Genomic DNA, 51805 nt, shown 5'->3' on the forward strand with positions numbered 1-51805 from the left:
TGAAAGAATTGGTTGATTTAATTCTTTGATTACTCGCTAAAAAGCAAAGTAATTTCGATTAACTCAACACCTGTGAGTGTCCACACAAATTTGCTTGATATATTGTTAAAGAGCGTTGACCATTCGCTTACACACTCAGTGTTTTCAGCGGGCCAGGGCTGCGTATTCTACGCATTCCCGTTTTTGCGTCAAGTAGTTTTTTCAACTTTCTTAACACCCATCGTTTAGCTCGCTAACCGATGAACTACTTGGCTTTCTTTGCTTAACTTGCGTTTCGCTGTCTGCCGTGTCAGTGGATGCGCATTATAGGGAGCTGCGGATTTTGTGCAAGGGCTTTTTATTGATTCGTAAACTGTACGTCGACATTTTAGGCATCATGTTCAATTTTTGTCTGTTTATGCCTATTTTTAAGATTATAAAATGAATATTTATCCAATAATTGATAATTCACGTTCAATTTTTCGGCAGTACTCTAGTGTAAAAGTAAATAATTCATTACCATATGACTTGCTGTTAACAGTTATTTATCATTTTCTATTTCACCAGAGAGCATTCATATGCAAAAGTCATTTCTTATTGTCTTGATTATCGCCATCCTTGGCGCCGTAGCGCTATCTCAGTTCGCACCGACATTACCTGCTTATATCGCTTTTGTTGCTGGCGTTATCTTTACTACTCTTGTTTTTAAATTTGCACCTGAGACGTCATCTGCACAGAGTGCTGATGAGCAGTATGTTGGGCCGACGATGACACTCTATGTAGGCAACTTGCCATATCGAGTTCATGAAGGCGAAGTCAAAGTACTATTTGGGGAGTTTGGTCCAGTCAATTCTGTACGTTTGGTACGCGACCGTAAAACGGGACGTCGTAAAGGTTTTGGGTTTGTTGAGATGTCAGAATCGGGCGCCCAAAAAGCCATGGTTAAACTTAACGATTATAACTTCCAAGAAAGAACATTAAAGGTAAGAGAAGCTAAAACCCAAGACTCCGAAGGCGCTGAACGCACTGGCACCGACGAGTAATTTCTCCTTCTACTTAGTTGCTTGTGGTGATTCGCTCGATAGTTGAAAAACCACAATCAACTAATGTTGTTGCTAGCCCCTCGCTAATTTCTGCTTTTGTATAATAGGCCCGCATCGCTAACTTTTCTGCTGCATTTTGATTCCCGTTGTGGCGATTCGCTTGGGCTAAAAGCGACACCACTCTGTTTGCAATCGCCTCCCCTGAATCGAGGAGAGTCACATCGGCTCCAAGCACTTGCTGCAGCTCACTGCGGATCATAGGGAAATGTGTGCATCCCAAAACGAGTACATCTATATTGGCTGCAACCACAGGTGCTAATAAGTCTGTGAGCCTGCGCATATCCAAGGCACCCGTGGCCACTTTTTGTTCTGCCATCCAGACTAACTCTGAGCAACCAAAAAGCTCAACATGGCAATCGTCAGCAAACTGGCTGATTAGTTCATGGGTGTAATGGCGTTTGACTGTGCCAGGGGTGGCTAATAACCCAATTCGTTTACTTTTTGAAATGAGCGCTGCGGGTTTAATGGCCGGGACAACGCCAACAACTGGAATGTTGAGCTTTGCCCGTAGGGCAGGCAATACGACTGTGCTCGCCGTGTTGCAGGCAACCACCACAATTGCCGCATCTATGCGAGCGACTAACTCGGCGATTAAACTGACACACCCAGAAACCAAGACTTGTTCATCAAGTTCTCCATAGGGCAATCTGGCATTATCGAACAGATAGCAGTAGTGGCTCTGTGGGAGTAATTTGCGGATTTCTGCCAGCACTGATAAGCCACCAATCCCAGAATCAAATACTAATATAGGTCGCGACAAGTTAGTCTCCAATTTGGCGCTGTACATAGGCTACTAAAAGAATGGATAGATTTAACGATGAGAACAACTCAGCGCGCGGATTTTCCCACAGCTTTGCCCAAATCGCAAAAGCAAGATACTGGACATTCGTGCCACCTAGTATAATATTTGCGCCCCAATTTACAGCCACGGTGAATCGACAATGAATTTAGCAGCAATGGACCCTCAGACCTATGATACACAGTTAGCAGCTAAGCGTATCAAGCTAGAACAAGCCTTTGCCCAATTTGAAACACCGAGTGTTGAAGTTTTCGCCTCTGAGCCAGCTCACTATCGTATGCGCGCCGAGTTTCGCGTATGGCATGAAGGTGATGATTTATACTATTACATGTTTGATAAAGTGCTGAACGAAAAGGTCCGTTGCGATCAATATCTGCCAGCAAGTGCGCTTATCAATCAAATGATGTCGGCATTGATTGCACAGTTAAAACCCAATCACAGCCTGCGCCACAAATTGTTCCAAGTCGATTTTTTGTCGACCCTAAGCGGCGAAATTTTAGTGTCCCTGCTCTACCACAGACAACTTGATGCTCAATGGCACGCCGAAGTCAGTGTATTAAAAGCAACGCTAAGCCAGCAGTTTAAGGTCAATATTATCGGCCGAGCCCGTAAACAGAAAATCGACTTAGACCGAGACTTCGTTGTTGAATCTTTAGAAGTGAATGGCAGCACTTTCCTCTATAAGCAAATTGAAAATAGCTTTACCCAGCCTAATGCGAAAGTGGCGGTAAAAATGTTGGAATGGGCCATTGATGTTACTCAGGACAGCCACGGCGATCTGTTAGAGCTTTATTGTGGTAACGGTAACTTTTCCATTGCATTGGCGCAAAACTTTAATCGCGTGCTCGCCACTGAACTTGCCAAACCCTCCGTGGATGCGGCGCAATACAACATTGAAGCCAATGGCATTAAAAACCTACAGATTATCCGCATGTCGGCCGAGGATTTTAGTGATGCCATGGCCAAAAAACGTAGCTTTAGACGCCTAGAGGGAATCGATCTCGATAGTTATGTGTGCAATACCATTTTTGTCGATCCGCCACGGGCGGGGATCGATCCAGATACCTTAGCCTTAGTACAAGGTTACGAGCGGATTTTATATATTTCCTGTAATCCCGAGACCTTAAAGGACAATCTGGAACAACTGTACACAACTCATAAGGTCACGCGCTTTGCTCTATTTGATCAGTTCCCCTACACAGATCACATGGAAACTGGTGTATTGCTTGAACGTCGTTAGACATAACTTTCCTCACATACTCACATAAAAACATAAGGAGCCCATGGCTCCTTATGTTTTTCAGCTAAATCGAATCCAAACTAACGATGCTCAACCTTATGCTGCAATGCTTCTGCCCCCTTAGCGACCATGCGCAATTGCATGACCAGTTGATCGGCAAGCACTTTTCGATCGGCACGCTTCATATCCAGTGCCGATGCGCCAGCATTGAATACTAAGGTCACTAATGCCTCGGCCTGCGCCCTCGCTAACATGGGTGTGCGCCCTGCGGTAGCCTCAGTGTAATGCGCCAGTTCAGAGATAAAATGCTCAATCTCACGGGCCACTGCCGCACGGAAAGCCGCCGAGGTGCCGGAACGCTCGTGCAGCAGAATACGAAATACATTGGGGTTAGAATCAAGCACTTCCATAAAAGTATCGACGGAAATACGGATAACGCTCCCCCCCGCTTCGGCTCGCTGACGGCCCTTACGCATCATTTGTCTTAGGGTGAGCCCGCCCTCATCCACCATAGTCAGACCGAGTTCGTTCATATCCTTAAAGTGGCGATAGAAGGATGTCGGGGCGATATTGGCCTCCCTTGCCACTTCCCGCAAACTCAGACTCGAGAAACTGCGCTCAGCACTTAACTGATTAAAGGCCGCATCGACTAAGGCTCGACGAGTTTTCTCTTTTTGCTGTGCACGAATACCCATTCTCAAATCCGCTAACTGGATGTAATAGCGCGATAATACCGCTTTTAAGCATGAAACACAGCCCCATCGACCTTGACCAAACAATATTGCTAGGCTAAATTAGCTTACAGTTGTACGCTCAAATGCGGATATTGGAAACCTATAATGAAAAAACCCCCTATCATCTGGCTGAATGTCAGTTTGTTTGCCATCACTTTTCTCAGTGCAGTGATCTTAGTTCCATGGCGCGGTATCGTTCACGGCTATGGTGCCAGTGAGTGGATAGCCTTTATTGTGTTAGCCTTTGCCAGTGGTTTATCCATCACCGCGGGTTACCACAGACTCTGGTCACACAAAGCCTACAAAGCCCACCCCGCAATACGCTTTCTTTATGCACTCGGTGGTGCTTTAGCATTACAAAATAGCGCATTACATTGGGCATCTGATCACCGAGTGCACCATAAGCATGTCGACGATAATGACAAAGATCCCTACTCGGCTAAGATGGGTTTTTGGTACAGCCATATTGGTTGGATGTTGCGTGAGTACCAGGCGCAGCGTTACCACGATTACCAGAACGTGCGCGATTTACAGAATGATCGTATCGTCATGTGGCAGCATAAACATTACCTCGCACTCGTGTTACTGATGAACATCGGACTGCCTGCACTGCTCGGTTGGCTCAATGGCGATGTGCTGTCTATGTTATTGATGGCAGGTTTACTGCGCTTAGTGGTGGTGCATCACTGCACTTTCTTCATCAATTCTTTAGCGCATGTATGGGGTAGCCAACCCTACACGGATAAAAATACCGCCCGTGATAATGGTTTCCTTGCCATGCTGACCTACGGTGAGGGCTACCATAATTTCCATCACATCTTTGAAAACGACTACCGTAACGGTATTAAATGGTGGCACTACGATCCAACCAAATGGTTGATCAGGGCCCTGGCATGGCTGGGATTAGCCAAGGACTTGCGTACGAGTCCACAGGAACGTATCGAGAGTGCTCGCCTACAGATGCAATTACTCCGTACCAAAAACAAAGTAGTTCATTTACCTAATGCCGATGAAATTATTGAAAAAATTCAAATTGAATATGAGCTGATGAAAGAGCACTTACTCGAGTATTATCAGGCGAAGAAAAACCTATTAGAAGCAAAGCGTAAGCAACTGGCCGATCAGCAATTAATGCAACAGGTTGAGGAGTTAAAATCCCGCTTCTTAATCCAACAAAAGAACTGGAGAAGCTTAACGGCGAGTTATAGCTAAACCACAATTCTGCGTGAAAGTCTTACGGCCACCTTGCATGGTGGCCGTATCTGACTATGATGATGCCTCAATCAATTTTTACAGGATGTTGAGCTCATGTCTGCTCCTTCGCTAACACTCTTAGAAAACATTAAACTCACAGAATACAGCCATGGCGCTGGTTGCGGCTGCAAAATCTCTCCAAAAGTGTTGACGACCATTCTTGCCTCACAGCTTCCCGTTTTTACCGATCCTAACTTATTGGTTGGCAATCAAAGCCGTGACGATGCCGCCGTTTACAAACTCAATGACGACACTGGTATTATCAGCACAACAGATTTCTTTATGCCCATAGTGGATGATCCCTTCACCTTTGGCCGAATAGCCGCAACTAATGCCATCAGCGATATCTATGCTATGGGCGGCACCCCTATGATGGCCATTGCAATTCTGGGCTGGCCGATTAATAAACTCCCGGCAGAAATTGCCCAGCAAGTCGTCGATGGTGGCCGCCAAGCCTGTATGGAGGCGGGGATCATGCTAGCCGGTGGTCACAGCATAGATGCACCCGAACCTATTTTTGGTTTAGCCGTGACGGGGCAAATAGTCTTAAGTGATTTAAAACAGAATGATACCGCTAAGGCTGGCGATCGTCTGTATCTGACTAAGCCGATTGGTATCGGTATTTTAACCACGGCACAAAAACAGAAAAAACTCAAAGATGAAGATAGCCTTATTGCAGTCAATGCCATGTGCCAGCTTAATACTATCGGTGCCGCTATTTCAAAAATTCAGGGGGTTAACGCACTAACCGATGTCACAGGGTTTGGCCTGGCGGGGCATTTACTCGAAATGTGCCAAGGCGCTAAGCTTGCGGCAAAACTCACATTCGATGCGGTGCCACTATTGCCACGGGCTTTAGATTACTTAGCCTTAGGTTGTATTCCTGGTGGCACCCATCGTAACTACGACAGTTATGGCGAACACTTACCCGCACTTACCGATAATCAGAAAGCCATTTTGTGCGACCCCCAAACCAGTGGAGGATTATTAGTGGCCGTGTCTAGGGACGCCGAGGCTGAACTTGTGGCCCTACTGGAAGCGAATCACATTCTCCCCATCTGTATCGGCAGCCTTGAGGAACCCAGATCCAATGTTGGCGTGGTTCTGTGTTAATGCAATCTATCATAGTGCCCACGTCACAATACCGTGAAATATTCCTAAATCAACATCCGCTGATGGATGTGAGGGCGCCTATCGAATTTAGCCGCGGCGCTTTTTCCAACGCAACCAATTTACCCTTGATGCTTGATAGTGAAAGGGAAAGTGTCGGTACTTGCTATAAACAATCTGGTCAGCAAGCAGCGATTGAGTTAGGTCATTCCCTAGTGAATGGCCCCATTAAGCAACAAAGAATCGATGCTTGGGCGAGCTATGTTAAGGCCAACCCCAACGCCTATCTTTATTGTTTCCGTGGTGGCCTGCGCTCGCAACTCACTCAGCAATGGCTAAAAGAAGCGGGGATAGCAGTCCCTTATATTCAAGGTGGTTATAAAGCCATGCGCCAATATTTAATTGGTGTGATTGAAACGGCCCCCAGCCTGCAACCTTTACTGAGCTTGAGTGGAATGACAGGTTGCGGTAAAACCGATTTTCTCCTACAGCGCAAAGAAGCGGTAGACCTAGAGGGTATCGCCAACCATAGGGGATCCAGTTTTGGCAAGAATATTGACCCACAGCCAACGCAAATCAACTTTGAAAATCAACTCGCTATCGCATTGCTTCACCATCAAGCCAGTGATGCCGCATGTTTGCTACTCGAAGATGAGAGCTTCCTGATCGGCCGTTCGGCGCTGCCGCAGACCTTTTATACCGCCATGCAAACTGCCGACGTTCTGGTATTAGAGGAGGCGGACGACATCAGACTGCAACGGTTACTCAATGAGTATGTGCACAAAATGCATAGGGGATTCTGTGAGCGCTTAGGCACAGAAGCGGGATTCACCGCCTTTAGCCAGTATCTGTTACAGAGTTTAGTGAGCATTCGTAAACGCTTAGGTGGCAAACAGCATCAGGAACTACAGGATATGATGCAACAGGCATTAACCCAGCAACTCCATCAAAATGACACTTCTCTGCATTTAGCATGGATAGCAGTGCTGCTGCACAAATATTACGACCCAATGTACGAATACCAGTTACAAAAGAAATCCGAACGGATCCTCTTTAAGGGCTCACATCAGGCCATGCATGAATGGTTGGATAACTATCGGTTGTCTCAATAAAAAATCAGCGTAAAAAGATAACCGCAAACTTTATTGCGGTTATCATTCTCTACAGCATTAATCACTTACCCCCTATCGAGTAAGCCCGCCACTTGGGCTCTTAAGCTGTCTTTATTCACGTCTTTGCCATCAATAGCATCTGTTAAACACACACTCACCTTTGACCAAAAACGCTTTGGCATAGTGGTTAGTGCATGTCCATCCTTGTGGCTAAAGTAAGATCCCCACAACCCGTGCAGTGCCATAGGCACCACAGGGACGGGATCGCGGGCCAAGATTTTATCGATACCGGGACGGAATTCACCTAATTTACCGTCGGGGGTTAAGCGCCCTTCAGGAAAAATACACACTAATTCGCCATTCATCAGCGCTTCGTGGATGGTCTCAAACGCTTGGTTATAGGTGGTTTCGCTTTGTTTAGGGGAGCAGATAGGGATCACCCCTGCGTGGCGGAATAAATATTTCAGCAGAGGGATCTCGCTAATCGATTTATCCATGACAAAACGAATAGGCCGAGTCGATGCTCCCATAATAATCAAGGCATCCACATAGCTCACATGGTTACAGACAATGATGCCAGCGCCTTCCTTCGGGATCTTCTCCCGTCCAGTGACGGTCACTCGATACATAACATGGCTAAGTAAATAACTGATAAATCGCTGGGTAAATTCTGGCACTTGCGAATAAACATACAGGGCGACGACAAAGTTCATCAGCGCGAGCAGTAAAAATAGCTGTGGAATGCTCCACCCCATCATCCCAAGCAGCAACATAGACAATAGTGCCGAAGCCACCATAAATAGAGAATTCATAATATTATTGGCGGCAATGGCCTGAGCGCATTCGCCCTTGGTGGCACGGGATTGAATGAAGGCATACAAGGGCACGATAAATAGACCACCGCTGACACCTATCATAAAAAAGTCCAGCATGACCCGATAATGCTGCGACTCGGCAATAAAACTTGTTACCCCGTAAACCAAACTAGTATCGGCGGGTGCCAGTGGAATAGCCCAAAGTAAGTCCACCCCAAAGAATGTTAATCCCAGTACCCCAAAGGGCAGTAGGCCTAATTCCACATGGCCAAAGGAGAAGCGCTCACAAACGAAAGAGCCCACGGCAATGCCGATAGAGAACAACCCCAGCAGTAAGGACACCACAGTCGCACCTGAGTGCAAGTGCAGCTTAGCAAAGTTGGGGAACTGCGTTAGATAGGTTGCACCTAAAAACCAAAACCAACTGATCGCCAGAATCGCCATCCAAATTGAAGGGGTCTGACGGGCTTTTTTGATGCTGCGCCAGGTGCCCGATAAGGGCCGAAAGCGTATTTTCTCTATAGCTCCCTGCGGCGGTAATGCGGGTATGGCTCGGCTAGATAAATACCCAGCTAATGCCAGTACGGCAACGGTAATAGCCGACCATAGGGTTGCATTGGTCCCAGAAACAAGAATGCCTGCACTCAGTGTACCCACTAAAATCGAGAGAAAAGTGCCCATTTCAACCCAAGCATTGCCTGTCACTAACTCATCTTCTTTTAAGGCTTGAGGTAATAGGGAATATTTGACAGGGCCAAAGTAGGCAGACTGACTCCCCGTTAAAAACAGCAGTAATAACATCATCATATAATTTTCGCTAACAATAGCGAGGGCAGCACTAAACATGATAATGACTTCAAGCAATTTTAAACGACGGATAAGTTTGGCCTTGTCCATATTGTCGGCGACCACACCCGCATGGGCCGAAAACAGGAAAAACGGCAGAATAAAAACCCCAGCGGCTAGATTGACAAACATATCGACACTGATAGGTAAGTCTTTGACTTGGCTAAAGGTCACTAGCAGCAACAACACATTCTTATAGATATTGTCATTCAGCGCGCCGAGACACTGAGTCGCAAAATAAGGCAAAAAGCGTTTTGTTAATAGCATGATAGATCCCTCTGATAACCCATTCCCTGTAAATAAGCCTGCACATGGCTTTCGAGTAAATCCCGCAGAGATAGCGTTTGGGCGAAGAGTTTATTATCCAGCGATAACATTGTCAGCCCATGGATCCCACCCCACAGCACGCGGCTCATGCTCAAATGGCGCTCCGGTGTCATCTCGGGGAATAACTGTGCCACTTCATGTTCAATTAGCGAAAACAATCTCGCAATCCATTGTCCTTGGGATTCTGGCAACGGCTCAGAATCGAGCAATTGCAACTCAAACACTAGCTTAAAGCATTGGCGCTGCTCGTGGGCAAACAGACTATACTCCGACGCCATTGCAATGATTTTACCGACACCACTGGCAGCATTAACCGCTGCTAGCCGACCGTGTAAGGCACGCAGCGTCACCTCTGAAACCGCCAAAAGCAAGTAGTTATAACTACCAAAGATGTTAATTAAGGTGCTGGGCACATAGCCAATTTGGCTAGCCACTTTACGCAAACTTAGCCCGACAACACCCTGCTCGGTCAGCAACTCGGTTGCAGCCTGTATTGCCATAGCGCGAATTTCATCATGGCTGTGTTCTTTACGTCTCGCCATCAATATCACTCCCTGTTGGATAGCAAGAGACTAACAGCAGTCAAAATAAAAAACAATGTTCAAAATAAGTTTGTTTTATGTACAACTGCGGGTAAATAGTGAAGAATATCATTGAAGATGATAAATAAAGATAGACGCTCGAAATCGATTCACCCAGCAAAGCGAACGGTGATGCGGGATTACACCGCACAAAATAACATAAAAAAACGGTGTGCTCTGTCAGCACGCCGTCCATTATTTTGATTTAAAAATCATTCTTAATTCAAAGGTGTTTTTATTTGAGGCTAATTTTAGTTCAAAGATGAGAGCGAAATTTAAGGCTTACAATAAGTCATCACCACTCTATCGGCTCCGGCACCAAAATAATCCGCTTCAAATGCGGAATCGACAAAACCTAAGTGCCGATATAAACCGTGGGCAGGATTAGTTGGGTCAACCGTTAGCAGCACCTGTCGCACATGGCCTGGCAGTTGGGCCAAACATTGTTGTATCAAACGCTTACCCACTCCCTGGCCACGGGTCTGTTCACTCACTGCGACGGATAAGATCCACATACATTCAGGATCGCCACTCTGGGCGCAGAGCAAATACCCTCGCACACAGTTATCTTTATCCACAGCAACTAAAAATTGCTCTGGCCAACAATCAAATCCCTGACGGAAGAAAAAATCGGGATAGCTATGTTCACCAAAAATGGCCTGCTCGAGTTGATAAACCGTCAATAACTCTGACTTTAATACCGGACGTATCGACTGCATTTAAAAATTATTCACCAATTAAGATCTTATCCCACTCCAAATTCGGGGCACCCACAACGATAAAATTAGGATTTTCTAGAGTGTCTCGCTCGTTGTAAGTCAAGGGCTGCAGCTCAGTGTCCATTAGCTGGCCACCCGCCTCCTCGACAATAATTTGCGCCGCTCCCGTATCCCACTCCCCCGTTGGTCCAACACGCACATAGCAATCGGCTCGCCCTTCGGCGACGAGGCAGCTCTTCAAGGCCGCACCGCCCATCACCACCAGCTCACAATGTTTAGGGTGATTAAAGAGCGTTAATACCGATTGCGGATCCTGACGGCGACTCACAGCCAATCTTAGGGAGACCTTTTCACGGTGCTCAATTTGGCGGCTACAAATACGCACTTCCTGTTTATCCGTGCGTTTATAGGCACCTAATCCCGCAATTGCGTAATAACATACCTGCGTCATTGGCACATAGACCACGCCCATCACAGGGCGGTTATGCTCCACCAGCGCAATAATCACCGAGAAATCACCGCTGCCAGCAATAAACTCACCCGTGCCATCGAGTGGATCGACAAGCCAGTAGCGCTTCCACGTTTCACGCACACTAAGGGGAATATCGGCAGCCTCTTCGGACAAGATAGGAATATCGGGTGTCAAGGTGGCTAAGCGTTCACAAATCAGCTTGTTCGCCGCTAAATCCGCTGAGGTAACCGGGGTATTATCAGGCTTCATTTCTCGCTCAAAATTACCTTTGAGATAAATGTCACGGATAGCGCACCCCGCATCCGTTGCAATCGCAATCACCTCGTCGATTAACTCTTCTGGCTTCATAACAACTCCAATCGCAAACTTCGCGAATGTTTTGCAAGCGTTCTGACTTTGAACGCTTAAAAGGAAAAAGATTATTTAAGTTATATACCCAAGCTACCTGAAGATACGAGTTCCAGGTTGTTTGGGTATAAATACTTTTGCGCTAAAAACAACGCGCTGACACTACGGGATTCGGAAAAATCGGCATTATCGAGCAAAGCTTCCCAATTGGCTAATTCCCAGGGCACCACTTCGATAGGCTCTGGCTCATCCCCCTCGAGGCGGCTTTCATAGAGATCTTCTGCAAGGAAAATCTGCATCTTACTGGAAAAATAACCAGGGGCGAGGCTAAGTTCTTTAAGCAGGGTAAGCTTATTGGCACCAAAGCCAATTTCCTCCTGCAACTCACGGTTAGCAGCATCAATGGCAAGTTCCCCAGGATCTATGAGCCCTTTAGGAAAGCCTAGTTCATAATTATCTGTTCCTGCAGCATATTCTCTCGCCAGTAACATTTTACCTTGATGAATAGGTACTATCATCACGGCGCCACGACTGCCGCCTTTCATACGTTCGTACTGACGTTCAACACCATTAGAAAACTTAAGATGTACCTGCTCGATTTGGAATAATCGACTCCTAGCGACAACTTCGGTATGCAAGATTTCCGGCTTTTTCTGCCGCTGCGACATAACTGCCTCTGGATAAAAATAGCGATAAACTAAATAGGATAAGTGACAATCTTACTATCCTGCCTTTAATCTACAACCTGAATTTATTGTGTGCTCTAAAAGATAAGCGGTATTTTTTGCGATAGAACTCACAAACCAAGCCAGGCCTAAGTGAATGGCCTTATCTTTTTTCTAAAAAAATCGGGGATTTTTGATAGCTAAAAAGGGCAAAGACCAGTTTATTGATCACACACCAAGATCAAAAAACTGGCAAAGCCCTTTTATTTTGCGATGCCGTTTAGAACTGATAACGTAAATTAAATTGAGAACTTAGGAAATCATTCGGCTCTATATCCACGTACTGATAGCCAAGCCCCACCGACCAAGCATCGGTGAGTTGATAACTAAAACGCACGCCAGCATACCAATCTGTACCATCCAAATCCGTCTTTAGGCTGGTATTTCCCATAGTACTGCTGATATCCGCTTGCCAATGGAACAAACCGACTGGTACTTCAAATCGCCAGTATTCATGCTGTAACAGGGTAAAACGCAGCCCTAACATCACACCGTCTGCAAGTACCGGAGTCACTGTCTTCACCAACTCGTGGTACTGCTCCGGTGTTAAGCTCGCTCCTTCAATCCTTGCACTCGCTTCACCAAAGTCGGCATAAGCTAATTCCACTGCCACTGTGGGCGTCCATTGATACCCGACACTCACACCAAAGGCCGTATCGCTGTTATCTATCGAGGTAACGACTCCCGCGCCCACCTGTGGCTGCAGATCCTGCATGCCGCTATCGGCCTGGGCCTGTCCGATAAATCCCTCCACATACCAGTCGGAGGCATTGGCCTGCTGGATAGAACTCAGTAGCAACAAGGCCCCCAGCGCTAATTTCTGCCATTCCCTATGGCGCATAAAACCACCAACAAGGATCAAAGCTAATGCCCATAGAGCCATACTGCCTCCCCCCGATTTATTATCTATGACCACCTCTTGATACGCCTTTACTGTGATAAGAGCTTGCCCGCTAGCTTCTCCGCCCAAACCATCACTCACTTGATAAGTCACTGTATCCACTCCATCAAATCCAGTTTTAGGGATGTAACGCAGTTTGTTTGACTCGATAGACACTGTCCCTTGCTGTGCGCTGGCGCCCACCAGAGTTAACCCATTGCCGTCAGCATCGGTGTCATTACTCAACACATCGAGTAACAGACTCGTTCTGTCATCGGTTGCAGCATTGTCGTTTACGGCAATTGGCGCCGCATTACCGTTCACAGTCACAGTCAACTCACTGCTGGCAGTGCCCCCTTTGCCATCGGTAATGCTATACACCAACACATCGGTACCGATGAAATCGGTTGCTGGCATATAACTTAACTGCTGATTAGCTAAGATAACGACTGTGCCGAATTCACTGATCACTTGAGTGACAGTTAAGCTATCACCATCGCTATCCGTATCATTAGCAAGCACGCTGACATCTAGACTTTGGTTCCATGGAATAGAAGCCGCATCCGGATTCGCCACGGGTAAATGGTTGCCATTGAGCATCACCGACACCCCACTTGGGTCGACAATAGTGCGGTTTGCCACCCCATCATCATCGTTAGGGCCGCCATCCTCAATGGTTAACTGTACGCACCAGTGCCCCTCAGTTAATCCCGGTGCCCAACGACTGTCCCCAGGTGGTGGACAGAAACCACGTTCGCCCTCAGTACTAGCAACATTGTTACGTTCGTCGATTACAAAGTCCTGCCAACCATTTGGTGTGTTGAACTTACGGTAAACCGCATTTGCGGGGATCGGCGCGCGTTGTGGCAACACTAAGCTATAACTTTGACCTTGTTGCGGCAACCCAGTCGCAATGAAGTCGAAAATCCCCCCCACATTGGCAGCCAGGGTATCCTCAGCCACGGCATTGGACGGTAACTGCACGCCACTCTGTCCTTGTCTTAGGGCAATATGGCCTAGACGTAAACAGACGCCCGCTTGTCCCTCCGCCAAGAAGTACACTGGTTCGAGTTCCCCCTCGGGCATAACACTACAATCGCCATTAGCATCCAAATAATCTGGAATACCGTCACTATCCGTATCGGTGAAACCTTCCTGATCGTCTGGGATTAAGTCATCGTCGGTATCGTCGCCAGTTAACACAGGTAAACTTGGGCGCACGACAATATACACTTTTTCAGTCGTTGAACGTGCCGGTAGGCCATCATCGGTGGCCGTCAGGCTCACTGGATAAATGCCCGGTTGCACAGCAACAGGTGAGAAGAACATGCCCGCATCGTCGGATTGCAAGCTCAACGAACCACTGTTCCAGGATAGGGTTAAGCTATCTTGCATGTTCGCATCCGTCACTTGTGCATGAATATGTACCTCACCCCCATTTTGCGCCACGATAAACTGGTGCGCTCCCGCCTGAGTGACCGCTAAACTCACTTTAGGGGCAATATTCGCCTCAGTGATCAACACCTGAGTTTGCTTCTTACTGCCCAGATTTAGGCCAGTGTCGAGATTGATCAGCACATCCTCATCCCCTTCAACCACACCATCTTCAATAGTGCTAAAGCGGATCTGTGTCATTTGTCCTGAGATAATCTCTACCACACCATCGACCAAATCGTGGTCAGCATTCCCTGCCGAGCCCGATACGGTATAAGGGATGGATAGCGGATAAATGGGCGCCTCACCATTAAGATGCACACTGACTATCACCTCGTTACCTTCACCGACAACCTGATCCTTACTCAGCGAGATTAAGGGATTGACCTTCACTTTCTGCGCCTTAATTGCTTTATTGCCGTCACGGTCCACTGCTTGCCAGTACGCTAAATAACTACCTGGCGCGAAGAACAAACTCTTGTTCACTAAAGAAACGGGTAACGGATGCCCATTTCGATCGACCGCTTTAGCAAAGCCAAGCTTCACTCGGGTAAATAACCCAGTTGCATTCACTTCGACATCATCAGGCAAGGTGATAACAGGTTGATTATCGGACTCGGCGCCTTCTATCAGAACAATCACCTTGGCGGTTGCCCTGCCCTTATTACCATCGCTGATGGTATAACGCAGTGCAACGGGGCCGACATAGGCTTCAGGTGCCGTAAATATCAATCCCCCATCGCCAATTTGGACGTTACCAATATCCGCTGCTGCGCCATCGATCGTCAGCGGATCACCATCCACATCCACATCGTTGGCTAATACTGCCAATGAATACGTGTCGTTAGCGGTGCTGATTAAGGTATAACTGTCATCAACGGCTTGTGGCTCATCATTCACTGGCGTGACTGTGATAGTCACAGTTCCGGGCTCTGAACTCAGCTCCACATCCTTGGCGATAAAGCTAATCAGATCCGTGCCGTTGAAATCCTTCTCAGGGATATACAACCAAACGGAGCCGTGCTGCTCTAAAGTACCAGACTCAGGCTGGGCGACCACTTCATAGGTTAACGGATCACTATCGGCATCTTCTGCGGCTAAAGTGATCATTAGTGAACTGTCCTCCTCTAACGTCACTGTCGAACCTATCGCAATAGGCGCATCGTTGATGTTAGTCACTTGAATACTGAAGCTTTGCTCGGCCGTTAAGCCGTCCGTGTCACCAACGCGCAGAGTGACCGCATGGCTACCCACATCGCTATTGCTTGGCGTACCGCTTAAGACTCCGCTAGTGGCATTAAAACTTAACCAACTGGGTTTAGTCACCGCGCTCAACGTCAGTACATCGCCCACATCGGTATCACTCGCCACGAAGGTGTAGCTATAGGCCGTATCTTGAGTTGCTGTAGTAATCGCCGTTGAACTAATCGTCGGTGCATCGTTAACGTTAGTCACTTGAATGCTGAAGCTTTGCTCAGCGGTTAAGCCATCCGTGTCCGTCACCCGCAGTATCACGGGATGCGCGCCTACATCCGCATTACTTGGCATGCCGCTTAATACTCCGCTAGCGGCATTAAAACTTAGCCAGTTGGGTTTAGTCACCGCGCTCAACGTCAGTACATCGCTTACATCGCTGTCGCTCGCCGCAAAGCTGTAGCTGTACGCCGCATCTTGAGTGGCAGCTGTGATGGCCGTTGAACTGATGGTCGGCGCATCGTTGACGTTGGTGACAGTAATGCTAAAGCTTTGCTCGGCCGTTAAGCCGTCAGCGTCCGTCACTCGCAGTAACACAGGGTGTGCACCCACATCGGCATTGCCTGGCGTGCCGCTTAACACGCCAGTAGCAGCATTAAAGCTTAGCCAGCTAGGTTTGGTCACCGCGCTCAGCGTTAAGCTGTCGCCAGTATCGGAGTCACTCGCCACAAAGCTGTAGCTGTATGCCACATCTTGAGTGGCAGTAGTGATGGCCGTTGAACTAATGGTCGGCGCATCGTTGACGTTGGTCACTGTGATGCTGAAGCTTTGCTCGGCGGTTAAGCCATCCGTATCGCTAACGCGCAGAGTGACCGCATGGCTGCCCACATCGCTATTGCTGGGGGTGCCGCTTAAGACTCCGCTAGCGGCATTAAAACTTAACCAGCTGGGTTTAGTCACCGCGCTCAATGTCAGTACATCGCCCACATCGGTATCACTCGCCGCAAAGCTGTAGCTGTACGCCGCATCTTGAGTGGCAGCTGTGATGGCCGTTGAACTAATCGTCGGTGCATCGTTGACGTTAGTCACGGTGAGATTGAAAGCGGACAGGCTCGCACTGAGCACTCCATCACTCACACTGATCACTATTGCCGTCGTCACACCGACATCCGCATTCGTTGGCGTACCGCTTAATTCCCCTGTTGCCGTATTAAAGCTCGCCCATGCAGGTCGATTCGTAATGCCAAAGAGCAGGCTGTTACCATCCGCATCTGCACCTGTTGGCACAAAGCTATAAGGTGCACCTTGAGCCACATTCGTCGCGGGTGTTCCCAAAATAGTCGGAGCACTATTCACCACAACCTCGAAGGTTTGAGTACTAGTATTACCCGCACCATCTTCGAGCGTCAGGGTGATGGTACTGGTACCCGAGCCAAGCGCAGTCACAGTCACACTTCTGTCGGCATTGCTTCCTGCTAATACAATATCCGCCAGTGGAACCACTGTGGTATCCGAACTCGCTGGCGTCACAAGAATATCCGTCACAGCGGTTACATCATCGGCAATAGTAAACGCGAGCGTAGATGAACTCTCGCCAGGTTGAATGTGTTGATTATCAATTACTGAGGAAGTGGGCGCGCTCGTATCAATAGTCACAGATAGGGCGCTCGATGCGACACTGCTATTTCCTGCAATATCAGTAGCAGCCGCCGTGATGCTATGGGTGCCCGCACTCACGTTGGTCGCACTGACGCTCCAATCACCACTGCCATCCGCATTGACAGTGCCAAGCTCACCATCAAGTTGGCTGCTAAGGACGACACTGGCACCAGCCTCTGCGGTCCCCGTCAACACGAGTGTCGTATTCTTGGTGATGTCATCCGCGGAACTCGTCCCCGAATCGCTTGCTGCATCCAGATCTGGCGTAGATGGAGCAGCTGGCGCCATTGAGTCTTGAGTAATAGTAGGGACATTCTGGGGCGCAGAAACATTGCTCGCAGCATCGCGGGCAACCACAACAAAATTATTGTCGCTGTCCGTCGATAATGAGGCACTCAGGGTCCAAGCGCCCGCGACCACAATAGTGTCATCCAACACAGTCGCATTATCGGCAACACCGTCATTATCCACATCGGCATAGAGGCTGATTGTCACCCCATCTTCAGCGTGCGTTCCACTGACCAATGTCGTTGCCTGATTGGTACTTATGGTGCCAGCAGGCGTAGTAACAATAGGATCGACGGGGGCAGTCGTATCGACAATCACATTGACACTGTCCCACTGGCTATAGCTTAAGTCGGCATCGTTGCTGCCCGCATCTCGCATGGTGTCACCATTAAGCACTATGCCATTAGCATCGACAATTAAACCACTCGCCCCCGTGTTATCGCCCGCTTGGACCGTATATCTATAGGTCAGTACACCACTCACCGCAGATACGAATATCGCTTGACGTGCCATACCATCGATATCGAGCGACAGCGTAGAAAGTGTGCCAGAAACCACCACATCCTCGGTCAGTGTAAGCGTGATATCGATAGCACTGCCGACGCCATAATGACCATCGTTAACATTAACCACACTCACTGCCGGGATGGCAGCATCCTTCGAAATAGTATCGGTCACCGCGGGACTGGAAACATTACCCGCCGTATCGGTCAGGGTCAGACTTAAGGTCAGAGTGCCATCCCCTAAGCCACTCACATTTATATTGGTGATCTGCTGTGACGCACTCACGACGGCAATAGTGCCAGTGACAGGCGTGCCTGAACTACCAGTAATAGTGTAATTTGCACTGGTTCCCACCTCAGCACTCGCTAAGGTCAAGCTAATCATGCCTTGATTTGCCTGGGTGACCGATGCCTGATCAAAACTGACGCTGGCAATAGTCGGCGCATCCGTATCGACCGAGTGCGGAGTACCCGCACTATAGACTCCGAGTGCATTACCCGCATCATCGACAATATCACTAGCTGTATGGTCTACCTTCAGACTGCCCGTACCCGATATACCATTAACTGTCACAGCAACACCCGCTCCTGAACTGACTGAAACACTCGAAATAGAGCCAGATGCTGTGCCTGTGCTCACCAAGGCAAAATCATCCGTCGTCAGACTATTCACAGATTCACTAAAGGCGAGGTTGAATATCACACTGACATCCGCAGCAGAGGCACCACCAGCGGGGGCCGAACTGGTTATAGTGGGAGTTTGAGTATCGAGCGTAAGCACAAGTGCCGTCGATGCCGCGCCAGTATTACCAGCGGCATCGGTCGCAGTGGCCGTAATATTATGCGCTGAATTACTGGTCAATAACGGCGTGGTAAACGACCAATTTCCAGCACCATCTGCAGTTGTAGTGCCCAATGCGCCATCGATGCTGCTCGTTAGCGTCACTGTGCTATTCGCCTCTGCGCTGCCAGTGAATGTCGGAGTGGTATCCTTGGTTACATTGTCTGTGCTGCTGATCCCCGAATCAGAACCTGCGGCAAGATCGAGTCCCGAAGGGGCTAAAGGTGGATCACGATCGACGGCATGACTTGCGCCACCGGTATACGCAGCAGTATAGCCATTAGTGCCATTACCATTACCGGATGCATCTTGGATATTGGAGTTCGCTTTGACATCGAGTCTCAGACTACCCGTGCCACTCACAGTATTCACAGTCACATCGACACTAGTGCCGGATGCCGCAGAAACGCTGGCAATACTGCCACTTGCCGAGCCTGTTGCCGTGAGCACAAAATCATCGGCAGAGAGATTGTTCACTACCTCATCAAAACTCACAGTAAACACTAGACTAGCCGCATTCGCCGCGGGTGAGCCCGATACCACCACGCCAGTAACAATTGATGGAGTTACATCGGCAACGGTGAAGTTCCAATCGGTTTTATTACTAATGCCGGCGTAAATGTTATCCGCCAAATCGGTAATAGCCCCATTGGCGATTTGAATATAATAACTGGTGTTTTCAACTAGATTCGCGGTTGGGTTAATAGTCAGCATGCCACCAGCAGTACTTAACTGTCCCGCATGTGCAGTCACATCAATGGTCGCTACGGCCAGATCATCGGCGTCGTAGATCACTATATTGCCGGTACCGAGTTGAATATCTTCATTCATAGTCAGTACAAAATTAGCACCAACTGCCACCCCAACATCGCCATCGACAGGATTCAAGCTCTGCACTGTCGGTGCGGCAGTATCTACGAGAATTGCGATAGTTGAACCAACCGAGTGCAACGTGAGCACTAAATCATTACCCGCACCGTCAAGTAAGGTTCCTCCGTTGGCATCAATGCTAGATGCCAAGGCAATACCGTCGGTATCGTTATCACCAACCTGTACTGTGTAGCTAAAGACTAGATTAGTGGTTCCAGAGCCACTGATATATGCGGCATAACGGGTAGTTCCGCCAATAGTTACGGCGATACGCGGCGTCCCCCCGCCCGTATTCACAGTCACATTTTCAGTGCTGCTCACCGTAAAACTCAAGGTTTCCCCAACCACATAAGTATCATTTGCGGGGACAGTAACACTACTCACAGTTGGCGCTATCGCATCCACTAATACGGCCGTGGTATTACCGACCGAATTTAAGGCTGAGTTCAGAGTATTACCCAGACTATCCTTTAAGATGCCACCATTGGTTTCTATCAACCCCGCGACTGCTATTCCATCGGTATCGAGATCACCACTCTGCACTGTGTAGCGGAAAGTCAGTGCGTTGCTGCCGGAGCCGGAAAGATAACTGGCATACACAGTGGCAGAGCCTATCGTCAACGCAATCCGCGGCGTACCACCAGCAGTACTTACAGTAATCGCTTCTGTGGTATTGACGGTAAAATCGAGGTTTTGCCCTACAATATAAGTCGCATTGGCCGGAACGCCGACACTGCCCACCGCTGGTAGCACATTATCCACAACGGCATTGCTGCTGTCGGCCTGGGTTCTGGTATTGCCGGCATTATCCGTTACGGTGACCGACACATTACGATTAGAGGAATTAATGGCACCGGCAACCAAGGTATAAGTGGCGGTCCAAGTACCGCTGCTATTGGTGGCAGCCACGGCCGCACCGCCACCAAATTGGCTAAAGTCGACGGTCACGGCACTCATGGTATCGCTGTTGTTATCGCCAATGGCGGTGTTATTCCAGCTGGCCGTGACTGTATCACCAGCGATATAAGCACCCGCAGTACCTGTGCCGCCGGCAATGCTGATATTGGCATCGGTGACTGTGGGAGCTGTGGTATCAATAGTTACCACCAGCGCAGTAGATGCTACTGACTCATTGCCTGCCGCATCTGTGGCTTTTGCCGTCAAACTATGGGCCCCGTCAGCCAGCGCTGAGGAGGTCGTCAGCCAGTTGCCAATGCCATTTGCAGTAGTGGTCACCAGCACTGTGGTGCCGTCTGTGTCATAGATCCTGACTGTGCTGTTGGCTTCCGCCGACCCGGTAAGAGTGGGGGTAGTATCGCTGGTATAATCATCGGTGGCGCTACTACCCGAATCTGAGCCCGCCGTTAAATTAAGGCCAGTAGGCGCATTCGGCACCACGGCATCGACCAGTACCGCGGTCAGGCTACCCACAGAATTTAAGGTTAAGGTCAGATCGTTATTTGACCCATCTTTTAACGTACCGCCATTGAGTTCAATGCCAGCAGCGGCAGCAATGCCATTGGTATCCAAATCACCCGTCTGAACGGTATAGCGGAAGGTTAAAGCGCTGCTGCCTGAACCGGATGAGTAACTGGCATACACAGTGGCAGCACCAAGCGTCAGCGCTATGCGTGGAGTACCACCGCCGGTATCCACTGTGATGTTCTGGCTGGTGTTGACGGTAAAATCAAGGTTTTGCCCGGCTATATAAGTGTCATCAGCTGGAACACCTACGCTGCTGACGGTGGGAGTGGTAGTCGATGTCAGTTGACTGCTGTCGGCAGTGGTCAGTCCACCGGAAGAGGCACGCAAATTAAAGGTTTCATCACTGCCGCCAGAGGCCGTATAGGTCATTTGCAAACCGGTAAAAGTAGCTACGCCGCTACTGGGAGTAATAGACACAGTGGCGCCATTCCCGTCGGTATCACCTGTACCAGCCATAGTCGCACTGCCCGCGCCATTCATTTCAGCCAAGGTAATGCCAGTAGCATAACCCGTGTCCACAATGCTGTTTGCATCGCGTGCCGACACGATTGGCACAGTAGAGAAAGCGGTGTTCTGACCGCTAATGACGCTAGTAGGTGCAGGTTGAGTATCGAATACTAGTTGGGTCGCTACTACATCCGAGGTTACAGAGCTGGCATCTACTGTTGGTAAATTCGAGCCCACGCCATCCTGATCATTCGCGGTCAAGGTGAATGCTTGCTGGTCGGCGGTGGCGGTATATGTCAGGTTGGTAAATGTTGCCACACCCGCTGTCGCCGCTTGGGTAGCGTTAGTTAAGGTACCCGCGCTGGCCTCGGTCAAAGTAATAGTTTCAGTGAAGTCCACATCGGTATTACCGAAGGCGTCACGCGCCGCAATAATAGGTTGGGTAGTCAATGCCGCGCCGGAAACAGAACCCGCAGGCTGGGTAGTGAAAACTAGCTGGCTGGCTACAACGTCAATGGTGGTACCGCTGCCATTGGTGACTGGTGTGGTTGCGCCCATCTGCGTACCAGCACCTCCGACCGTGAGATTGGTATCGCCATCTACACTCAAAATAATAGTGTGATCTTCTGTGAGCGTCGTATTGTCGTTGTAGTAGGCATTTACCGTGTAGGTTTCATTGCCGCCGTTAGCAACGGACATACTCAGACCTGAGAAGGTAATAGTATCGGCACCCGCACTGTAGGTACCAGTCACATTGCTAACGTCCGGCCCGTTCAGGCGCCAGGTAATTTTTCCGCGCTCGGCATCGGTACTGGTGCCGATGACGTTGACCACAATTTGCGAGACCGTGGTCGCAAGACTGTCAGAGGTTCCACCGTCGGTGATGGTGAAGTCAAATATATCCACTGCTTCGCCGACCGTATCAATCGTGGTTGCCAGCCCAACGGGTTCACTGACACCACCTGCGGCAGTGAGGGTGGCGTCGCTGTCAGCCGCTGGAGTATCTATTGCATTCACGATTGTGAAGCCATAAAACTCAAAGTACCCAGGGTAATCTGAAGCAAGGTTATTACAAGCACTTGCACAATCAAAAAATAATTTGAACCCTTTTAGTTTAACGCCAGAAAAAGATCCTAACTGCCCAGCTCCAAAGGTGAAGGTCTCTTTACCTCCGCTTCCGTCAACAGTCAAAGAGGTAACCGTTCCGCCGCTATGCAAGTAACCCACAATACGCAGATTAGTAAATTGAGAAGTATAGGCAGGATCAGTTGCCTCGCCCCCTGTTAATCCAGTTAGCTCAAATGCGGTGGTATTGACACCATCTGCGCGCAAATAAAAATAATGATTAGTGGTACCCGCACCACCTAGCATGTAAGCAAAACTACCAATGTCATTACCTAGGTTTTGAGTGGCGCCATCACCACTTTTGGCCGACAAGTTGAAATGAGTGGTGCTGAGCTGTGCAATCCCAGTCCAACCTGCAAAATTATAAGTACCATTTGCAACTGGAGCCAACACACCCGAAAAATCCCTTAACGCTTTTTCAGAAAACGCCAAAGTGGATTCAATATTTCCGCGGGTAACTTCTAATTCCCAGTCGCCCTGTAATTCGGCATTGCCGGTTAAATTATTGGAGGCGGCAATATCCAAACCAGTTTTATTGCTAATGATATCCAGCAACTCTTCACCGGCTTCATTCGCAGCCAGATCGCAACCGTAAAATAATAAATCGCCCCCCTCACGCACCGCGCCTTTTAGCAAGGCAAACGCGTGAACTTCTTGCTGGATTGTTTCCGGTGTAATACGCGAATTACCCAGCAGTATCACACCCGCTTCCGCATGGGAGACCACATGAATAGCAGCGAGATTTTTGTGGCCATCAAGTACATTAATTAACTGCGGTAATCCAGCGGTAGAAGAATCTAACTCAACCAATTGCACACCAGGTTTAAGGGCGCGACGCAATACCGATTTATCAGCCTCAGTCACTGCGCCATCAACAATCACCAGCTCACGTACCGGATGTGCACTCTGGATATCCAATTGATCGCCAGATAAATCAATTAGATCCTGTGGTAGAGAGTTGTCTGAACGCAATAATAGATCGGTCGATGCACTTATCGATGCACTCAAATAGGAGCGTTGATAACTCGGCGCCGCGATTGCACCAGCACCATAGAGTCCGAATGGTAGTAACAGCGAGGAAAGCCCACTAAGCAGTGCGTGTCTCATGATAAGTGATTCCCTTCATTTTTTTGCGTTAGGTGCTACAGTTTTTTTACTCGCAATAATATTGGCGGCAGTACCGGTTTGATCTTGCCAAAAATCCATCTCTTGATATTTCATAAATAAGTCAGGCGGTAAAATACTGCGTCTACTTTTGTATTCCACTTTCCGCTTAACGCTGTGCAAACCTTTGACCCCAAGATTGTGGTCAAACTCATTTTCAGCATAGTCGACATGATTAAAATCGTGCTCAAATTGTGGTTCGCCAATAAAACGATAGATTAATTCCAGCGTGCGGGTCGGATGCTGGGTAAGCAGATCATAATCCACTAATAGCAAGCGATCAGAAAACTCGCCGTAATAGGCTTCCTTGAGCGCCATCCATGCACTTCCAACCGCGCCACCGGCATTGATTAACGAGTCGCAGCGGCTATAAACCGTCTGACGCGAGGCCGCATTGAACATACGGCTGTAATCAAAAGGGTTTTTACGATAAATCACTTCAAAACTATCCATAATCCAAGCCGGATTACGCACACAACAAATCACTTTAAAATCGTCAACCAACTCTACCAATTGGTGTAAACGGGCAGTCCAGTGACGGTTAGTGTCGAAAACCACCGGATGGCTTTTATCTTGGTAATATGCGTCAATTAATGCCCGACAAATGACCTTACGTTTATGTTCATCGAAAAATGAATAGGACTCACTACCTGCCCCCATCTGTTCGAGGGCGCCATTCACAAGCCCTGCCACAGGGCTACTCATAGCCGCATGAAAGCGTGGATTTTGCCGAAGTATACCCGCGAGCAGCGTCGAGCCTGCACGCGGTAAACCTGAAATAAAATGTAATTTGTTTGGCATCAATGTGACTTACTAATTAAAAATATTTATTAAAAAAACTTCCCGGCAAAAAAATGCCGGAAACCATTCATCAATTAATTGCGTGCCGGAAATACACCGTAAAGGGCAATGCAATAATTCAGGGCTATAAACGGCTGACGGTTTTCATGAGCCTGACCACCACCACTAATACCTAATGTCTGCGGTGCCATAGCGGTATTTAACGTACCGGGTGCTGCCTGCATATAATTGACAAAACCACCACTACGGCCATCCTTCGCCAGATAGGTGTTAGCTGCCGGAGAAGGCAAAGTACCCGGATTATTCAAACCGGTCAGCGTATGGTTATGCGCAGGCATTTCAGTAGCAAGCAGGGTTACATCATTCTCGCCAAACGGTTCGCCCCAATCCCAGGTTCTCAGCCCGGGCCCCTGACCTACGCCCGCAACGACCTGCCCCTGCAAATTAGGCAATTGGAACGTGGTTGTCCCATTGCCACCGTAAGTAATTCCAATAATTGAAAACAATGCGGTGTTACTTGCGATTGACAATATCTGACCATTACACAGCGCCCAATTGTGGGGAGCGAAGCTGAATGGCAACAAACGGATTTCACCAATAAATGGATCCATAATTTCGCTCCTTAATTACGCGATGGGAAAATGCCTTCAATACACATGATGTAATTTATCGCTGTGGTAGGCATGATGTTATTGTGTGGTTGTGTTCCCCCGGTAGGCTGCACACTGGCCGCATTCATAACCTGGGGATCGGCACCGGTAGACGGCAAAGGAGCATAAATATTATCGGTATTACTGTGGGCAAAGACATTACCCGTAGGGCTGGGTGATGTGGAGGAACTTGCTGTACTCGCCGAAAAACTATGGCTATGTGAAGGTATTTGCGACGTCAATAAGGTCACAGATTCAACACCAAATTGCTGGCCAATAATGCGGGGAGTAAGGCCTGGGCCATTGCCCTGCCCAACCGGCAGCCGGCCGCGTAAATCAGGCATCTGGAAAGTAGTGACTCCATCGCCACCGTATGTCGTTCCAATCAGTGCGAAAAGCGTAGTCTGCTCGCTAATACTTAATAGCTGACCCGCGCACAACAACCAACCTCTCGGTGCATAGCTACCCGCAAACAGGCGAATATCACCAATATAAGCATCCATAGTGATTCTCCTCTAGTTACGTGAAGGGTAAATGCCTTGAGTGGCAATGCAATAATTCATCACCAGTGAAGGCTGGCAGTTCTCATGGGGTTGATTACCGCCGGTATTGGATACCGTTGCAGGATCCAATGCCTGCAGGCTTGAGGCTGGCTCATACAAATTGACATCGCCCGTTGCGTTCTTGGCAGCGGCAATATTATTGCCTGCAAACAACGTGGTATCGCCTGCCGTAGAAGAGGCCACCACAAGGTGATTGTGCACTGGCAGGTTGTTGGGTACTAGGGTTACATTTTCTGCACCCGCCTTACTACCTTGGAGTAAACCCGCAGCAGTATTCGGGTGAACCGGCGCACGGCCACGCAAATCAGGCAACGCAAAGGTATTGACACCGTCGCCACCGTAGGTCGTACCCAATAACGAAAAAAGCGCTTGATTGGAATTGATTGGCAATAATTGCCCGGCACACAAAGTCCAATACTTAGGTGCCCAGTTGTATGGGAGAAGCTTAATTTCTCCGAGAAAAAAATCAGACATCCATTACTCCTTGATAAAAGTAAACCTGTCTAAACATCATCAGGTTGATTACACACGCTTTCCTCTTCCCTCAAAGCAAAACAACACTACCTATGGTGATGGCCACGATAGCCACTCTTGTGTAGGTGATATTTCAAAAGGTAAGAAACCCAAGCGAAGATATAACTGTTTCGCACGCATATTTTGCCGATCAACGCTTAGACTCACACTCGCCTCTTTTGCTTGGGCATAGGCTTTTACCGAGTCCAAAATGACTGAACCATAACCATAGCCACGAAATTGCGGCGCGATGACAAAGTCGACGATATGGACACCGTTAGTCGATGGATTAAGTATGATTTTGCCAATAGAAATTGATTGATATTCAATGATTAGAGTCACAGCTTGAGGATATTGGGCTGCGTAACCCGCTTGTTGTAAGCGGTATTGTTGTTGCACTAATAGCTCTCGTTGCTGTGGGGAAAGCGGTAATAGAGACAGTTCCGCCCTTGCAGAACAAAATAGTGTAAATACAAAAGCATCGTCATTTTTATGCGCGTAACGCAATGAATAGGCTTTAGGTAATACTATGTCTTCTACCATCAAACACATTCCCTGTAATAATTAACTCTGGCAGCGCTGTATAGTTCATTAATTCGCCGTGGCAGCTCGGGGGCACCGAGCAAAACTCGACAAATCGAATGACAGGTTTAAAGACCGACTCAGGGGAATGCGTTCGCAGAATAAAACGGCTAACGGCTTGGAAGTACATGATTGCATTTTCCATCCCTAGAATAAAAACGTTAACTTTCCGATATTTTTTAAATATACACCGTTGGCTAAAGCTAGTTTACGTTACTCTAAAATACAAGACGAATGTTAATTTTTGGTTTCAAAAAGGTGAAGATTAGACCAGTTGCAATAGCTGTGGATCTGTTCTTTTTGCTTAGCCGTAAAAAAACTTTGCTTAGATTGTGAATCAGCCATAAAGGGTTGCGTGGCTGTTTTAGAGTGTATTAACTGGCATTGTTCGACTTGACAGCACTCTTCTTGAGAGAGATCCAACGAAAACCAGTTTGCGATTTTATTCGCTATCGCGGGTAACAACTCCCGATAATCCACGACCATCACTTGGCTACACTGACTCATCTCTAAGCCATAATCCAATAACAAGCGCAATACCTTGCATTGATACTCCAGTATCGACTCCTCCTCTGGTACTGATAATTCACGGAATAAAGGTCGAGATGGTTGTCGCACCATATGATATCCAGCAGACTTTTGCTGTGAGGCTAAGATCTCGACGGGGTCTCTAAGTAGCAATAACACAGGAACTTGAGGATAAAGTGATAGGATCAAGGGCCAAAACTGCAAATCCCACGCATTCCATTTAATCAACAAATGCTGTTCAGGATGAAACAACTGACCTTGAGTGTTAATGCAAAATGTTAAAGCCGCACGTCTTTGTGTGTCTGATAGGCTCCCGTCCAGTAACACTTGAGTCAGCAAAGGCGATTCAGATAACACCCTGCATTTAGATAACCCCGCAAAACTGCGCGACACTAAGGTAGAGCCACAGCGGGAGAGGTGAAATATGAATCCGGCAGGCTGCACTTGTTCTACTAGTCCCGAAAGATTTGACGCAGGTAAGAGAGCGGTTTTAGGTTTGATCAAGGCTGACAATAACTGACCCCGCACGGCAGAAATATGCTCCGAGTAGAATGGGCGAATCGGTTTTTCTGCGGCGGACATCCACTCTAATACTCTGCGTTTAGGGTCATAGTCTGCTGGCGCCCAAAACTGGCATAAAAGGGAAAAATCTGGAGCTAAAGTTTGCCGATTCCCTGCCCACAAAATCGCCAGCAACGCCTCATCACCATAATCTGGCAAACACCAAAATCGCCGCAAATATTGGCAAAACCCAACCATAGTCGTCGCCTTGCCTAGCTCTCTCAAGGCTGCGGGGTTATGGACTAACGACCAATAGCATTGTTCTGGATTCATAAGGGATACATGTTTATGTACTGCACCATACGCGGTAGTTTAGCCAGATTCGGGCTTGCGCCATGGGGCAAGGCATGGTGCCAAATGATTAAATCCCCCGCTCTAGCCGCGATGGGTTTAACTGGCCAACGTGACCAATCCTGTTGCTGTAACTCTATATCAGACTTGTTCTGGCTACGCAGCCACTCCTCTATCTTGAGGTGAAATCCAGGGACGCAACAGAATGCACCTTGTTCCGCACTGGTATCGGATAAATAAATTAACCCTTGAGTCGCAAACTTAACGGGTAGCTGTAGCGGCATATCCCAGTGCATATCCGGACCAGGGAAGTGCCAAGTTTTTGTTTCGGGGGGATTAAAGCTGACCCTATCGGTCGTCATTACCAAATCAGTTCTCTGCCACAGCTGTTCAAACACTTGGCGGATTTTGGGCTCTTGTCGGTTCGCATCGAGTTGTGGATGGCGAAACAGCTGCAGCATAATTTTCTGCATAAATGCATGGGATTGATACCAAGTCGCGGGCTCCTGTTCATTCGCATCTAACTGTTGCCAAATAAACTCCCTAGCCTGGGCACATTGCTCTGCCGAAAGCACTTGTGGGACCACTAAGTAACCTTCACGTTGCCAAAACGCAAGTTGGGCATCGCTGAGTACTTTACTCGGGTGTAATAGGCTCACTTGGGTTGGCACAGTCCCTTGGGATAAGTCACGCAAATGTTGATTAATGCCGTCAATATCCGCGGCAGTGAGTTTAGTGATCTGTCGAATAGCATTGATAAATTCTTGTGGGTTATCATATTGGTAGAGCACTTTCATGCCAGGCTCTAACCCCATGCCACAGAGATCCAGCAAGGCCTTATCTAAATGCCATTCATTAGCGAGTTCAGTGAAAGACTCACCCCGTTTACGCAGTTGTATTTTTTGCCAGAGTCGCTGTAGATGATAAATGCCTAAGCAGCTCAGATCATCACTCGCGACCAGTGCCATGTTTTGCTCTATATACTCGAATTTAACATCAGGATATTCCCCTTGCTGATAGCTAAAGCTCACTCGACTCAAAGGCTTAAGCCAAAGTGATTTTTTATATTGAGGCAAGGTCAATTGGGACTGATTTTCAGCTAACCCATGCTCTGCATACACTCGCACTTGAGTAGTGAACTTCAGAGTGACCGCTTGGGGATGAAAGTCGGGCAACAGCAAACTGCCAGCAAAGATACTGCGCTCCCCCTGAGCGAGCAGACGGGCATTGGGCAAATCGAGGCGAAATAACGGCCCTAAATAAGTAAGATCCTTGCCCTTAATATCGAGCCATGCATCCAGTTCAATCGACTCGGGAATCAAGCTGCCGCCCGCCCCCAAATAAGCCTGCAGATGACTAAAGATCTGCACCTGAGGCTCCTGCTGTAACAGGTGCTTCATGGTTTCCGAGACAATGAGATCAAAGGTTTGCTCCGACTCGGGTTGCCAAAGGCTAGCATCGGCACAGACAAATTCCCCCACTCGGTCGGCTAACTGAAAATGTTTAATCAGCTTAGCGACTTTATCTAACGAGGCTTGATGAATGTCGAGCAAAGTCACTTGCACTTGACTCGCAGAAAATAACGGCAGCAAAGGCAATAACAACCAAGCAAATGGCCCAGTACCCGCATACAAAATCCGTACAGCACGCCCAGGATTTAGCGCTAGCTTATCCTGAATCGCTTGATAAATACCCTGAATAAACACCCGCCCGCGTTCGGGATCTTCGGCGCACTGAGCCGCAGTGGTGAGTGATACAGCCTTACCAAAAGGGGTAATACTCGCCTCGGTATCCCCAAAATACTCGGGGTGAAGCTCAATTTCCGTCATGGCGCATAATTGCGCCAGCATGGGATCGATAAGTCGTTTAGCATCCCCTGCCGAAGAGGCCTGTAATAGCGCGTTGGCGAAGTGAATTAACGCTTTAATATCTGCACTCTGTCCTGATTCAAGCTCTGATCTTTGCCGCATAGACTAACTCCCTTAGCCAAGTATTCACTTCACAATCAATCACTAGGTTGATGCGTGCTTCCTGTCCTTTATTCTCGACCCAATGGACTTGGTCGGCATTGATATACCAAAGCTCTCCGGCCCGCATAGGCACACGCTTGCCATCCACATAAAAATTTAACGCATCATTGGTTTGCAGTGGTAAGTGTAACCTTGCTTCACCCTGTGCTAAACAGAGCCCTATATCTCTATGGGGTTTAATCTCAGCGCCCGAATGTAAGCGCATCAAGCGCACGGATTTCACCGGACAGGCTAAAGATTGGATCACACTGAGTAGCGCAGGGCTAGATTCGAGGCAAGGCAGATCTTGCCACTGTGATATTTCAGTGATGGAGAAGGCTTGCAAGATAGGATGTGCGACTTGATACTCGGCGGCGCAGCGCAAGGCGAGCACATCCCAACCCCCTCGATGCCCTTCACGATAATCACGGTGATTCACATGGGACAACCAATTTTGTCGCAGCAAAGCCGTTAGCTCTTGCTGTAAACTATGGGGGTTTGAAACTCGATCTAATAGGGCAAAAGAGCAGATATCCATATCCAAGTGTCTTATTTTTAGGCAAAAAACGAATTACCCAAGCCTAGCACAAAGCGTTCAGCATACAAGATATACTGATTTCCCCCCCTGTAGACACTCAGCTTGGTCTGCTTAACAACACAGGAAATACCATGTTTGACTGGAAGACGATTGATACTGTACTACTCGATATGGATGGCACGCTCTTAGATTTGCACTTCGACAACCATTTTTGGTTGAGCCTAGTGCCGCAGGAGTTGGGCAGACAGAGGGGAATAAGTCACGACCAAGCACAGCAATTAGTGGTCGATGCCTATGGTAAAGTGGCGGGCACGCTCGATTGGTATTGTCTCGACTATTGGCAGACGCAGCTTCAGCTCGATATTATGGGCCTACACCGCACTTTGGTTGACCGCATTCAGCTGCGCCAAGATAGCATGCCCTTCCTCGATGCCCTAGCCACAGCGGGGAAAAAGCGGATTTTAGTGACCAATGCCCACCCTAAGAGTCTTGCCCTAAAGCTTGAACATACCGAGCTTGCGACAGGTTTAGATGCCATGCTCTCAAGCCATGAAACGGGTTACCCTAAGGAACATCCGCAGTTTTGGCGGATCCTATTTGAAAAATTTGATTTAAATCCAAGTCGCTGTCTCTTTATCGATGACAGTGAACCTATACTCAATGCTGCGCGCCTCGCTGGGGTGGCCCATCAACTGGGGATCAGCAATCCCGACAGCCAAAAGCCGCTCAAAACCTTTAATGATTTCCCCGCGATTGACGATTACCACTTGCTCTTGGATGATCTTCGCCGCTAGTACCGAATTGACTCCCATAAAAAAGGCACCGCGGGGTGCCTTTCTTGCTGTTCTTATCAACAGAGGCTTAGAGCCCAGGAATTCGCCCTTGATAAACCACAGGGAAATAGCCATCACTCGCACGTTTACCTAGCATGCTTAAGGAGTTGCGCATATCTTCTGGTTGCTCGGCCGTTTCTTTAATCTTAGCCGCAACCTTAAGCATATTGCCTTCATCCAACTGCAGAGTGCCGACAATCCCTAGCTGGTTTTTGGCTTCATCTGTGGCTAATTGCGCTTTACCGTCAACACAACTTAGGCCGAGTTCGATATTACCAAGAGGGTAATCGCCAAATTGGTTCTTCACATTGGTTTGATTTAAAAACAGTTTGCCCGTTAACTGCTCACACCAAGGCTTGCCCTGTTCTAGGGTTTCAACCAGCAGACTCACCTCCCCTTGGATCTCGGTCCTAAAGGGCAGCTTGGCATTGCCAATCAAGAAACTATCGGGCGCCTCAAAGCGTAAACCCTGGGCGCTAATGCCGCCCATGGACCAAGTCACTACCCCTTTGGCACTCACAGGTGTAGCGCGGCTACCAACTTGAACATCGATGCTCACTTTACCTAACAACAATGCCCATGGGCTAAGCTCCCACCGCACTTGCTCGAGTTGTCTTTGCTGTAAGTTCAAGCTCTCAATACTGCCGGACCAAATACTGCCGCTCACCCCCGATACGCTCATGTTTGCAGATAACGGTGCTAGACTCAGCGCGATATTGGCAGGGAATAATGCCACTAAAAAAACTAAATAAATCAGTACGCCTATGATGATTTTCTTTATCAAACTCACAACTACACCTTACCTATTGCGCTAATTGGATGCGTCTAACTTTGACATAACCTGGCGCGTCGGCCTCCGCCAAATCCACACTTTCAAGGGACAGACCCTTTGTTTGCACTAGCTCGCCGAGGTAACCGAGTAAGGCATCGAATGGCACATCGTCCATCCACACTTGGATCTTATCGCCCTGGGGCTGCATGCGAGTGATCACTAACCCATAGTTGCCCGCAGTTTGGTTAACGACCGAACTTAAACTCCCCGAAGCAGTAGGTTTGACCCCGGCTTGCTTAAGGCCTGCGATTTTATTGGCCGTCTGTTTGACGTAGTTTAGGGTCTGTTGCTGCGCACTAAGATTACGCAGCGCATCCGCCTCAGCTTGAACTATGGGCGCCCAAATGCCCCAGTAGAGCACACCAACCACTAAAAATGCGCCACCAAACCCGATTAACTGTTGCTCACGGGATGCAAGCCCTTGCCACCAAGTCCGCAAATTATCCATCTTATTTGCTCCTCAAGGTTAAGGTGCTGGTGACTTGATCTTCACCACTATTCATAGTGCCGCCATCCAGTTGGAACCGACGCCCAACAATCTCTTTAAACTTTTCAATTTGTGCGTAGTCCTTAGCGATGACCTGCATACGGATCTCGTTGCGGGCGCTCTCAAATCTTAAGGTATTAGGTTTCAGTTCTGGCACTTGCTTAAAGGCATCCTGCAGACCATCGAGCATGGCAAAAAACTCGGCGCCGCTACCTTGCCCCTGCAGCGAGCGCAATTGGCTTTTCATCTGCGAGCGTAGGTCCACTATCCGAGCGTTCCCCGGCACCACTTGTTGATAAATCGACTCACTCTGGGCTTTCAAATCGGCAATCTGGCCGTTCACTTGATATATGGTCAGCCCTTTGTTCACTAATGCCAGCAGACAAGCGACGGCAAGCACTATCGCGGCATTTTTCCACTGGAGTAGCTGCTTACTGTACTCGCGCTTGGGTGTATACACCCCAGTGAGTAAATTAACCGGCGCATGTAAAATGCCACGGGCGAGCACTAACATGGGCAGATCTAAGGGTTGAGGTTTAAGTTCGACCCCTTCGAGGGCCATCTCGGTATAACTCGCCACTGAGACTTCCTGCCCTTTATCGACGAGTTGCTTCATCGCCACGGGTAGCCAAGGCAGAGGCAGGCTTTGCCCCGTGCCTAGACCCGTTCTCAACAGCAGTTCATTACCAAAACTCATTGCCGCCCATTGGCATTCCTGCAATGGCAAGGCTAAACAATCGGGAACGATACGTTTCACTTTTAAGCCAGCTTCGGCCAAGCAACTGAGCCAAGTTTGCATCTGCTCGTGGGCGACCGCGATCACACTTAAGGCATCGCCACTGCGTGGCCCTACGGTAAAATGCATGGCGTCCACATCATCGGCGATGGATTCCTCCAACATAAAAGGCAGTGCCTTTAGGGCTTGGCGTTGGCCTTTTTCGGGCAGATCCACACTGGTTAATGTCATTGCCGATGCAGGCACCAGCACGTCGATGGGACGATTTCCCGCCCGCTCGGTTAAGGTTGATAAACCTTGGGCGTTGGCAAGTTCGCCTGAGGCGATAATTTCTTGTTCTTGTTCGGACCAAACCAGCCAAGAGCAAGCCTGCTCTGCGGTTCTGCCTAAGCGAATAAATAGCCGTTCACTCACAGTTTTTCTCCACCAGCTTCAACCTTAAAGATTGAGCGTGTTTGCTATTATTTTTGTCCACCAAACTGACGGGTGAGCACATCCATTTTGTTGCCGCCGCCCTTTTTGAGCACACTCTCCATTCTAAAAATGGCGTTGTCGACCTTAGCGCCCGAGGCGAGGAGGAAATACTGACTGTCCACCACAAAGCTGGACTTCATCGCATCTTCCCACTTGATCGACCCCATGGAGGAGGATTCGTAAAAATCATCGATCTTGGCAAAACCATCACCGGGGCGTTGATTGATAATGCTTTCTGCCTCACCGACGGATATCTGATTATCGACCATGGCGGCGAGCAGTGCCGCTTGCTCGACTTCTAGGGTGTTGACATTGAGCAGTTGTCTATCATTCCCCGGAATAACACAAATATAAGGCAATAATTTCAGATAAATATCTTGGGTGTAACCTATCACGGCCCTTAACTCGCTGCGGTGGTTCATCAAGGTATTCGCGGCGCGATAGGGCACGTTACGGGCTTCATATTCCGCATCTTCGGCGCCATAGGGACTCGCCACTGTGTCTTCATCGATGTAATCTTTTAGGGTTTGTGTGAGATGGTCTGCACTAAAGTCATCCATCCCTAAACTCACCAACAAGGCCTTATATTGCTTCGCCGCTAACGGCAGCTTAGGCTGACCGTTTTCCACCTCTTTCGTGGTCGCCGATAGGGCATTTAAGTTAAAACAGGCACGCATGTCGGTGATCTTGCCAGCGATTTCACCGTATTCAGCCGGAAACACCACATCGGCCATCGCCCAATATTGCTGCCTGTGCACCCGACCCTCAGAGTCATCTAAATCTTGTTTTAAAATCTTCTTCGCCAGCTCTTCGGCGGAAATCGCATACCAATAGGCTTGATCGTACTGGGCTAAGTTTAAGGTTCGGCGCATCGACAACTGATTGCGACTGGTAATATTAGTGGCAATAATGACCACCATAGCCACAATCAATAGCACTACAATCAAGGCAACACCGCGCTGTTTAGACCTAGACTGGGTTCTCATTCGCGGCCCTCTGCGTCTGGATCACCGTCTCCGGAATCGCCAGAATCTGGGTCACCGGAACCATTGCCTGTTCCATTGCCTGCTCCATTACCTGAGCCGTTTTTATCTTTGTTCGCATCGTCCGGATTTTCGTCTTTATTGTCCTCATCCTTGGACTTTTCAGGTGCTGCAGCACCTAAAGGCAACAAGAACTTACGTTGGATTTTGCCTAAACCTTCAATTTCAATTTCCATGGCAATCGCCTTGGGCAGCTTAGTTGCCTCGACTTTACGCTCCCATTTATCTTCCATAAAGAAGGAGTATTCCACCGATAACACTTTATCGATAATCACAGTTTTAAGTGGCTCGGCGCCAAATTCGGGTTCTGGGTAGGGAAAATACCAACGCTCCAATCGCCCTTCCCGCACGACATAGGCCACCGACTGCAAACTACCTCGGGGCAACAATCCATCGGGATTTAACCAACCTACACGGTAAAAAACTAAGGCTTCGGACTCCGACTCTAAAATATCATTGCCGGTCTGGAACACGGTCGAACCGCGCCCTCCCTCTAGCAGCCTAGGCGTACGCACTACCATTTGCCCTAGGTCACGCTCAATGGCACCAAAGCCCTGTTGCAACGCCTTCAAGCGTACCGAGAAATTACGGGTCACTTCATCATTGGTCATGACTGTGCTTAATACCGCATTGGCGGCTAAACCTATCATGGCAAAAATCGCAATCGCGATCAGCATTTCAAGCAGGGTAAACCCCCCGTGAGCCTTAGTTTGTTTTAAGGACATAACTGCTCACTTGCGCTGCAATACGCTGATAACGCTCATCTTCACTAACGCTAATGCGGATCATCCGAAAATTATCATCCGCGGTTTTGACCACTTCTTTGCGCCAATACCAATCCTTGCCGGCCAGTTCGACTCGGCCCTCTTTTCTCCCCACATCGGGGAACTGCGGCTCGAGTCTGGCGTCCACCATCTGATTATCTGCCACCCATTGGGCCAAGGTTCGCGATTCCAGAATGGGCATATTTGCCATCTGCTCACCTAAACTCTTAGTAATAGACACCGCCGCGATAGAAAATACCGCCAGCGCGACGATCACCTCGAGTAAGGTCATACCCTTAACGTACTTCATCTGGGCGTCCTAGGGTTAAGCGGCCAAGCGCATCACCAACAACCAACACATCGATCTCACCATTATCGGTCTTTGCGATAAAGCTGAGTTCGAAGGCGCTCATTTCACCACTGGGCAGCAACAGGATCTGTGGCTCTGGGTGTTTCTTCTTATCCTCGGTCGAAGGCTCTATCAACGGTTCTTCGAACCAAGATTCGTCGCTTTCATCCTCTTGCACTAAGGGCAAACCATCGAGCACCAGATTGAGGGTTACGCCTGGATCCATTTGTTTTTCAGACAGTATTCTGTCTTTCTCCAGCGGATTCCATTTACTGTCTTTATAATACACAAACTGATAGCTGGTTTTTTCAACCACAATACCGACGAAATAGCCGCTCAATACGGTTTCATCGAGCACTAATTCGGTGGCGGCAATAAACTGCTGTGCCGTTCTCTCTAGCGCCTTTTGTGGCCCAGAACTACTAATAGACATAGTCACCGCAGCAGCGGTGAGTCCCATCAGCAGGATCACCAGCATCACCTCCATTAAGGTGAAGCCGGCGTGGCGCAGTTTTAACATCCTATTGGAAGTTCTGTAGGTTCCAGTTACCGATATCATCTTCGGTACCTGGTTGGCCATCTGGCCCTGCACTAAAAATATCGAGCTTGCTGTTTTCGCCTGGGCTCAACAACAGATAGTTACTGCGCCATGGATCCTGTGGCAAACGTTTCACATAGCCCTCTTCACGGTAGTTACGCGGCTCTGGTGAAATCGTTGGCTTTTGCACTAAGGCTTCTAAACCCTGCTCGGTCGTTGGATAGACACCGTTATCCAGCTTGTACATATCTAAGGCATTTTCGAGTGCGACTATGTCAGACACCGCTTTTTGTTGGTCGGCCTTATCTTTGTTACCCATTAAGTTTGGTACCACCATAGAGGCTAAAATACCGAGGATAACGATCACCACCATCACTTCGAGTAAGGTAAAACCTTGATGTTTCTTGTTCATTTGCATTTATTACTTCTCCTAAAAATCCTATGCCAATCGACTTGGTCATAATCCATATATCTAAAAAATTAACCGCTAATCAAATTATTCAGCGCCAATATAGGTTGCAAAATTGCCATCACGATAAAGAGTACAACCCCCGCCATGCTCACCACCAACATAGGTTCAAATACACCAAGGGCAATAGCCACATTCCCTTCAAATTCCCTATCTTGGTTATCCGCGGCCCGCTCTAACATCTGTTCTAGCTGGCCACTCTTCTCTCCCGAGGCAATCATATATAACATCATTGCAGGAAACAGCTTAGTGTTAGTCAACGCGGTGCCTAGGCTAGTTCCTTCCCGCACCCGAGCGGTAGCATCATCCACGGCCGCACGAACCCTAACATTCTGTAATACTTCGCTGGCGATACGCATGCCATCGAGTAAAGGTACCGAACTGGCCGATAAGATACTTAAGGTGCGGGCAAATCGCGCGGTATTTAAGCCCTTACTGACTCGACCAATGACGGGCATTTTCAGCAAAAAACTGTGGTATTTCATCCTAAATGCCGCGGATTTCAGCATCCGCTGAAACACAACGAACAGCATCACAATCGCCAGCACTAGGAACAGGCCATAATTTTGCACAAAGTCCGAGGCGGCAATCAGGAAGCGAGTCGTCGCAGGCAGTTCGGCGCCCATATGCTCGAATTGCCCCACCACCTTGGGCACCACAGCCGCAAGTAATACCGAAATGACCCCAATAGCCACCAGCGTTAACACTATGGGGTAGATCATCGCCTGCTGCAGCTTAGATTTGAGTTGTTGGCGGCGTTCGGTGTAATCAGCCAGCCGATTGAGCACGACTTCTAAGTGGCCGGACTTTTCACCCGAGGCCACCATGGCGCGGTATAAATCATCGAAAATATGTGGAAATTCTGCGAGGGAGTCAGCTAGGCTATAGCCTTCGACGACCCTAGAGCGCACCGCCATAATCATGCTCGCCAAGCGGTCCTTCTCACACTGTTGCCCGACCGCTTTGAGGGACTCCTCAATGGGTAAACCAGCAGCGACTAAGGTGGCAATTTGACGGGTGATCAGTGCCAGTTCAGCGACCGAAATCCCCCGCTTAAAGAAGGCAAAACCACTGCTCTTGGCTTTAGCTTCTTTCTCGGTGACGGGGAGAATTTCCAACGGCATCATGCGCTGATCGCGCAATTGACTGCGGGCGTGTCTGGCAGTATCCGCCTCTATCACGCCCTTAAGCTGCTTTCCCTTGGCGTCCAGCGCCTTATATTCAAATGCTGGCATAGCTTACTCCTCGCGGGTCACCCTGAGCACTTCTTCGAGTGTGGTGATGCCTGAGAGCACTTTACTCATGCCATCGTGGCGAATACTCGGTACAAACGGACGAATATATTTCTCGATCGCTAATTCACCGCGGCCACCGTGGATAAGCTCGCGCACATTATCATCCACCAGCAATAACTCGTGGATCCCCGTACGACCGCGATAACCGCTGCTACCACAGGCCTTACAACCGTTAGCGCGGAAAATATGTCGATGATCATCCGCGCTTATCCCGAGCAATTCACGCTCACGTTCATCGGGAATATGCTCTGTCTTACATTTTGGACAGAGGGTGCGGATCAAACGTTGGGCCAAGACGCCAAGCAAGCTCGAGGACACGAGGAATGGCTCGACGCCCATATCCTGCAGACGGGTAATAGCGCCGGATGCGGTGTTAGTGTGCAGAGTCGAGATCACCATATGCCCCGTCAGTGACGCCTGCACCGCAATTTGCGCGGTTTCAAGGTCACGGATCTCACCTATCATCACCACGTCAGGGTCTTGACGCAGGATCGCCCGCAGACCACGGGCGAAGGTCATGTCCGCCTTAGTGTTAACTTGGGTTTGACCTATGCCCTCTAATTCATATTCGATCGGATCTTCAACGGTTAAAATGTTGGTATCTTTGGAGTTAATTTCGGTAAGACCCGCATATAGCGTGGTACTCTTACCCGAACCCGTAGGGCCCGTGACTAAGATAATGCCGTGGGGACGACGGATAAGTTCATCGAACTTAACGCGGATACTATCCGTCATACCTAATTGTTTTAAATCGAGATTGCCGGCATTTTTATCGAGTAAACGCAGCACGACCCGCTCACCATGGCTCGATGGCATAGTCGATACCCGCACATCCACAGCACGGCCCGCAATTCGCAGGGAAATACGACCATCCTGCGGCACACGTTTCTCGGCAATATCGAGGCGCGCCATCACCTTAATCCGCGACACTAGCAGCGACGACAGCTTACGGTTTGGCTTAAGCACTTCCTTGAGTACACCATCGATACGAAAACGCACTACAAGTTGTTTCTCGTAGGTCTCAATATGGATATCCGAGGCTTCTTCTTTAATGGCTTCGGATAGCAAGGCGTTGATCAGCTTGATAATTGGAGCGTCATCATCGCCCTCGAGCAGATCTTCGGTTTGCGGCAACTCTTCGGCAAGGGTGAATAAATCCATCTCGTTGCCAATATCTTCCATCAGTTGCTGGGCCTCTGAGGAATTAGCTTGATAGGCCTGGGTTAATTTAGCCTCAAATTTACCCGCCTCGAGTTGCACTAAGGGTAAATCCACCCCCGAATAGCGGCGGGCTTCGAGCATGGCTGCCAAGGGGGTTTTAGCCGTATAAAACAAGCTCAATTCGCCATTATCACCATAGGCTAAAATCACCTCATGGCGGTGGGCAAAGGCAAAGGGTAAGCGCTCTTTACTGCTGGAGCGAAATACCTCATCGCCTTCGGCTTCTAGGCCTAGCTCATTTGACACTAGGCTTAAGTCATCGACTTGGGATACTTGTATTTCACTCATGGGTTTTATCTTTATTCTTGTTTTCATCCAGCGTTTTGAGCGTTGAATCCGTTTTACGCATCTGGGTATCGAGACCTTTACCTTCTTTGTAACGCTCTAAAATATCGTTTACTTCTGGAGGTAGATATTCAGATTGATTCCACTCATCTAATACAGGCACTTGAGTCTCCGGCATAAGATTGACGCCGCGTTCCTGCTGCTCAAGCTGCAAGGCTCTGAAATAGTTATATTTGCGACCCGCGATCCCTTCCATAGTCACACCATCACGGATAATGGTTGGCTTAATAAAGATCATCAGATTCTTCTTGGTCTTCTTACTGGAAGAAGATTTGAACAGATGGCCTAGGATAGGAATATCGCCAAGGAAAGGTACCTTTTGCACGCTTTCCTGTACTTCTTCGTTGATTAAGCCCCCGAGCACGACAATTTGACCCGAATCGGCCATCACTGTGGTGGTTAAACGACGAGTGGCAAAGGAGATATCCACGCCCGTGTTGCCATTAACTCCAGAGACTTCCTGCTCGATAGCCAGTTTAACGGCGTTGCCTTCGTTAATTTGCGGCACCACTTTAAGCTTCACCCCAACCTCTTTACGTTCAACGGTTTGGAATGGATTACTGTTACTCGAACTGGCGGTTGACCCCGTCAGGATAGGGACTTCATCACCGACGATAAACGAGGCTTCTTGGTTATCTAAGGTGGTGATAGAAGGTGTGGCGAGTACGTTAGAGTTAGTGTCGCTCGATACGGCCTGAATCAGCGCACCAAAGTCGCCCATGGCCACACCCCAAGCCATACCGTTTACTTTGCCTAAAGCTTGGGCAAGTAAGGTGACATCACCTTTGGTATCAGGGTTTTCTGTACAGGTCTGATTATCCCCCGAACCAGTACAAGTTTGGGAAGCTTTCACATCCTGCGCCTGCCAGATACCCGCACCAATCTCACCTATGGTCGGGCCTAGGTTATTAAACTGAGTGCCACCGCCGGCTTTCGCGGCCCATTGCACACCGAAGCCGACATTATCACCCTCGGCGACTTCCACAATAATGGCTTCAACTAATACCTGTGCACGGCGAATATCGAGCTGATTGATCACGCTCTCTATGGTGCGCATCTGATCTGGCTCGGCGCTGATCACCAGAGCATTGGTATCGGTATGCGCCATAATATTGATCTCATTACGACGTTTTCCACTCGCCTGGGCACTCTGATCTTTATCACCCTCAAGCTTCTGGGCAAAACCTGTCAGCACTTCAACTAAATCTTCGGCCTTGGCATAACGTAAGTAACGCACCTTAGTGTTGCCCGTGCTGGCTTGCTCGGCATCGAGACGATGAATAAGCTCGACCACACGTTGGCGGCTCTTTTCATCACCACTCACCACCACGGCATTAATGCGCTCATCCGCGACCACTTTGGGTGCTTGGCCGGGTAATTGCGCTTGGTTAGCCGTTGCGCGGTAGAGGGTATCAATAATCCGCACCATCTCACCGGCGGAGGCGAACTCTAATGGGACAACTTGTACCGAGGTATCGCCCTGCTTATCCACGCGGCGGACAATTTCCACTAACTTGTTGACCACAGCGGCGCGGCCGGAGAGCATTAACACGTTTGACGGATCGTAGTTAACCACGTTGCCGCCACCGGCGTTATCGTTTAACTGACGTAGTAGTGGTGCCAGTTGCTTTGCCTCTGTGTTATACAGCGCCACAATACGGGTCACCATCTCATCCCCAAGGCCTGGGTCGTTATCGTTGGCAACGCGGATAGCGGCGGTTTTGGCGTCCTTGTCCTTGATGACCTTAATGACGTTATTTTCCATCTCGACTATGGCATAGCCGTAGACCTGCAGGACGTTGAGGAAAAATTGATAATACTGTTCATCGTTCAGCAAGTCGTAGCTGCGCACGTTGATTTTGCCGCGAATCGTTGGATCAACAATAATGGTCTTATTCAGATTTTTACCAACGATGTTGATAAATTCTTGGATATCGGTGCCTTTAAAGTTGGCCGCATATTGTTCGGACCAAACAAATTGGGAGGTGAACATGGCGGCGCCCGCCACAACTCCGGCAATCAGTTTGCGTCGAATCCTTTTGTTATTCATTATTTTACTTTCCTCTAACGCGTGTTATTGCGGCAAACTAAACATGATTTCAACCAATTGCCCTTCCCGCTCGACCATAATGGAAACTTCAGTTAGCTCAGGTAATTGGCTCATCATTTCTAATGCCTGACTCATCACGGTCAGGTCATATCCATTAATCGATTTGGCGAGGTCATTGGCTTTAAAGCCCGCTTGTTTAAATAAATTGACATCTTTACCGGGGTTCAGACGATAACCGACCACATTCTCGCCCTGTTTTACCGGAGAAATAGCAATGTAATCAGTAATTTTACTGGGGTCGGCCAATAGTTCGCTACGGGATTCGGCCAGCTCTTGGGAAATTTCGGCATTTTTACGCTGATCGACACGGCTGGCGACTTCACCCCTATCGCCCTTGGCTTGTTGTAACTGCTGATTGGCGGGGCTTTGACTGGTATACACCAGACCGTCGAGCATCAAGGTCTCATAGCGGCCGGCGTTGGTGATAATAATACGGTCGGCGTAGACTTCTTTGAGTGAGGCGGAGGTGCCTTTAATCTTATCGCCGAGGCTGTAGGTTTCTTGACTACCGCCAGATTCGATAATCGCTAGGCCCTTTTGATCGGCCGTCGAAGCCACCACCCCTGTCAACTGGATAGACAAGGTTGTCTTAGGTGCATCGGTCACAGTCTCAACGACTTCAGCCTTAGGTTGCTCGGACTTAGGCGCGGCAGTGCCAAAGAGTCCCAGTTGCTGTAAACCAGCGAGATCGATTTGCCCAGCCCCTTTTCCAGCCGTAATGGCCGTGGGGGACCAAGCGCTCGGGGATGAGGTTGTCGGTACGAGTTTCCATGTAATTTGCGCGGCTAACAGTAAACTCACCACTAAACCCAGCCAGAAAACAAACTGACTCAATGGCTTATGTGGAATACTGGCGGCTTTCGCGATAACTTTATCTAATAAATCCATATTTATGTGGACCCTCAATACAGGTCTCTGTTCTGATTAGGTAATAATAATGCCCGCCACATGCTAACCTAGGCTGCATTTGGCAACAACCCCATAACAGTATTGCAATTGGCGAAAATTGCCCAATTATGCTAACTTTGCCGGCCTTAAAAGGGTGTGAAGCACGCCTCCCTTTAACATAATAGAAATGCGACTCACGCATTTTATTGCTCAGCGTGTGAACTCATCGATCTTTTATCTTGGAGACACTATGACGCAAAGTTCTAGCGACAACACCAGTGTTCGACTCGACAAATGGCTGTGGGCCGCGCGTTTCTATAAAACCCGCGCCATTGCCAAGGAAATGATCAATGGCGGCAAAGTACATTACAACGGCGCGCGCACCAAATCTAGTAAGAATGCCGAGATAGGTGCCGTCCTTAAGATACGCCAGGGATATGACGACAAAGAGATCGTCATAAAAAAATTATCAGAACTGCGCCAAAGTGCGTCAATTGCACAAGAATTGTACGAAGAAACGGCAAACAGTGTGGCAAAACGCGCGGTAAACGCCGAAGCCAGGCGATTGAACATACTCAATAATCCTGCGCCAGACCATAAACCGGATAAGAAACAACGACGCCAGCTTATTCGATTTAAAGACTTCTAGGCTTTAAAAGTTACTCAATAGTGAGACACAAGATGAACCAAGATATTTTACACCGCTACCTATTCGACAATGCCGATGTGCGTGGTGAACTGGTGCAACTGCAAGACAGCTATCAGCATGTGATAGGCTCGCATGCTTATCCCCCAGTGCTACAGGTTTTGCTCGGCGAGTTGATGGCCGCGACCTCACTGTTAACCGCCACCTTAAAGTTCAGTGGGGATATCAGTGTTCAGTTACAGGGAAATGGCCCAGTTTCATTGGCGGTGATCAATGGAAATAACCTGCAACAGCTCCGTGGTGTGGCGCGCTGGGATGGCGCGTTAGCCGATGATGCTAACCTTGCCGATCTCTTTGGTGAAGGCTATATGGTGATCACCCTCACTCCAGATGAAGGTGAGCGCTATCAAGGGGTTGTGGCATTAGACAAGCCAACATTGGCCGCCTGTGTTGAGGAATACTTCAATCAATCTGAGCAGTTGCCCACCTCACTCTGGTTATTTGCTGACGGTAAACAAGCGGCGGGGATGTTCCTGCAAATTCTGCCAAGCCAAGAAGATCACAACCATGACTTCGAGCATTTGAGCCAGTTAACCTCCACCATTAAGGCCGAAGAGTTATTCACTTTAGAGGCACAGGATGTGTTACACCGCTTGTATCATCAGGAAGAAGTGCGCCTATTCGACCCTATCGAGGTGAGCTTTAAGTGTACTTGTTCACGGGAGCGCAGCGCCGCAGCAATCAAGACCCTCGACCGAGCCGAAATTGAAGCCATTCTGGTTGAAGATGGCAAAGTCGCTATGGGTTGTGAATACTGCAACGCAAACTATGTGTTCGATGGCATAGATATAGCGGCGATATTCGCCAACGGTCAATCGGCAAATACCCAACAGTAATCAATACATTGCCTTGTAAAGGGGGCTTTAAGCCCCCTTTCTTACCCGCTTCAATGATCTAGCTCACACTTTCTCCCCCGCTTAGGCTACAATCGCCTCACTTTATCCCCTAGCATGACTCAGGTGATAAATAAAACAAATCGGCAGACGATCGATAATAAAAATAACCTCATAAATACAAATACATGGAGACCTCACTATGGCGGATGGATTACACCGCGTTCACTACAACCCCTCAACCGCACAACTTGTCGAATTTGCCCTGCTACGCGGCGAAGGTGAATTGACAGCCAATGGTGCACTAGTCGCAAAAACGGGCGCCCGCACAGGTCGCTCACCCGGCGATCGTTTTATTGTAAAAGAACCCGGTTCGGCAGCCGACATCGAATGGGGCCCAGTTAACCAAGCTTTTGATGCGGGAGCCTTCGAAGGTTTATGGGCGCGGGTGGAAGCCTTTCTCGCCGATAAGGAACTGTTTGTCTCCGACCTCGAAGTGGGCGCCGACACAGAACACTACCAGCCAGTAAGAGTCACCACTCAATACGCTTGGCACCAGTTGTTCGCCCGCAATCTTTTTATCATTCCAGAAGAATTCAATCGCCAAGATAAGCCCGTATGGCAAATCATTAATGCCCCTGACTTTGTCTGCGATCCAACGCGCGATGGCACAAATTCAGAAGCGGCGGTGATCTTGAACTTTGCCGAACACAAAGTGCTGCTCGCGGGCCTGAAATACGCCGGCGAGATGAAAAAATCCATGTTCTCGGTGCAGAACTTCCTGCTGCCAGCCCTGGGCGTGCTACCCATGCACTGCTCGGCCAACGTAGGTAAAGACGGCGACACTACGCTATTTTTCGGCCTATCTGGCACGGGTAAAACCACGCTATCGGCCGATCCCAAACGTTTCCTGATTGGTGATGATGAACACGGCTGGGCAGCGGGCGGCGTATTTAATATCGAGGGTGGTTGCTACGCCAAATGTATCGATTTAAGCCAAAAAAATGAGCCCGTGATTTGGGATGCGATTCGTTTCGGCACTGTGCTCGAAAACGTGGTGATGGATGAACATCGGGCGCCAAACTACAAAGACGGCAGCCTGACGGAAAACACCCGCGCGGCCTACCCGCTGGAGCATATCGCCCAACGTAAAGAAGATAACCGCGGCGCCGAGCCCCATGCGGTGGTGTTCTTAACCTGCGACGTGTCTGGCGTATTGCCACCGGTTTCTATCCTGAGTAAAGAACAGGCGGCATACCATTTCTTGTCGGGTTATACCGCCAAGGTGGGTTCGACCGAAATCGGCTCAACCTCGGCCATTCAATCGACCTTCTCAACTTGCTTCGGCGCACCTTTCTTCCCTCGCCCTGCAGGCGTGTATGCCGAACTGCTCATGAAGCGCATTGAGTCCTTCGGCAGCCAAGTGTACTTAGTCAACACCGGCTGGACAGGCGGCCCCCATGGCGTAGGTAAGCGTTTCGATATTCCAACGACCCGGGCTATCGTCGATGCGATTGTTAGCGGTGAGTTGAAAGAGGTTGAAACCGTCCACTTAGACACCTTGAACCTTGCCGTTCCTGTCGCAGTGGCGGGTGTGGATAGCAATTTACTCAATCCAATGAATACCTGGAGCGATAAAGCGCTATACGCCGAATACGCCCAAAAACTGGCCGAAGCTTTCACAAAAAACTTCGCTAAGTATCAAGTATCCGACGCTATCCGCAACGCAGGCCCAAAGGCATAAGCACTTAAGCCAAAGGATTAGTTATAAAAAAGCGCCTATCCAGTAATGGATCGGCGCTTTTTATTGGCCTTGAATATCATACGATTTTGGGCGATTAATCCGCTTTTATCCCTTTAAAAAACAAAAGTAATTTTATTTTAGGTTGAATTTTTTTCTGAAACGCGGTGATTTGCACCGAGAATGAACTCACAGCCGCCCGCTTTCAACGCGCAGTGGATGCCGCTGTGGTAATGGTCAATGCGTCATCGCGTTTTTCCGATGGTAGCGAACTCGGCCTCGGTGCCGACATCGCCACCACTAAACTACATGCCTACGGCCCCATGGGACTCGAAGCCCTAACCACGGAAAAGTTTCTAGTTTCAGGCACAGGGCAGATTAGAGCTTAGCTTTCTTACTCCCAAAGCAATTACTAAAGCCTTGCGAATGATTAAGCACTGACATTCCAGTGCTTAATCATCAACAATCTGCGTACAATCTAGCGATGAATATCTGGTTAAATTTAATGGTTAAAGCCAAAAATATCCTATCCTTCCACAGTCCATTTCATTTCAGGCTTTAAACTAAATTGATCGACTACTATTGGATGAGCGTCAATTGATTTTAATTTCTGTTTTAATTTTTGTATTACATCCACAGGATTTATTGCCCTTGGGAATAGTCTCGAATGTTTTTGTGGTTGTTCCAAATGTAGCACCACCCGAAGTTTATTAGTTCCTAATGCCCGCTTTGCAACACGCTTCTCTTCTTGATCATTAGCGTTGAATTTAGCGGCGACTAAACCAATTAAAGTATCACGTACTTTACCGAGCATTTCATCACCTATATCAATAGGTTTCGTTCGTTGGTATGCTCGGTAGTCTTTGATTTCGATGAGCCATGTTGTATGACTATCTATGACGATCAAGTCGATTGCTTTTGCACCACCAAAAGCATTGTTAAATTGGTTACGATAAAATGACCAATCGTCATACTTTGTTGCTTGGATCAATGGTTCAAAATGAAAAGTTAATCTACCTTCGACAATAGCATTATTTTCTTCAATCAATTTTAGGCCCCTGCTTCCATGAATCGCTGTGATTGACTAAGTTCCTCATCCAATAGTACTAAAGTTTGTATTTCTTCGATGGCATCTGCTTGCTCGACCTCAACACCATTTTCATTTGGGCGAAGAGAAAAATAACGTTGTTTGATTTTCTTAAACTGTTTGTTTTCTGACAACACTTCTAGTTCGCGCAGCAAAAACAGTGAATGTGTAGCGATAAATACTTGAATGCCGTTCGCACATAAATGCAACACCATCTCAGCAATCAACTTTGTCAATTTAGGATTGAGATTGCTTTCTGGCTCGTCCCAAAAGAGATAACCTTTATCCAATAACGAACCTGTTCCAATTAAACGCGCAAGCATTGAAAGTTTTCTCAAACCTTCTGCGACAAGGGGCATTTCCATTTTTCCTTGACCTGGAGAGGACAAGTAGAAACGACCATTGGAGTCTAAAATTACTTTCCCACCCATAGAATCTTCTAAAGGCTTTAATAGAATTGCCGCTTTACTCTCCCTTGGACCTTTTAAAGCTGGTGCCCCCAACAGTAAACACGCATCACGATATGTTTCATCAAACTCTAGGTAATGATTGTCATAAATGGATACAAAACCTGGATATAGAGTTAGTAATTCACGAGTAGGTAAAAAAACAGGAGCTTTAGGTTGCCAATCGCTATTAAGGGCACTAATTTGCACTTCAGATTTACTTGATGTAGAAAAATCAAGAGTGAAGTTAAGATTAGGGTTATCGAACTCTAAGGATAATTCACAACGTTCTCTTCCCTGTCTACGGCGTGCCAAACGTCCTAGCGATTCAGGGCGAAGGACATTAACGAGTTTTTCAGCATACACCTTCTGCAATAATGATTTTGTCGGTGTAGTTGCGTTAGGCTTTCGCCCCTCTTCTGCACTTGCAGCTATTAAAGAATAGGCGGTCTTTAATAAATGAGATTTTCCGCAGCCATTCTCACCAATAATTACATTTAAGCCAGGTGCAAAAGAAAGATTTGCTTCGGCAAACACTGTCAAATTCTTAATAGTCATTCGTTGCAGCACGGTTACTCCTTAAAATCTACACCAATTCGATGATAGGCTTGAAATGTTAGTCTATCTAACAATATCTCAATCGTGTATATCAAATTGAGTTGTTGCCGACACTTATCATCACTATGCGGTTTTAGTTCGATGAAATTCTCTAGTAGCCTTAGTCTAGAAGTGCTTTTTATTCAATGTGATACTACAAAGATTCAGTTAAAAATCCAAATATAATGTAGATTAGCACTTAGTAAGAGGGAACTCTAATCATCATTACTAATGAGCCGAGCTAGTTATTTTTTAATCTGCTAAATCCAAGAAATTTAATAGTTAAATTTTTTACCTATGTGCTGACTAAGAAACATACCAGAGTCCAATGAAATTAAGCACTCTCGCGGCAGTGACCGTTGGCGGCATGGATGCCGCCGTCGAGCCCTCAAGGACGAGTTTATGGCGTGTCACTGAAGTGAGAGTGCTTAATCGCAGCCATTAACTAAACCTGTGCAAAACTTCGCGGCATAGTTTACTCCACCCCATCACATTGTGATTTCCCCGCTTGATAACAGCTGGGTTGTCTTGGGCAGACGGCGCCGCGGGAGCAGATAAGCCGAGCATCGTTTTTAATGCCGCGTTCAATCCAGTTGATATTCAAAATCTTAGCCACGCTGACTAGATCGCTTTTAATATGCTTGGGAATCGCGACTGAGCCGCCACCTGAGACGCAGGCGGCTTTTAAATCATGGGCGATAGAGAGCGCATCTTTACCTTGGGCCTCAATGGCCGGGTTTAAGTCGATGCCAGCGCAGAGCACATGGGGGTTGCCCGCCGAGTCTTCGACCTTAATCGACTCGCAGCAGTAAATCCGTGGCTCATTACCCACATTTAAAATCGAAATCTGCGCCGAAGTACCGACCGTTGGCTCGCTGATCATTCTAAAAACCGCCCAATGCTGGCAGGGATCTTCCACCAGCCGCATATTGCCCCAGGGCAGGGGAATACCATTGCCACGGTAAACGGCTTTGAGTTTGCCCGGCGCGTAGGCATCAAAATAATGCCAATGGGGATAAGGCGATACGACCGTCATCCGCCGCATGGCGACCGAGGCTGACACTTGCAGCTGTTTATGCACCTCAATTTCGTAGCCATGGCGGTCGAGCAATTGCCGATAGGGCACTTTAGGGCATAGCAAGGCCCCGGCAAAAAAGCTGGACTCAAAGTCGCGCCACGCATGCAAAATATCCTGTGCGTTCAGGGTATTGGATTGCATGGTAACTTCTTCATCCATCTCCAGTTTGCGGCCCGAGATCATCACACTCTTAAGCCCATCTTTATTGTGTAATACACAATGGCCGATATGGGCGGCGAGATCGTACTTAAGCCGACTGGGGCGATTTTTCAGCATTTTATTGACATAAATCGTGCTGGGCGGCTCGAAGAAGGAGGTGACTAGCTGATGCGAACTGATACCACGCTCGTCGATGACTTCCTGTGGCGTGCTATCTATCCACTTGATTTTTAACCCTACGCCCTTAGCAATATCCAGCATATCCTCGAGGGATAAGGGCATGCGCTTAAGCCCAACCTCTTCGGCGGCACGTTCAAGATCGGGGAAATGGTTTTGATGATGTTCCTGGTGAGCGCGGATCAACAAATGGGCGAATTGCCGACCCGAGATCCCGGTCTGCGATAACATTTCCGGGATCGCTATTTGCAAAATATCATTTGAAAACAAAAAGCTGGGTTCCAGCGCCATGCCACTAATACCACCACGGCGGCCCTTATCCGGCGTGATGGCACTCTCCTCGGGCGCATCGTCCAGAAACCAGTCAACGTCCTTTTGAAAAACCGTGGCAATCACGGCCAACATTTCGGCACTGGGCACGCGTTTGCCGCGTTCGATCATCGACAAATATGACACAGAGGGCGCACTTCCGGCGTCGACTCGGATGCAGCGTGCCGATAAATCTTCCATGGTTAAATTATTACGTTTCCGTAGGTTACGTATTTTTGTCCCGAGGAAGTGTGATTTTCTCATCAAGCTCTGGTCATTGCGCATTTTGTAAAATTCACAGTGTAAAATTTTTATTGTGAAATTGTAGTCAAAAAAAGACTAGACTACAAATCAAGCAATCAAGGAAAGACTAATGCGCACAAGCTAAGCCATTCCAGTATCAGAAATGCTTAAGGATTCACCTTAAAAGTGGATAAGCACTTAAAGCGGACAAACCAAATTGAAGACAAACTTTGATAGGCCACAAGTTAAATCAAAACCCTAATTTTTTAAATTGGAAAGTGTAGAGGAACGAGCGATGAATATGTCAATGATCAAGAGCAACCAGATCCAACCGAATCTAAATAGCCTCATCGCAGAAGAAGTGCTCGCCGTGGCCCAAGTGAATGTCGCCGAGCACGAAAAAATCGCCAAGGCAAAACAGTTCCTCGACAGCGCCTTTCCACTTAACTCGGGTTCACATCAGGATGTCAGTAGCTATGTGGTTTACTATCAACACCTGTTGGCCTTTTTTGCCGATGGTAGCCACAGTGGTTTACGTCAGCCAAAACAGTTTGTGGCCTTTAACGGCACCAAAGACTCCCCCAGTGCCATAGTATTGCAGGATCAAGGTTGCCATGTAGAACTCAGTTTCGACCGCAGCGGTATGATAGGCGCTAGGGATCTGGCCAATCTGGAAGATGTCCAAATCGAAGCACCATTATCGATGGAAACAACGGAAGCCCGTTCTAGCGCTTCTCGCCATTGGCTCAGTTTGCTGCATGCGGGTATGTCTAGCGCCAACGATACCCAAGATAAACAATTTACCGCCAAGGATGGTGGTGATTACAGCTTGAAAAATATAGTGAATTTATAATCTATCGAGGAGATTAACGGATTAAGTTAATCTCCTTCCCTTTTCTGTCCGTTATCCGTTATCCGTTATCCGTTATCCGTTATCCGTTATCCGTTATCCGTT

General features: G+C 48.3%; 41 protein-coding genes and 1 pseudogene. 11 read left to right on the forward strand and 31 right to left on the reverse strand.

Going from position 1 to position 51805, the window contains the following annotated elements:
* Positions 1-557 precede the first annotated feature (557 nt).
* Complete coding sequence (locus tag COW15_RS13540) at positions 558-1022, forward strand: RNA-binding protein (RefSeq protein ID WP_293633050.1); 465 nt, start codon at positions 558-560, stop codon at positions 1020-1022.
* Between the two features lie 13 nt (positions 1023-1035).
* On the opposite strand, the gene murI is transcribed toward COW15_RS13540, so the two are convergent.
* Positions 1036-1842 (reverse strand): glutamate racemase, encoded by an 807-nt coding sequence (gene murI, locus COW15_RS13545; protein WP_293633051.1) that lies wholly within the window; start codon positions 1840-1842, stop codon positions 1036-1038.
* Between the two features lie 181 nt (positions 1843-2023).
* On the opposite strand from murI, the gene trmA reads away from it, so the two are divergent.
* The gene (trmA, locus tag COW15_RS13550; RefSeq protein ID WP_293633052.1) at positions 2024-3121 is read left to right on the forward strand and encodes a tRNA (uridine(54)-C5)-methyltransferase TrmA; all 1098 of its coding nucleotides are present in this window, start codon (positions 2024-2026) and stop codon (positions 3119-3121) included.
* Between the two features lie 80 nt (positions 3122-3201).
* Here the strand turns inward: trmA and fabR are convergent, their stop codons facing one another.
* The gene (gene fabR, locus COW15_RS13555) at positions 3202-3816 is read right to left on the reverse strand and encodes an HTH-type transcriptional repressor FabR (RefSeq protein WP_011070594.1); all 615 of its coding nucleotides are present in this window, start codon (positions 3814-3816) and stop codon (positions 3202-3204) included.
* 144 nt (positions 3817-3960) lie between these two features.
* On the opposite strand from fabR, the gene COW15_RS13560 reads away from it, so the two are divergent.
* The 3 genes from COW15_RS13560 (at position 3961) to mnmH (ending at position 7331) form a co-directional block, all read left to right on the forward strand.
* Positions 3961-5067: a fatty acid desaturase gene (locus tag COW15_RS13560; RefSeq protein ID WP_293633053.1), complete on the forward strand. Its 1107-nt coding sequence runs from the start codon at positions 3961-3963 to the stop codon at positions 5065-5067.
* 96 nt (positions 5068-5163) lie between these two features.
* The gene (selD, locus tag COW15_RS13565; protein ID WP_293633054.1) at positions 5164-6222 is read left to right on the forward strand and encodes a selenide, water dikinase SelD; all 1059 of its coding nucleotides are present in this window, start codon (positions 5164-5166) and stop codon (positions 6220-6222) included.
* Positions 6222-7331, forward strand: coding sequence for a tRNA 2-selenouridine(34) synthase MnmH (gene mnmH / locus COW15_RS13570; RefSeq protein ID WP_293633055.1), 1110 nt, complete (start codon positions 6222-6224; stop codon positions 7329-7331). Before selD ends, mnmH begins: the two co-directional genes overlap by 1 nt.
* Positions 7332-7396: 65 nt before the next feature.
* Here mnmH and COW15_RS13575 read toward each other — a convergent pair whose 3' ends face one another.
* From COW15_RS13575 to COW15_RS13640, 14 genes are all read right to left on the reverse strand, one after another.
* Positions 7397-9259: an MFS transporter gene (locus tag COW15_RS13575; RefSeq protein WP_293633056.1), complete on the reverse strand. Its 1863-nt coding sequence runs from the start codon at positions 9257-9259 to the stop codon at positions 7397-7399.
* Positions 9250-9861 (reverse strand): TetR/AcrR family transcriptional regulator, encoded by a 612-nt coding sequence (locus COW15_RS13580; protein WP_293633057.1) that lies wholly within the window; start codon positions 9859-9861, stop codon positions 9250-9252. The genes COW15_RS13575 and COW15_RS13580 overlap by 10 nt, the downstream gene beginning before the upstream one ends.
* A 314-nt stretch (positions 9862-10175) precedes the next feature.
* On the reverse strand, positions 10176-10619 hold the full coding sequence (locus tag COW15_RS13585; protein ID WP_293633058.1) for an N-acetyltransferase: 444 nt from the start codon (positions 10617-10619) through the stop codon (positions 10176-10178).
* A gap of 7 nt (positions 10620-10626) precedes the next feature.
* Positions 10627-11439 (reverse strand): 3'(2'),5'-bisphosphate nucleotidase CysQ, encoded by an 813-nt coding sequence (cysQ, locus tag COW15_RS13590; RefSeq protein ID WP_293633059.1) that lies wholly within the window; start codon positions 11437-11439, stop codon positions 10627-10629.
* A gap of 80 nt (positions 11440-11519) precedes the next feature.
* Positions 11520-12107, reverse strand: a complete 588-nt coding sequence (gene nudE, locus COW15_RS13595) for an ADP compounds hydrolase NudE (RefSeq protein ID WP_293633060.1) — start codon at positions 12105-12107, stop codon at positions 11520-11522.
* A 277-nt stretch (positions 12108-12384) separates the two neighbouring features.
* A complete protein-coding gene (locus COW15_RS13600) occupies positions 12385-23997 on the reverse strand; it encodes an Ig-like domain-containing protein (protein ID WP_293633061.1) in 11613 nt (3870 codons plus the stop codon).
* A gap of 15 nt (positions 23998-24012) precedes the next feature.
* On the reverse strand, positions 24013-24855 hold the full coding sequence (locus tag COW15_RS13605; RefSeq protein WP_293633062.1) for a sulfotransferase: 843 nt from the start codon (positions 24853-24855) through the stop codon (positions 24013-24015).
* Between the two features lie 74 nt (positions 24856-24929).
* Positions 24930-25466, reverse strand: coding sequence for a tail fiber protein (locus COW15_RS13610; RefSeq protein WP_293633063.1), 537 nt, complete (start codon positions 25464-25466; stop codon positions 24930-24932).
* Between the two features lie 11 nt (positions 25467-25477).
* A complete protein-coding gene (locus COW15_RS13615) occupies positions 25478-26008 on the reverse strand; it encodes a tail fiber protein (protein ID WP_293633064.1) in 531 nt (176 codons plus the stop codon).
* A gap of 12 nt (positions 26009-26020) precedes the next feature.
* Positions 26021-26542, reverse strand: coding sequence for a tail fiber protein (locus COW15_RS13620; protein WP_293633065.1), 522 nt, complete (start codon positions 26540-26542; stop codon positions 26021-26023).
* A gap of 90 nt (positions 26543-26632) precedes the next feature.
* A complete protein-coding gene (locus COW15_RS13625; protein WP_293633066.1) occupies positions 26633-27124 on the reverse strand; it encodes a GNAT family N-acetyltransferase in 492 nt (163 codons plus the stop codon).
* Between the two features lie 276 nt (positions 27125-27400).
* On the reverse strand, positions 27401-28525 hold the full coding sequence (locus COW15_RS13630; RefSeq protein WP_293633067.1) for a sulfotransferase family protein: 1125 nt from the start codon (positions 28523-28525) through the stop codon (positions 27401-27403).
* Positions 28522-30513 carry a phytanoyl-CoA dioxygenase family protein gene (locus COW15_RS13635; protein WP_293633068.1) on the reverse strand — a complete coding sequence of 664 codons (1992 nt, stop codon included), beginning with the start codon at positions 30511-30513 and terminating at the stop codon, positions 28522-28524. Before COW15_RS13635 ends, COW15_RS13630 begins: the two co-directional genes overlap by 4 nt.
* On the reverse strand, positions 30491-31090 hold the full coding sequence (locus COW15_RS13640; protein ID WP_293633069.1) for an aspartyl/asparaginyl beta-hydroxylase domain-containing protein: 600 nt from the start codon (positions 31088-31090) through the stop codon (positions 30491-30493). Before COW15_RS13640 ends, COW15_RS13635 begins: the two co-directional genes overlap by 23 nt.
* A 131-nt stretch (positions 31091-31221) precedes the next feature.
* Here COW15_RS13640 and yrfG point away from each other — a divergent pair, with 131 nt between their 5' ends.
* On the forward strand, positions 31222-31884 hold the full coding sequence (gene yrfG, locus COW15_RS13645) for a GMP/IMP nucleotidase (protein ID WP_293633070.1): 663 nt from the start codon (positions 31222-31224) through the stop codon (positions 31882-31884).
* Positions 31885-31951: 67 nt separating this feature from the next.
* Here yrfG and COW15_RS13650 read toward each other — a convergent pair whose 3' ends face one another.
* The 12 genes from COW15_RS13650 to gspC all read right to left on the reverse strand — a co-directional run bounded on the left by COW15_RS13650 (position 31952) and on the right by gspC (position 43474).
* Positions 31952-32713, reverse strand: coding sequence for a type II secretion system protein N (locus COW15_RS13650; protein WP_293633071.1), 762 nt, complete (start codon positions 32711-32713; stop codon positions 31952-31954).
* 13 nt (positions 32714-32726) lie between these two features.
* Positions 32727-33203 carry a type II secretion system protein M gene (locus tag COW15_RS13655; protein WP_293633072.1) on the reverse strand — a complete coding sequence of 159 codons (477 nt, stop codon included), beginning with the start codon at positions 33201-33203 and terminating at the stop codon, positions 32727-32729.
* 1 nt (position 33204) lies between these two features.
* Positions 33205-34392: a type II secretion system protein GspL gene (gene gspL, locus COW15_RS13660; RefSeq protein ID WP_293633073.1), complete on the reverse strand. Its 1188-nt coding sequence runs from the start codon at positions 34390-34392 to the stop codon at positions 33205-33207.
* 47 nt (positions 34393-34439) lie between these two features.
* A complete protein-coding gene (gene gspK / locus COW15_RS13665; protein ID WP_293633074.1) occupies positions 34440-35438 on the reverse strand; it encodes a type II secretion system minor pseudopilin GspK in 999 nt (332 codons plus the stop codon).
* Positions 35435-36220 (reverse strand): type II secretion system minor pseudopilin GspJ, encoded by a 786-nt coding sequence (gspJ, locus tag COW15_RS13670; protein WP_293633075.1) that lies wholly within the window; start codon positions 36218-36220, stop codon positions 35435-35437. The genes gspK and gspJ overlap by 4 nt, the downstream gene beginning before the upstream one ends.
* A complete protein-coding gene (gene gspI, locus COW15_RS13675; RefSeq protein ID WP_293633076.1) occupies positions 36201-36569 on the reverse strand; it encodes a type II secretion system minor pseudopilin GspI in 369 nt (122 codons plus the stop codon). The genes gspJ and gspI overlap by 20 nt, the downstream gene beginning before the upstream one ends.
* Positions 36556-37128: a type II secretion system minor pseudopilin GspH gene (gene gspH / locus COW15_RS13680; protein WP_293633077.1), complete on the reverse strand. Its 573-nt coding sequence runs from the start codon at positions 37126-37128 to the stop codon at positions 36556-36558. Before gspH ends, gspI begins: the two co-directional genes overlap by 14 nt.
* A 1-nt stretch (position 37129) precedes the next feature.
* A complete protein-coding gene (gspG, locus tag COW15_RS13685; RefSeq protein WP_293633078.1) occupies positions 37130-37564 on the reverse strand; it encodes a type II secretion system major pseudopilin GspG in 435 nt (144 codons plus the stop codon).
* 62 nt (positions 37565-37626) lie between these two features.
* Complete coding sequence (gspF, locus tag COW15_RS13690) at positions 37627-38850, reverse strand: type II secretion system inner membrane protein GspF (protein WP_293633079.1); 1224 nt, start codon at positions 38848-38850, stop codon at positions 37627-37629.
* A gap of 3 nt (positions 38851-38853) precedes the next feature.
* Entirely contained in the window at positions 38854-40419 is a 1566-nt protein-coding gene (gene gspE / locus COW15_RS13695; RefSeq protein WP_293633080.1) for a type II secretion system ATPase GspE, read from the reverse strand.
* Positions 40412-42526 carry a type II secretion system secretin GspD gene (gene gspD, locus COW15_RS13700; protein ID WP_293633081.1) on the reverse strand — a complete coding sequence of 705 codons (2115 nt, stop codon included), beginning with the start codon at positions 42524-42526 and terminating at the stop codon, positions 40412-40414. The genes gspE and gspD overlap by 8 nt, the downstream gene beginning before the upstream one ends.
* A gap of 24 nt (positions 42527-42550) precedes the next feature.
* On the reverse strand, positions 42551-43474 hold the full coding sequence (gspC, locus tag COW15_RS13705) for a type II secretion system protein GspC (protein ID WP_293633082.1): 924 nt from the start codon (positions 43472-43474) through the stop codon (positions 42551-42553).
* A 250-nt stretch (positions 43475-43724) separates the two neighbouring features.
* On the opposite strand from gspC, the gene hslR reads away from it, so the two are divergent.
* The 4 genes and pseudogenes from hslR to COW15_RS13725 form a co-directional block, all read left to right on the forward strand.
* Positions 43725-44123: a ribosome-associated heat shock protein Hsp15 gene (hslR, locus tag COW15_RS13710; protein ID WP_293633083.1), complete on the forward strand. Its 399-nt coding sequence runs from the start codon at positions 43725-43727 to the stop codon at positions 44121-44123.
* Positions 44124-44155: 32 nt separating this feature from the next.
* The gene (gene hslO, locus COW15_RS13715; protein WP_293633084.1) at positions 44156-45016 is read left to right on the forward strand and encodes an Hsp33 family molecular chaperone HslO; all 861 of its coding nucleotides are present in this window, start codon (positions 44156-44158) and stop codon (positions 45014-45016) included.
* A gap of 199 nt (positions 45017-45215) precedes the next feature.
* Positions 45216-46757: a phosphoenolpyruvate carboxykinase gene (locus COW15_RS13720; protein WP_293633085.1), complete on the forward strand. Its 1542-nt coding sequence runs from the start codon at positions 45216-45218 to the stop codon at positions 46755-46757.
* Between the two features lie 164 nt (positions 46758-46921).
* Positions 46922-47143 (forward strand): annotated as a pseudogene (locus tag COW15_RS13725) (gamma-glutamyl-phosphate reductase); the annotation flags it as partial.
* A gap of 137 nt (positions 47144-47280) precedes the next feature.
* Here COW15_RS13725 and COW15_RS13730 read toward each other — a convergent pair.
* The 3 genes from COW15_RS13730 to COW15_RS13740 all read right to left on the reverse strand — a co-directional run bounded on the left by COW15_RS13730 (position 47281) and on the right by COW15_RS13740 (position 50892).
* A complete protein-coding gene (locus COW15_RS13730; RefSeq protein WP_293633086.1) occupies positions 47281-47802 on the reverse strand; it encodes a hypothetical protein in 522 nt (173 codons plus the stop codon).
* A gap of 2 nt (positions 47803-47804) precedes the next feature.
* Positions 47805-48857: an ATP-binding protein gene (locus tag COW15_RS13735; RefSeq protein ID WP_293633087.1), complete on the reverse strand. Its 1053-nt coding sequence runs from the start codon at positions 48855-48857 to the stop codon at positions 47805-47807.
* A gap of 502 nt (positions 48858-49359) precedes the next feature.
* Entirely contained in the window at positions 49360-50892 is a 1533-nt protein-coding gene (locus COW15_RS13740; RefSeq protein ID WP_293633088.1) for a DUF3612 domain-containing protein, read from the reverse strand.
* A gap of 253 nt (positions 50893-51145) precedes the next feature.
* Here COW15_RS13740 and COW15_RS13745 point away from each other — a divergent pair, with 253 nt between their 5' ends.
* Positions 51146-51703, forward strand: a complete 558-nt coding sequence (locus COW15_RS13745; RefSeq protein WP_293633089.1) for a malate synthase — start codon at positions 51146-51148, stop codon at positions 51701-51703.
* Positions 51704-51805 lie beyond the last annotated feature (102 nt).

This window comes from Shewanella sp. CG12_big_fil_rev_8_21_14_0_65_47_15 (assembly GCF_002783505.1).
GTDB lineage: Bacteria > Pseudomonadota > Gammaproteobacteria > Enterobacterales > Shewanellaceae > Shewanella.

Excerpts from the sequence above, each read along its gene's own strand:
- COW15_RS13540 (WP_293633050.1), top strand. The coding sequence starts at position 558 with ATGCAAAAGTCATTTCTTATTGTCTTGATTATCGCCATCCTTGGCGCC.
- trmA (WP_293633052.1), top strand. The coding sequence starts at position 2,024 with ATGAATTTAGCAGCAATGGACCCTCAGACCTATGATACACAGTTAGCA.
- fabR (WP_011070594.1), bottom strand. The coding sequence starts at position 3,816 with ATGGGTATTCGTGCACAGCAAAAAGAGAAAACTCGTCGAGCCTTAGTC.
- COW15_RS13560 (WP_293633053.1), top strand. The coding sequence starts at position 3,961 with ATGAAAAAACCCCCTATCATCTGGCTGAATGTCAGTTTGTTTGCCATC.
- selD (WP_293633054.1), top strand. The coding sequence starts at position 5,164 with ATGTCTGCTCCTTCGCTAACACTCTTAGAAAACATTAAACTCACAGAA.
- mnmH (WP_293633055.1), top strand. The coding sequence starts at position 6,222 with ATGCAATCTATCATAGTGCCCACGTCACAATACCGTGAAATATTCCTA.
- COW15_RS13575 (WP_293633056.1), bottom strand. The coding sequence starts at position 9,259 with ATGCTATTAACAAAACGCTTTTTGCCTTATTTTGCGACTCAGTGTCTC.
- COW15_RS13580 (WP_293633057.1), bottom strand. The coding sequence starts at position 9,861 with ATGGCGAGACGTAAAGAACACAGCCATGATGAAATTCGCGCTATGGCA.
- COW15_RS13585 (WP_293633058.1), bottom strand. The coding sequence starts at position 10,619 with ATGCAGTCGATACGTCCGGTATTAAAGTCAGAGTTATTGACGGTTTAT.
- cysQ (WP_293633059.1), bottom strand. The coding sequence starts at position 11,439 with ATGAAGCCAGAAGAGTTAATCGACGAGGTGATTGCGATTGCAACGGAT.
- nudE (WP_293633060.1), bottom strand. The coding sequence starts at position 12,107 with ATGTCGCAGCGGCAGAAAAAGCCGGAAATCTTGCATACCGAAGTTGTC.
- COW15_RS13600 (WP_293633061.1), bottom strand. The coding sequence starts at position 23,997 with ATGAGACACGCACTGCTTAGTGGGCTTTCCTCGCTGTTACTACCATTC.
- COW15_RS13605 (WP_293633062.1), bottom strand. The coding sequence starts at position 24,855 with ATGCCAAACAAATTACATTTTATTTCAGGTTTACCGCGTGCAGGCTCG.
- COW15_RS13610 (WP_293633063.1), bottom strand. The coding sequence starts at position 25,466 with ATGGATCCATTTATTGGTGAAATCCGTTTGTTGCCATTCAGCTTCGCT.
- COW15_RS13615 (WP_293633064.1), bottom strand. The coding sequence starts at position 26,008 with ATGGATGCTTATATTGGTGATATTCGCCTGTTTGCGGGTAGCTATGCA.
- COW15_RS13620 (WP_293633065.1), bottom strand. The coding sequence starts at position 26,542 with ATGTCTGATTTTTTTCTCGGAGAAATTAAGCTTCTCCCATACAACTGG.
- COW15_RS13625 (WP_293633066.1), bottom strand. The coding sequence starts at position 27,124 with ATGGTAGAAGACATAGTATTACCTAAAGCCTATTCATTGCGTTACGCG.
- COW15_RS13630 (WP_293633067.1), bottom strand. The coding sequence starts at position 28,525 with ATGAATCCAGAACAATGCTATTGGTCGTTAGTCCATAACCCCGCAGCC.
- COW15_RS13635 (WP_293633068.1), bottom strand. The coding sequence starts at position 30,513 with ATGCGGCAAAGATCAGAGCTTGAATCAGGACAGAGTGCAGATATTAAA.
- COW15_RS13640 (WP_293633069.1), bottom strand. The coding sequence starts at position 31,090 with ATGGATATCTGCTCTTTTGCCCTATTAGATCGAGTTTCAAACCCCCAT.
- yrfG (WP_293633070.1), top strand. The coding sequence starts at position 31,222 with ATGTTTGACTGGAAGACGATTGATACTGTACTACTCGATATGGATGGC.
- COW15_RS13655 (WP_293633072.1), bottom strand. The coding sequence starts at position 33,203 with ATGGATAATTTGCGGACTTGGTGGCAAGGGCTTGCATCCCGTGAGCAA.
- gspK (WP_293633074.1), bottom strand. The coding sequence starts at position 35,438 with ATGAGAACCCAGTCTAGGTCTAAACAGCGCGGTGTTGCCTTGATTGTA.
- gspJ (WP_293633075.1), bottom strand. The coding sequence starts at position 36,220 with ATGTCCTTAAAACAAACTAAGGCTCACGGGGGGTTTACCCTGCTTGAA.
- gspI (WP_293633076.1), bottom strand. The coding sequence starts at position 36,569 with ATGAAGTACGTTAAGGGTATGACCTTACTCGAGGTGATCGTCGCGCTG.
- gspH (WP_293633077.1), bottom strand. The coding sequence starts at position 37,128 with ATGTTAAAACTGCGCCACGCCGGCTTCACCTTAATGGAGGTGATGCTG.
- gspG (WP_293633078.1), bottom strand. The coding sequence starts at position 37,564 with ATGCAAATGAACAAGAAACATCAAGGTTTTACCTTACTCGAAGTGATG.
- gspF (WP_293633079.1), bottom strand. The coding sequence starts at position 38,850 with ATGCCAGCATTTGAATATAAGGCGCTGGACGCCAAGGGAAAGCAGCTT.
- gspE (WP_293633080.1), bottom strand. The coding sequence starts at position 40,419 with ATGAGTGAAATACAAGTATCCCAAGTCGATGACTTAAGCCTAGTGTCA.
- gspD (WP_293633081.1), bottom strand. The coding sequence starts at position 42,526 with ATGAATAACAAAAGGATTCGACGCAAACTGATTGCCGGAGTTGTGGCG.
- gspC (WP_293633082.1), bottom strand. The coding sequence starts at position 43,474 with ATGGATTTATTAGATAAAGTTATCGCGAAAGCCGCCAGTATTCCACAT.
- hslR (WP_293633083.1), top strand. The coding sequence starts at position 43,725 with ATGACGCAAAGTTCTAGCGACAACACCAGTGTTCGACTCGACAAATGG.
- hslO (WP_293633084.1), top strand. The coding sequence starts at position 44,156 with ATGAACCAAGATATTTTACACCGCTACCTATTCGACAATGCCGATGTG.
- COW15_RS13720 (WP_293633085.1), top strand. The coding sequence starts at position 45,216 with ATGGCGGATGGATTACACCGCGTTCACTACAACCCCTCAACCGCACAA.
- COW15_RS13740 (WP_293633088.1), bottom strand. The coding sequence starts at position 50,892 with ATGCGCAATGACCAGAGCTTGATGAGAAAATCACACTTCCTCGGGACA.
- COW15_RS13745 (WP_293633089.1), top strand. The coding sequence starts at position 51,146 with ATGAATATGTCAATGATCAAGAGCAACCAGATCCAACCGAATCTAAAT.